At 72.1% G+C, this 56,772-nt stretch carries 50 protein-coding genes and 2 pseudogenes (1 of these 52 only partly in view); 23 read left to right on the top strand and 29 right to left on the bottom strand.

Annotation, left to right across the window (positions count from 1 at the left end):
* Positions 1-268: the start of a zinc metalloprotease HtpX gene (htpX, locus tag BKI49_RS09825; protein WP_095933840.1), read on the bottom strand. Its footprint begins 653 nt before the window's first position; only the first 268 of its 921 coding nucleotides appear in the window; it begins with the start codon at positions 266-268; the stop codon falls past the left edge of the window.
* A 184-nt stretch (positions 269-452) separates the two neighbouring features.
* Between htpX and BKI49_RS09820 the strand changes: the two genes are divergently transcribed.
* Positions 453-680 (top strand): hypothetical protein, encoded by a 228-nt coding sequence (locus BKI49_RS09820; protein WP_095933839.1) that lies wholly within the window; start codon positions 453-455, stop codon positions 678-680.
* Between the two features lie 136 nt (positions 681-816).
* Here the strand turns inward: BKI49_RS09820 and glnA are convergent, their stop codons facing one another.
* Positions 817-2,226, bottom strand: a complete 1,410-nt coding sequence (gene glnA, locus BKI49_RS09815; protein WP_095933838.1) for a type I glutamate--ammonia ligase — start codon at positions 2,224-2,226, stop codon at positions 817-819.
* A gap of 199 nt (positions 2,227-2,425) precedes the next feature.
* On the opposite strand from glnA, the gene BKI49_RS09810 reads away from it, so the two are divergent.
* The gene (locus BKI49_RS09810; RefSeq protein WP_095933837.1) at positions 2,426-2,893 is read left to right on the top strand and encodes an RDD family protein; all 468 of its coding nucleotides are present in this window, start codon (positions 2,426-2,428) and stop codon (positions 2,891-2,893) included.
* 280 nt (positions 2,894-3,173) lie between these two features.
* Here BKI49_RS09810 and BKI49_RS09805 read toward each other — a convergent pair whose 3' ends face one another.
* From BKI49_RS09805 to lipB, 4 genes are all read right to left on the bottom strand, one after another.
* The gene (locus tag BKI49_RS09805) at positions 3,174-3,875 is read right to left on the bottom strand and encodes a DUF4191 domain-containing protein (RefSeq protein ID WP_095933836.1); all 702 of its coding nucleotides are present in this window, start codon (positions 3,873-3,875) and stop codon (positions 3,174-3,176) included.
* Between the two features lie 82 nt (positions 3,876-3,957).
* Positions 3,958-4,155: an SCO2195 family GlnR-regulated protein gene (locus BKI49_RS09800; RefSeq protein ID WP_095933835.1), complete on the bottom strand. Its 198-nt coding sequence runs from the start codon at positions 4,153-4,155 to the stop codon at positions 3,958-3,960.
* Positions 4,156-4,448: 293 nt separating this feature from the next.
* Complete coding sequence (gene lipA / locus BKI49_RS09795) at positions 4,449-5,414, bottom strand: lipoyl synthase (RefSeq protein ID WP_095933834.1); 966 nt, start codon at positions 5,412-5,414, stop codon at positions 4,449-4,451.
* A 152-nt stretch (positions 5,415-5,566) separates the two neighbouring features.
* Positions 5,567-6,364: a lipoyl(octanoyl) transferase LipB gene (lipB, locus tag BKI49_RS09790; protein ID WP_095933833.1), complete on the bottom strand. Its 798-nt coding sequence runs from the start codon at positions 6,362-6,364 to the stop codon at positions 5,567-5,569.
* 284 nt (positions 6,365-6,648) lie between these two features.
* Between lipB and BKI49_RS09785 the strand changes: the two genes are divergently transcribed.
* Positions 6,649-8,088 (top strand): NsdA family TPR-like regulatory protein, encoded by a 1,440-nt coding sequence (locus BKI49_RS09785; RefSeq protein ID WP_095933832.1) that lies wholly within the window; start codon positions 6,649-6,651, stop codon positions 8,086-8,088.
* 13 nt (positions 8,089-8,101) lie between these two features.
* Here BKI49_RS09785 and BKI49_RS09780 read toward each other — a convergent pair whose 3' ends face one another.
* Both BKI49_RS09780 and BKI49_RS09775 read right to left on the bottom strand, forming a co-directional pair.
* Entirely contained in the window at positions 8,102-9,499 is a 1,398-nt protein-coding gene (locus BKI49_RS09780; protein WP_095934118.1) for an NAD(P)/FAD-dependent oxidoreductase, read from the bottom strand.
* Between the two features lie 232 nt (positions 9,500-9,731).
* A complete protein-coding gene (locus BKI49_RS09775; RefSeq protein ID WP_095933831.1) occupies positions 9,732-10,649 on the bottom strand; it encodes a TIGR01777 family oxidoreductase in 918 nt (305 codons plus the stop codon).
* A gap of 72 nt (positions 10,650-10,721) precedes the next feature.
* On the opposite strand from BKI49_RS09775, the gene BKI49_RS09770 reads away from it, so the two are divergent.
* Entirely contained in the window at positions 10,722-11,210 is a 489-nt protein-coding gene (locus BKI49_RS09770) for a GNAT family N-acetyltransferase (protein WP_179332382.1), read from the top strand.
* A gap of 193 nt (positions 11,211-11,403) precedes the next feature.
* On the opposite strand, the gene BKI49_RS09765 is transcribed toward BKI49_RS09770, so the two are convergent.
* The gene (locus tag BKI49_RS09765; RefSeq protein WP_095933829.1) at positions 11,404-12,588 is read right to left on the bottom strand and encodes a MarP family serine protease; all 1,185 of its coding nucleotides are present in this window, start codon (positions 12,586-12,588) and stop codon (positions 11,404-11,406) included.
* Between the two features lie 416 nt (positions 12,589-13,004).
* Here BKI49_RS09765 and BKI49_RS09760 point away from each other — a divergent pair, with 416 nt between their 5' ends.
* A complete protein-coding gene (locus tag BKI49_RS09760; RefSeq protein WP_257004684.1) occupies positions 13,005-13,739 on the top strand; it encodes a peptidoglycan recognition protein family protein in 735 nt (244 codons plus the stop codon).
* Between the two features lie 123 nt (positions 13,740-13,862).
* A complete protein-coding gene (locus BKI49_RS09755; RefSeq protein WP_095933827.1) occupies positions 13,863-14,093 on the top strand; it encodes a hypothetical protein in 231 nt (76 codons plus the stop codon).
* Positions 14,094-14,187: 94 nt separating this feature from the next.
* Here BKI49_RS09755 and BKI49_RS09750 read toward each other — a convergent pair whose 3' ends face one another.
* From BKI49_RS09750 to BKI49_RS09735, 4 genes are all read right to left on the bottom strand, one after another.
* A complete protein-coding gene (locus BKI49_RS09750) occupies positions 14,188-14,706 on the bottom strand; it encodes a DUF4240 domain-containing protein (RefSeq protein ID WP_095933826.1) in 519 nt (172 codons plus the stop codon).
* Between the two features lie 114 nt (positions 14,707-14,820).
* Entirely contained in the window at positions 14,821-15,834 is a 1,014-nt protein-coding gene (locus tag BKI49_RS09745) for a helix-turn-helix transcriptional regulator (protein WP_095933825.1), read from the bottom strand.
* Positions 15,835-15,971: 137 nt separating this feature from the next.
* Positions 15,972-18,674, bottom strand: a complete 2,703-nt coding sequence (gene aceE, locus BKI49_RS09740) for a pyruvate dehydrogenase (acetyl-transferring), homodimeric type (protein WP_095933824.1) — start codon at positions 18,672-18,674, stop codon at positions 15,972-15,974.
* A 272-nt stretch (positions 18,675-18,946) separates the two neighbouring features.
* On the bottom strand, positions 18,947-19,570 hold the full coding sequence (locus BKI49_RS09735; protein WP_095933823.1) for a GntR family transcriptional regulator: 624 nt from the start codon (positions 19,568-19,570) through the stop codon (positions 18,947-18,949).
* Between the two features lie 331 nt (positions 19,571-19,901).
* On the opposite strand from BKI49_RS09735, the gene BKI49_RS09730 reads away from it, so the two are divergent.
* Positions 19,902-20,582: a hypothetical protein gene (locus tag BKI49_RS09730; protein ID WP_257004683.1), complete on the top strand. Its 681-nt coding sequence runs from the start codon at positions 19,902-19,904 to the stop codon at positions 20,580-20,582.
* Between the two features lie 81 nt (positions 20,583-20,663).
* Here the strand turns inward: BKI49_RS09730 and sucB are convergent, their stop codons facing one another.
* The 3 genes from sucB to BKI49_RS09715 all read right to left on the bottom strand — a co-directional run bounded on the left by sucB (position 20,664) and on the right by BKI49_RS09715 (position 25,790).
* The gene (gene sucB, locus BKI49_RS09725; RefSeq protein ID WP_095933822.1) at positions 20,664-22,430 is read right to left on the bottom strand and encodes a 2-oxoglutarate dehydrogenase, E2 component, dihydrolipoamide succinyltransferase; all 1,767 of its coding nucleotides are present in this window, start codon (positions 22,428-22,430) and stop codon (positions 20,664-20,666) included.
* A gap of 127 nt (positions 22,431-22,557) precedes the next feature.
* On the bottom strand, positions 22,558-23,946 hold the full coding sequence (gene lpdA, locus BKI49_RS09720; RefSeq protein ID WP_095933821.1) for a dihydrolipoyl dehydrogenase: 1,389 nt from the start codon (positions 23,944-23,946) through the stop codon (positions 22,558-22,560).
* A 314-nt stretch (positions 23,947-24,260) separates the two neighbouring features.
* Positions 24,261-25,790 (bottom strand): leucyl aminopeptidase, encoded by a 1,530-nt coding sequence (locus tag BKI49_RS09715; protein ID WP_095933820.1) that lies wholly within the window; start codon positions 25,788-25,790, stop codon positions 24,261-24,263.
* Positions 25,791-26,144: 354 nt separating this feature from the next.
* Between BKI49_RS09715 and BKI49_RS09710 the strand changes: the two genes are divergently transcribed.
* The 4 genes from BKI49_RS09710 (at position 26,145) to BKI49_RS09695 (ending at position 31,995) form a co-directional block, all read left to right on the top strand.
* Positions 26,145-28,169, top strand: a complete 2,025-nt coding sequence (locus BKI49_RS09710; protein WP_095933819.1) for a hypothetical protein — start codon at positions 26,145-26,147, stop codon at positions 28,167-28,169.
* A 123-nt stretch (positions 28,170-28,292) separates the two neighbouring features.
* Complete coding sequence (gene pelF / locus BKI49_RS09705) at positions 28,293-29,816, top strand: GT4 family glycosyltransferase PelF (RefSeq protein WP_095933818.1); 1,524 nt, start codon at positions 28,293-28,295, stop codon at positions 29,814-29,816.
* A complete protein-coding gene (locus BKI49_RS09700; RefSeq protein WP_095933817.1) occupies positions 29,813-31,327 on the top strand; it encodes a hypothetical protein in 1,515 nt (504 codons plus the stop codon). Before pelF ends, BKI49_RS09700 begins: the two co-directional genes overlap by 4 nt.
* Entirely contained in the window at positions 31,324-31,995 is a 672-nt protein-coding gene (locus BKI49_RS09695) for a spherulation-specific family 4 protein (protein WP_095933816.1), read from the top strand. Before BKI49_RS09700 ends, BKI49_RS09695 begins: the two co-directional genes overlap by 4 nt.
* Positions 31,996-32,036: 41 nt before the next feature.
* Here BKI49_RS09695 and BKI49_RS09690 read toward each other — a convergent pair whose 3' ends face one another.
* Together BKI49_RS09690 and BKI49_RS09685 are read right to left on the bottom strand one after the other, a co-directional pair.
* Positions 32,037-32,633, bottom strand: a complete 597-nt coding sequence (locus BKI49_RS09690) for an RDD family protein (RefSeq protein WP_095933815.1) — start codon at positions 32,631-32,633, stop codon at positions 32,037-32,039.
* A 177-nt stretch (positions 32,634-32,810) separates the two neighbouring features.
* On the bottom strand, positions 32,811-33,605 hold the full coding sequence (locus BKI49_RS09685) for an adenosylcobinamide-GDP ribazoletransferase (protein ID WP_257004682.1): 795 nt from the start codon (positions 33,603-33,605) through the stop codon (positions 32,811-32,813).
* 154 nt (positions 33,606-33,759) lie between these two features.
* Here BKI49_RS09685 and BKI49_RS09680 point away from each other — a divergent pair, with 154 nt between their 5' ends.
* Complete coding sequence (locus tag BKI49_RS09680) at positions 33,760-34,527, top strand: hypothetical protein (RefSeq protein WP_095933813.1); 768 nt, start codon at positions 33,760-33,762, stop codon at positions 34,525-34,527.
* Here BKI49_RS09680 and BKI49_RS35220 read toward each other — a convergent pair.
* From BKI49_RS35220 to cobT, 3 genes are all read right to left on the bottom strand, one after another.
* Positions 34,464-35,165 (bottom strand): hypothetical protein, encoded by a 702-nt coding sequence (locus BKI49_RS35220; RefSeq protein WP_179332381.1) that lies wholly within the window; start codon positions 35,163-35,165, stop codon positions 34,464-34,466. The genes BKI49_RS09680 and BKI49_RS35220 overlap by 64 nt on opposite strands.
* Positions 35,166-35,187: 22 nt before the next feature.
* Positions 35,188-36,996, bottom strand: a complete 1,809-nt coding sequence (locus BKI49_RS09670; protein WP_095933812.1) for a phosphatidylglycerol lysyltransferase domain-containing protein — start codon at positions 36,994-36,996, stop codon at positions 35,188-35,190.
* A 408-nt stretch (positions 36,997-37,404) separates the two neighbouring features.
* Positions 37,405-38,523, bottom strand: coding sequence for a nicotinate-nucleotide--dimethylbenzimidazole phosphoribosyltransferase (gene cobT / locus BKI49_RS09665; protein WP_095933811.1), 1,119 nt, complete (start codon positions 38,521-38,523; stop codon positions 37,405-37,407).
* Positions 38,524-38,717: 194 nt separating this feature from the next.
* On the opposite strand from cobT, the gene BKI49_RS09660 reads away from it, so the two are divergent.
* On the top strand, positions 38,718-39,785 hold the full coding sequence (locus BKI49_RS09660; protein WP_095933810.1) for a class I SAM-dependent methyltransferase: 1,068 nt from the start codon (positions 38,718-38,720) through the stop codon (positions 39,783-39,785).
* Between the two features lie 14 nt (positions 39,786-39,799).
* On the opposite strand, the gene BKI49_RS09655 is transcribed toward BKI49_RS09660, so the two are convergent.
* A complete protein-coding gene (locus BKI49_RS09655; RefSeq protein WP_095933809.1) occupies positions 39,800-40,999 on the bottom strand; it encodes a bifunctional adenosylcobinamide kinase/adenosylcobinamide-phosphate guanylyltransferase in 1,200 nt (399 codons plus the stop codon).
* A 113-nt stretch (positions 41,000-41,112) separates the two neighbouring features.
* Between BKI49_RS09655 and BKI49_RS09650 the strand changes: the two genes are divergently transcribed.
* Entirely contained in the window at positions 41,113-41,325 is a 213-nt protein-coding gene (locus BKI49_RS09650) for a hypothetical protein (RefSeq protein ID WP_028805198.1), read from the top strand.
* Between the two features lie 188 nt (positions 41,326-41,513).
* Here BKI49_RS09650 and BKI49_RS09645 read toward each other — a convergent pair whose 3' ends face one another.
* The 3 genes from BKI49_RS09645 to BKI49_RS09635 all read right to left on the bottom strand — a co-directional run bounded on the left by BKI49_RS09645 (position 41,514) and on the right by BKI49_RS09635 (position 44,083).
* On the bottom strand, positions 41,514-42,611 hold the full coding sequence (locus tag BKI49_RS09645) for a S1C family serine protease (protein ID WP_095933808.1): 1,098 nt from the start codon (positions 42,609-42,611) through the stop codon (positions 41,514-41,516).
* A 60-nt stretch (positions 42,612-42,671) separates the two neighbouring features.
* Positions 42,672-43,373, bottom strand: a complete 702-nt coding sequence (locus tag BKI49_RS09640; RefSeq protein WP_095933807.1) for a class I SAM-dependent methyltransferase — start codon at positions 43,371-43,373, stop codon at positions 42,672-42,674.
* Positions 43,374-43,456: 83 nt separating this feature from the next.
* Positions 43,457-44,083, bottom strand: a complete 627-nt coding sequence (locus BKI49_RS09635) for a DUF3043 domain-containing protein (RefSeq protein ID WP_095933806.1) — start codon at positions 44,081-44,083, stop codon at positions 43,457-43,459.
* A gap of 246 nt (positions 44,084-44,329) precedes the next feature.
* On the opposite strand from BKI49_RS09635, the gene BKI49_RS09630 reads away from it, so the two are divergent.
* From BKI49_RS09630 to BKI49_RS09610, 5 genes and pseudogenes are all read left to right on the top strand, one after another.
* Positions 44,330-45,151: a PspA/IM30 family protein gene (locus BKI49_RS09630; RefSeq protein ID WP_095933805.1), complete on the top strand. Its 822-nt coding sequence runs from the start codon at positions 44,330-44,332 to the stop codon at positions 45,149-45,151.
* 21 nt (positions 45,152-45,172) lie between these two features.
* Positions 45,173-45,451 carry a PspA-associated protein PspAA gene (gene pspAA, locus BKI49_RS09625; RefSeq protein WP_095933804.1) on the top strand — a complete coding sequence of 93 codons (279 nt, stop codon included), beginning with the start codon at positions 45,173-45,175 and terminating at the stop codon, positions 45,449-45,451.
* Between the two features lie 565 nt (positions 45,452-46,016).
* Entirely contained in the window at positions 46,017-47,291 is a 1,275-nt protein-coding gene (locus tag BKI49_RS09620; RefSeq protein WP_095933803.1) for a sensor histidine kinase, read from the top strand.
* Positions 47,288-47,971, top strand: a complete 684-nt coding sequence (locus BKI49_RS09615; RefSeq protein WP_095933802.1) for a response regulator — start codon at positions 47,288-47,290, stop codon at positions 47,969-47,971. Before BKI49_RS09620 ends, BKI49_RS09615 begins: the two co-directional genes overlap by 4 nt.
* Before the next feature lie 194 nt (positions 47,972-48,165).
* Positions 48,166-48,441: pseudogene (locus BKI49_RS09610) on the top strand (efflux RND transporter permease subunit); the annotation flags it as partial.
* A 210-nt stretch (positions 48,442-48,651) separates the two neighbouring features.
* On the opposite strand, the gene nadA reads toward BKI49_RS09610, so the two are convergent.
* Positions 48,652-49,836 carry a quinolinate synthase NadA gene (gene nadA, locus BKI49_RS09605; protein ID WP_179332380.1) on the bottom strand — a complete coding sequence of 395 codons (1,185 nt, stop codon included), beginning with the start codon at positions 49,834-49,836 and terminating at the stop codon, positions 48,652-48,654.
* Between the two features lie 338 nt (positions 49,837-50,174).
* Between nadA and BKI49_RS09595 the strand changes: the two genes are divergently transcribed.
* Positions 50,175-50,531 (top strand): iron-sulfur cluster assembly accessory protein, encoded by a 357-nt coding sequence (locus BKI49_RS09595; protein WP_028805207.1) that lies wholly within the window; start codon positions 50,175-50,177, stop codon positions 50,529-50,531.
* A 196-nt stretch (positions 50,532-50,727) separates the two neighbouring features.
* Here the strand turns inward: BKI49_RS09595 and BKI49_RS09590 are convergent, their stop codons facing one another.
* Positions 50,728-52,332 (bottom strand): hypothetical protein, encoded by a 1,605-nt coding sequence (locus BKI49_RS09590; RefSeq protein ID WP_095933799.1) that lies wholly within the window; start codon positions 52,330-52,332, stop codon positions 50,728-50,730.
* A gap of 185 nt (positions 52,333-52,517) precedes the next feature.
* A complete protein-coding gene (locus BKI49_RS09585) occupies positions 52,518-52,739 on the bottom strand; it encodes a hypothetical protein (protein WP_095933798.1) in 222 nt (73 codons plus the stop codon).
* Positions 52,740-52,923: 184 nt separating this feature from the next.
* On the opposite strand from BKI49_RS09585, the gene BKI49_RS09580 reads away from it, so the two are divergent.
* Complete coding sequence (locus BKI49_RS09580) at positions 52,924-53,898, top strand: carbohydrate kinase family protein (protein WP_095933797.1); 975 nt, start codon at positions 52,924-52,926, stop codon at positions 53,896-53,898.
* On the opposite strand, the gene BKI49_RS09575 is transcribed toward BKI49_RS09580, so the two are convergent.
* Positions 53,899-55,275, bottom strand: coding sequence for a cysteine desulfurase/sulfurtransferase TusA family protein (locus BKI49_RS09575; protein ID WP_095933796.1), 1,377 nt, complete (start codon positions 55,273-55,275; stop codon positions 53,899-53,901).
* 325 nt (positions 55,276-55,600) lie between these two features.
* Here BKI49_RS09575 and ctaC point away from each other — a divergent pair, with 325 nt between their 5' ends.
* Positions 55,601-56,566 carry an aa3-type cytochrome oxidase subunit II gene (gene ctaC, locus BKI49_RS09570; RefSeq protein ID WP_095933795.1) on the top strand — a complete coding sequence of 322 codons (966 nt, stop codon included), beginning with the start codon at positions 55,601-55,603 and terminating at the stop codon, positions 56,564-56,566.
* A pseudogene (locus BKI49_RS09565) lies at positions 56,563-56,772 on the top strand (cytochrome ubiquinol oxidase subunit I); the annotation flags it as partial. The gene ctaC and the pseudogene BKI49_RS09565, both read left to right, overlap by 4 nt.

Genomic DNA, 56,772 nt, shown 5'->3' with positions numbered 1-56,772 from the left:
CCACCGCGCACAGCCGGTCGACGACGCCGTGCAGCTGGGGGTACTGCTCCCGCTCCACGATCCGCCCGTGCATCGCGTACAGCGCGATCCGGTCCGAGAACCAGTACTGGGCGCCCAGCAGCCCGGCCGCGAAGACGACGACCAGCACCCAGGACTTCAGCAACACGATCAGCGCGGCGACGAACGCCACGTACAGCAATCCGAGCAGGAACAACGTGACCGTCATCCGGACGGTCAGCCGCCGATCACTCCGGAACCGGCTCTGCATCGCGCATCACCCCGCAGTCAGGCACTCGTCCCGCTTTCCATTGTGCGCCCGCACCCACCCATGAACAGGGCCCGAACGACCCCATGGAATGCAAAGGAATCCGGGCCCCGGAGGGCGGTCGGGCGGACAACGGCGGAGCCCCGCCGCTGTCCGGAGGCAGGGGGCGGGGTTCCGTGTGCGGAAAGTGCCGACGAGCCAGTACTACTACACGCTCGCCGTTGTCCTCGACGACGCCGGCCCCTTCCGCCTCACCGGAGACGACCACCGAGGCGTCCTCCATCAGGCCAGAGCCGTGATGAACCCGGACCGCGCGGTCACCTTCGTGGAGTGGGGCTACTTCGGCCCGGAGATACCGCTGCACGCCAAGATCTGCAGCACCTCGAGCCACCACTGTCTTACCGACTTCGACTGACGGCCCGGCAGCCCGAGCCGGCCCCCGAGGACCGGGAGCCGAAAGGCCGAAGGCCGGCTCTCCCGTGCGGGGAGAGCCGGCCTTCGGCCCACAGACGGCCCAGGGGCGCGGTTACCCGCTCCGACCTGGGGCGATATCACACGTCGAAGTAGAGCTCGAACTCGTGCGGGTGCGGGCGCAGCTGCAGCGGGGCGATCTCGTTCGTGCGCTTGAAGTCGATCCACGTCTCGATCAGGTCGGACGTGAAGACGTCGCCCTGGAGGAGGAACTCGTGGTCGGCCTCGAGGGAGTCGAGGACGGCCGGGAGCGAGGTCGGGACCTGGGCGACGTTCGCGTGCTCCTCGGGAGCCAGCTCGTACAGGTCCTTGTCGATCGGCTCGGCCGGCTCGATCTTGTTCTTGATGCCGTCGAGGCCCGCGAGGAGAAGGGCCGAGAAGGCGAGGTACGGGTTGCCGGAGGAGTCGGGCGCGCGGAACTCGACGCGCTTGGCCTTCGGGTTGGAACCCGTGATCGGGATGCGCATGGCAGCCGAGCGGTTGCGCTGCGAGTACACCAGGTTGATCGGGGCCTCGAAGCCCGGCACCAGACGGTGGTACGAGTTCACCGTCGGGTTGGTGAAGGCGAGGAGGGAGGGGGCGTGCTTCAGGATGCCGCCGATGTAGAAGCGGGCGGTGTCCGAGAGGCCCGCGTAGCCCGCCTCGTCGTAGAACAGCGGGTCGCCGTTGCTCCACAGCGACTGGTGGACGTGCATGCCCGAGCCGTTGTCGCCGAAGATCGGCTTCGGCATGAAGGTCGCGGTCTTGCCGTTGCGCCAGGCGACGTTCTTCACGATGTACTTGAAGAGCATCAGGTCGTCGGCGGCGGCGAGCAGCGTGTTGAACTTGTAGTTGATCTCGGCCTGGCCGGCGGTGCCCACCTCGTGGTGCTGGCGCTCGACCTGGAGACCCTGCTTGTCCAGCTCCAGGGAGATCTCCGCACGCAGGTCGGCGAAGTGGTCGACCGGCGGGGTCGGGAAGTAGCCGCCCTTGTAGCGGACCTTGTAACCGCGGTTGTCCTCCAGCGCACCGGTGTTCCAGGCGCCGGCCTCGGAGTCGATGTGGTAGAAGGACTCGTTCGCGGAGGTCTGGAAACGCACGCTGTCGAAGACGTAGAACTCGGCCTCGGGACCGAAGTACGCGGTGTCGGCGATACCGGTCGACGCGAGGTAGGCCTCGGCCTTCTTCGCCACGTTGCGCGGGTCACGGGAGTACTGCTCGCCCGTGATCGGGTCGTGGATGAAGAAGTTGATGTTGACCGTCTTGTCGCGGCGGAAGGGGTCGACGCGCGCGGTGGACAGGTCGGCGCGGAGCGCCATGTCGGACTCGTGGATGGCCTGGAAGCCGCGGATCGAGGAGCCGTCGAACGCAAGCTCCTCGGCCGGGTCGAAGGCCTCCGCCGGCACCGTGAAGTGCTGCATCACACCCGGCAGGTCGCAGAAGCGGACGTCGATGAACTTGACGTCCTCGTCCGCGATGAACTTCTTGGCCTCGTCGGCGTTCTGGAACATCCAGCTCCTCCTACTCCCGCCCACTGTGGACCGGGGTGGTAGTTCGTTCGTGCGGCCAGTGCGGTGGCACACGCTGGAGCCGACCATAGGGACGGGGGATTTCTCCAGCGTGACCCATTTGTTTCGCCCAAGTTAACCGACGCGGGTCGGTCCGGCCCCTCCTGTCCGGATGTCAGAACGGGCGCAGTACCTTTGACGGGTGGACAACAGGCAAGCAATCGGATCGTGGCTCTCCGGCCCCCGCGCGGCCGCGGAGGAAGCCGGGGTCGACTTCGGATACCGGGGACAGCAGCTCGGTCTCCCGGAGCACGGGCCGGGCTCCATCGCCCGCCCGGGCCGCCGCCTCGGCGCCCTGGCAGTGGACTGGGGGCTCTGCCTCTTGATCGCATACGGATTGCTCACCGACGGCTATGACCAGGCTACCGGCAACTGGGCCCTGCTCGTCTTCTTCGCGCTCAGCGTGCTCACCGTCGGTACGGTCGGTTTCACCCCGGGCAAGCGCCTGTTCGGCCTGCGGGTCGTACCCGAGGGCGGCGGCCGGCTGAACCCGCTGCGCGCCCTGCTGCGCAGCGCGCTCGTCTGCGTGGCCGTTCCGGCCCTGATCTGGGACCGCGACGGCCGGGGTCTGCACGACCGCCTCGCGCGCACGATCGAGGTCCGCATCTGACGACGGCCGCTGTCGCCGCCCACCGCTCCGGCCGGCGGGCGACCCCGTACCCCGTGAGGCGAAGGGGCGGGGGCGGACCGTCGCCCACGACGAAAGGGCGAGAAGGGCCCGGCGCGCACGGCGAGGGGCGCGCGAGGACAACCGCCGCGCCCGGTGAGGGCCCGAGGACTTCCGCCACGTACGGCAGGCTCCGCTCACCGAAGGGCCCGGCACGAGTCACTGCATACAACGAAAGGGGCGCCCGGATCACTCCGGGCGCCCCTTTCTCGTAGGAGGGGTGTCAGCGGGCCTTCGGTCCGCCGCGCGGCATCCGCATGCCCTTGGGCATCGGCCCCTTGGGCAGTGGCATGTTGCTCATCAGGTCGCCCAGGGCGCGCAGCCGGTCGTTGGTCGCGGTGACCTGCGGGCCGGAGAGCACGCGCGGCAGCTTCAGCATCGTCGTGCGGAGCTTCTTGAGCTGCACCTGGCCCTCGCCGTCACCGACGAGGATGTCGTGCACCGGGACGTCCGCGACGATCCGCGCCATCTTCTTCTTCTCGGCGGCCAGCAGGCTCTTGACCCGGTTCGGGTTGCCCTCGGCGACCAGCACGATGCCGGCCTTGCCGACCGCGCGGTGCACCACGTCCTGGCTGCGGTTCATCGCCACCGCCGGAGTGGTGGTCCAGCCCCGGCCGATGTTGTCCAGCACGGCCGCCGCGGCTCCCGGCTGTCCCTCCATCTGCCCGAAGGCGGCCCGCTCGGCCCTGCGTCCGAAGACGATCGCCGTCGCGAGGAAGGCCAGCAGGAGGCCGAGAATGCCGAGATAGACCGGGTGGCCGATCAAGAAGCCGATCGCGAGGAAGACACCGAGGGTGACGATTCCGACAGCCGCGAGCACAAGACCGATCTTCTTGTCGGCCTTGCGGGTCATCTTGTAGGTCAGGGCGATCTGCTTGAGTCGCCCGGGGTTCGCAGCGTCCGCTGCAGGTTCCTTCCTCGCCATGCCACGAAGTCTACGTGGCCCGGCGAGCGCCGACGACGGCAGTACCGGGGCCGCGGTTCCGGGCCCCGGCGGCCGGCAGGGGCTAGCGGCGGGTGGCCACGGACTCCAGCACGCGCTGCGCCTCGACCCGGTCCTTGGCGCGGCGGCGGTCCTCCAGGACGGAGGTCCAGGCGTTGCGGCGGGCCGTGCGCTGGCCGCCGCTCATGAGGATCGACTCGACGGCACGGAGTGCATCTGTGAACGACGGAATGGCGGTGGCGCGTACCGGCGCGGCCTGCATGATGGGGGTCCCCCCTCGGGATCGGATGCTTTCGTGAAAAGCAAGTACGTGGCGTAAGACCAGGGTCACTGATTGGTGTTACCAGGGCGTGACCGACCGGTCAAACACCAATGAAGCCTTGATGTGAAGGGCGCGCATCCTGACGCGGCCCAAATGGTGGCCCCATCTGCGGGGACGGTCGGGACGGCTGTGAACGGTCCGCGGCGAGGGGGACGTTGCTTGTGCGCGGATTCACACGAAAGCGGTGGCACCCAGTGCCACCGCTCGTGTTTTCGATCATGCCGTCCGGCGTGTCAGACCGCCTGTGAGGCGACGTAGGCGCCGCGCTTCTCGACGGCCATCTGGTACAGCCGGCCGGCCCGGTAGGAGGAGCGGACCAGCGGGCCCGACATGACGCCGGAGAAGCCGATCTCCTCGGCCTCCTCCTTCAGCTCGACGAACTCCTGCGGCTTGACCCAGCGCTCCACGGGGTGATGGCGCACGGACGGGCGCAGGTACTGCGTGATCGTGATGAGCTCGCAACCTGCCTCGTGCAGCTGCTGGAGCGCCTCGCTGATCTCCTCGCGGGTCTCGCCCATGCCGAGGATCAGGTTCGACTTCGTGACCAGACCGTAGTCACGGGCCTCGGTGATGACCTTGAGCGAGCGCTCGTAGCGGAAGCCGGGGCGGATGCGCTTGAAGATCCGGGGGACCGTCTCGACGTTGTGCGCGAAGACCTCGGGGCGCGAGGAGAAGACCTCGGCGAGCTGCTCGGGCTCGGCGTTGAAGTCGGGGGCGAGCAGCTCGACCTTGGTGCGGCCGGCCTCGCGGTCCGCCGTCTGGGCGTGGATCTGCCGGACCGTCTCGGCGTACAGCCAGGCGCCGCCGTCCTCCAGGTCGTCGCGGGCGACGCCGGTGATGGTCGCGTAGTTCAGGTCCATCGTGACGACGGACTCGCCGACGCGGCGCGGTTCGTCACGGTCGAGCGCCTCGGGCTTGCCTGTGTCGATCTGGCAGAAGTCGCAGCGCCTGGTGCACTGGTCACCGCCGATGAGGAAGGTGGCCTCGCGGTCTTCCCAGCACTCGTAGATGTTGGGACAGCCCGCCTCCTGGCAGACCGTGTGCAGTCCCTCGCTCTTCACGAGGCTCTGCATCTTCGTGTACTCGGGGCCCATTTTCGCCCGGGTCTTGATCCACTCGGGCTTGCGCTCGATGGGGGTCTGGCTGTTGCGGACCTCCAGGCGCAGCATCTTGCGTCCGTCGGGTGCGACTGCGGACACATCGGCTCCCTGCTGATTGCTCTGAGTAGGCTTCGTACTCTGCGTGGTCTTCGAATCTTCGGCGTACACCAGCGTACGCCCGTGCGTGTTGCGGTCCTTCGTCTGGGCAACCTTCGGGACCGGGGGTGCATTCCCGTCCCCGTGGGACTGCCCTAGGCCGACGCGCGTTCCACCACCCGCGGCTTGAGGTCGGCGTTCTCCAGGATGTCCCTGAGGTGCTTCTCGGCCACCGGCAGGACGTCGGCGATCGTCACGTCGCGGCCCAGTTCGTTCGCGAGCGAGGTGACGCCGGCGTCCCGGATGCCGCAGGGGATGATGCGGTCGAACCAGACGTTGTCCGGGTTCACGTTGAGGGCGAAGCCGTGCATGGTGACGCCCTTGGCGACACGGATGCCGATCGCGGCGATCTTGCGGTCCTCGCGGCGCTGGCCGGCGTTGGACGGCGCGTACTCCGGGCCGTTCAGCCGGGGGTCGAACTCCTCGTCCTGGAGCCGGGGGTCGAAGTCGAGGGAGAGGCCGCCGAGCGAGGGGCGCTGTTCCACCGGGTCGCCGAGCACCCAGACGCCGCTGCGGCCCTCGACGCGGGTGGTCTCCAGACCGAACTCCGCACACGTACGGATAAGGGCCTCTTCCAGGCGGCGTACATGTGCTACGACGTCCACCGGGCGGGGCAGCTTCTGGATCGGGTAGCCGACCAGCTGGCCGGGACCGTGCCAGGTGATCTTGCCGCCGCGGTCCACGTCGATCACGGGCGTGCCGTCCAGGGGCCGCTCGTCGTCCGCCGTGCGCCGGCCCGCCGTGTAGACCGGCGGGTGCTCCAGGAGCAGGCAGGTGTCGGGGATCTCGTCCAGGAAACGGGCGGCGTGCACGCGGCGCTGCTCGTCCCACGCCTCCTGGTAGTCGACCGCCTCGGCACCGAATCCCATGCGGACGAACCGCAACTCACTCACGGCAAGCGCCTCCCTAGAAGCTTCGTCGGGCACACCGCGGTGCCCTTGTGCGGCACGCGGAAGAACCTTTCGTCAGGCCCGTGGCGCACCCACGCCACTGTACGTCCGGCCGTCGGCCGTCAGCCGAGTGGCCAATCCTCACACGATCGGATGAATGAACCTCGAAGTCTGCGATGAGGTGCTTACGCTCCGCTACATTCGCGCCGTTCACGAGGCCATAAGGGCTGCTCACAGGCAATCCGGGCAAGTCGCAGTGACCCGGAAGGCAGGAGACCGCACCGCAGATGACGGAACGACCCGCGCAGCGCACCCCCAACCGACAGCTCGCCGCGCTCATCGCAGAAGCGGGGTTCTCCAACGCAGGTCTCGCCCGTCGCGTGGACCAGCTCGGCCTCGAACACGGACTCGATCTCAGATACGACAAGACATCCGTCACCCGGTGGCTGCGCGGGCAGCAGCCCCGGGGCACCACGCCCGCGCTCATCGCCGAGGTGTTCACCCGCCGCCTCGGCCGCCGGCTCACCGCGCAGGACCTCGGGCTCGACGCCTGCGCCCCGGTCTACGCGGGGCTGGAGTTCGCCGCGACCCCCGAGGAGGCCGTGGACATCGTCAGCGGCCTGTGGCGCAAGGACTCCGGCAGCCATGCCGAGCTCCGCAAGATCGCCTTCACCCCCGCGGGACTCGTCGTCCCGAGCCGGGACTGGCTGATCGGGCGGGCCGACGACCGGGTCGGCCGCGGCGAGACCGGGCCCGGCCGTGTCCCCGGGCAGGGGCGACCGGCGGTCCCGCGGCAGCGCAGCCAGACCGAGCGCGGCCCGGGGCAGAAGGTCACCGGGGGCGACATCGCGGCGCTCCGCTCGGTCGGCGAACTCTTCCGCGCCCTCGACAACGCCTACGGCGGCGGCCACGCCCGCCAGGCACTGGTCCGCTATCTGGAGCACGAGGCCGAGCCGATGCTGCGCGGCACGTACGGCGAGCAGACCGGGCGGCGGCTGTTCGCCGCCGCCGCCGACCTCACCCGGCTCGCCGGCTGGACCTCGTACGACATCGCCGCGCACGGGCTCGCACAGCGGTACTTCGTCCAGGCGCTGCGCCTGTCGCAGGCCGCCGGGGACCGCGCCTACGGCTCCTACGTGCTGGTCACGATGAGCCGCCAGGCCGTCTACCTCGGCCACGGCCGGGAGGCCGTGCAACTGGCGCGGGTGGCCCAGCAGGGCGTCGGATCGGCGGCGCCGTCCGTCGTGCAGGCACTGCTGCACGCGGCCGAGGCGCGCGGACACGGCGTGCTGGGCGAGGTGCGCGCCTGCACCGCCGCCCTGGTGCGGGCCGAGCGCGCGCTGGAGGCGTCCCGGACGGGCGAGGAGGTCCCGCACTGGGCACGGTTCTTCGACGAGGCGCAGCTCGCCGACGAGTTCGGGCACTGCCACCGCGACCTCCAGCAGTACCGGGCCGCCGCGCAGCACGCCGAGCGCTCGCTGCAACTGCGGGCGCCCGGCTATGCGCGCAGCCGGCTGTTCTGCCGCGTGGTGCTCGCCTCCGCGCGGCTCGGCCTCGGAGAGCTCGACCAGGCCTGCCAGCTCGGCGCGGAGGCGGCCGGGCAGGCGGCCGAGATGCGGTCGGTGAGGGCCGTCGAGTACGTACGGGACTTCGAGCGGCGCCTGGAGCCCTACAAGGACGCGACGCCCGTACGCGGTTACCGGGACAGGGTGGCGGCGCTGGGCTGACGCCGGGGACGGCTCAGGCCGCGGTCTCCAGGGGTTCCGCCAGCGGGGCCGGCCGGGCGCCCAGGTCCGAGAGCAGGGCATGGGCGGCCCGGCGGGCCGAGTGCAGCGCACCCTGCACGGTGCTGGTGTCCCGGTGGTCGCCGCAGACGTACAGGCCGGCGAGGAGCCGCACCGGGCGGTGCGGGTCGTGCGGCGACGGCATCGCCGGGACCGCCTCGGGATCGTGATGGACCGCGAGGAGTTCCCAGCGGGTCGTCGACGTCCCGTAGAGACGGGCCAGTTGGGCGCGGACCGCCGCGTCCAGGTGCGCCGCGGCCGGTGGAGTGCCCAGCACCGTCGAGGAGATGAGGGCGCGGCCCTCGGGCGCGCGCGTCGGGTCGACCCGGCTGACGACCGCGGTGTGCGCCACGGGGCCGCTGCGGTCGGCGTCCAGCAGCAGGGCGTCCTCCGTGAGCGGGGGCTCGTCGGTGGTGTGGTGAAGGACCGTCACCGGGTGGAAGGCGGGCAGGCGCAGGCCGGGCAGCAGCTCGGCCGCGGCACGGGCGCCGGTCGCCAGCAGGATGGCACGGCAGCCGATCCGGCCGTGCTCCCTCGTCGTCACGCTGGTCGTGGAGACCGAGGTGACCTCCACGCCGGTGCGGACCGTGCCCGGCGGCAGCGCCGCGGCGAGCAGCTCCGGGAGCGCGTCCGCGCCGCCCTCGGGCAGACACAGCCGGCCCGTCGCGAAGGAGTGCAGGGCGAGGTCCGCGCAGCGGTTCGAGGTCTTCAGGTCCGGGTCGCACAGCAGCGTGGCGAGCAGGGGGCGCAGGAAGCCGTCGACCGTGCGGGCCGGCAGCCCGCAGGAGGCGAGCGCCCGGGCGGCCGGCACGTCCGGGCGGCCGAGCAGGCGCTCCGGCCGGGTGGCGGCGATCCGGGCCAGGGCGCCGGCCAGACGGGACTGGTCGAGCGGGCCGCCGAGGGGGCCGGGGCGCGTGGCGGCGCGTTGCGGGCGGGCCAGCGAGAGCCGGGGGGCGCTCGCGAGGGCGCGCGCGGTGGTGAGTGCGCCCCTTGCGCTTCGGGGCACGACGGGAGCCGACGGGGGGACGGCCGCACGGTGGTGGTGACCGTCGCTGTGCAGCAGGACGCCCGGGGAGAACGGGCGCAGGACGAGACCGTCCAGACCCGGGGTGCGGCGCAGTTCGGGGTACGAGGTGGACAGCAGCCGGCCCAGCCGGTCCAGCCGGAAGCCGTCGACCTTCTCCGTGGCCATGCGCCCGCCCACGTGCGGCGCGGCCTCCAGGACGGTGGCCGACAGCCCCGCCCTGGTCAGATGCAACGCGGCCGCCAGGCCGGCTGCCCCGGCTCCCACGACGACGACGTCGACGTCCTGTGCGCGTGGTGCGTCTTCTGCGTACGCAGCGTATTCCGCGATCTCCGCGATCTGCGCGGTGTGGCGTGCGGGCTCTAGCACGTGCCCCTCCCCGAGGTTGCGCGGCCGGTGGGGACGTCATGCCCCCAACAGGCTTCTGGAATACCCGAGTTCGGATCGAGGGTAGGTGCGCCCGCGGACGGCGGAAGACGCGCGGCGGCCGTGCACGGGCGCATGGGGGGTGCATGTGACTGCCCGGTACGGCCGCGCGGACGGTCCCGCCGCCGCGTACCGCTCAGTCGAGCGCCGCCCGCAGCGCCCCCTCGATCGACGGGAACGCGAACGAGAAGCCCGATTCCAGGAGGCGGCCGGGCAGGACGCGCTGGCTGCCGAGGATGTCGCCGGCCATGTCGCCGAGGGCGAGACGCAACAGCGGGGCCGGGGTGGTGAACACGGTGGGGCGGTGCAGGACACGGCCCATCGCCTCGGTGATCTCACGGTTGGTGAGCGGGTCCGGAGCCGTCAGGTTCACCGGGCCGGCGAGCCAGTCCGTGTCGATGAGGTGCCGGATCGCCGCCACCTCGTCGTGCAGGGAGATGAAGCTCCAGTACTGGCGGCCGTCGCCCATCCGGCCGCCGACCCCCGCCTTGAAGAGCGGGAACAGCTTCGCCCACGCGCCGCCCTTGCTGGAGACCACCAGGCCGGTGCGGGCGAAGACCGTACGGACACCGGCGTCCTGGGCGGGGCCGGCCGCCTCCTCCCAGTCCACGCACAGCGAGGACAGGAAACCGGTCCCGGGCGGCGCCGACTCGTCCACCGCCCGGCCGTCCGTGTCGCCGTAGTACCCGATCGCGCTGCCGTTCACGAACACCGCGGGCGGCTCGTCGAGGGAGGCCACCGCGTCGGCCAGCGTCGCCGTGCCGAGGACCCGGCTCTCCCGGATCTTGCGCCGGTACGCCTCCGTCCAGCGCTGCGCGGCGATGCCCGCCCCCGCCAGATTGACCACCGCGGCGCAGCCGGCGAGCCCCGCCGTGTCGATCCGCTCCCGTTCGGGGTCCCACTCGACCTCGTCCTCCGTACGCGGCGCCCGGCGCACCAGACGCACCACCACGTGTCCGTCCGCGGCCAGCGAGCGCGCCAGCGCCGAACCGATCAGGCCGGACGCACCGGCGACGGCAACACGCGAACCGGGGGGAAGAGTCGAGTCGCTCATACGTCCATCCTGCCCGCGAAGCCCCAGAAATTGCGGGACGAGGCCGGGTGGCGGAGCCGTACAGTGATCAGCATGCCAGCACCGCTCATACGCACCGCCACGCTCGACGACGAGGACGAGCTCGCGCGCCTCGACCGGGTCACCTGGTCCACGCTGCACGCCGTCGCACCGCGCCCGCAGCCCCCGTACGAGCCCTTCTACAGCGAGCGCTTCGGACCGCGTGACCATCTCGTCGCCGAGATCGGCGGCCGCGTGGTGGGCTACATCCGCCTGGGCTTCCCGACCCCGCTCGCCTGCAACGCGCATGTGCGGCAGATCCAGGGGCTCGTCGTCGCCGACGAGGCGCGCGGCACCGGTGTCGGGCGCGCCCTGCTGCGGGCCGTGCAGGACGAGGCCCGCCGGCTGGGCGCCCGGCGGATCACGCTGCGGGTCCTCGGGCACAACGCCCCGGCACGGGGGCTGTACGAGTCGGAGGGCTTCGTCGTGGAGGGCGTCCTGCCCGAGGAGTTCCTGCTGGACGGCACGTACGTGGACGACGTGTTCATGGGACGTTCGCTCTGACCCTCTGACCCTCTGACCCTCTGACCTCTGACCCTCTGACCTCTGACGCCGTGCCCGCTGAGGCGCGCGGGACGCCGGGTTCCAGGCCGTGACGGGGACGCCGGGGTCAGCGGTGCCACTGGGGTCGCCGGGTTCCCCGGCGTGACGACTCGCCGGGGCCGCCGGTGCCACGCCGTGACGAGGCCGCCCGGATCTACGACGTGACGAGGTCGCCCGTGTCCACCGGCCTCGTCGCGTCCGCCGCCCGCTGCGCGTCGCCCGCCACCTCGTCCGCCGTCAGCACGTAACCGGTCTCGCTGTCCGAGGTCGAGCGGGCGAAGACCACGCCATACACCCTGCCGTCGGTGGTCAGCAGCGGACCGCCGGAATTGCCCGGACGGACGGTGGAGCGGACCGAGTAGATCTCACGCGTGACGGTGTCCGAGCTGTAGATGTTCTGGCCCGTCGCGTCGATGCGGCCCGCGACCGTGGCCGCCTGGAGGTCGAGGCCGCCGTCCTGCGGATAGCCCGCCACGACCGCCGAGTCGCCGCGCGAAGCGGTGTCGTCGAAGCGGAGCGCGGGCGCGCGCAGCCCCGGGACGTAGAGGACGGCGACGTCCTTCTGCGGATCGAAGAGCACGACGGTGGCCTCGTACGCCTCGCCGACGCCGCCCACCCGCACGGTCGGCTGGTCGATGCCGGCCACGACATGGGCGTTCGTCATCACGTGCTCGGACGTGTACACGAAGCCGCTGCCCTCGCGTCCCTGGACGCCCGAGCTGCCCTCCACCTTGACCGTGCTGAGTTTCGCGGCGTTCGTCGCGGCCGTCGTGACGCTGTCCCCGGAGGGCCTGGCGACGCCCGTCGTCGGCTCGCTCTCGAACGGGTTGAAGACCTGGGGGAAGCCGGCCTCGGTGAGCGCGGAGGTCGCGCGCGAGAACCAGTCCGGTGTGGTGTCCGGCATCGTGTCCTGGACGGCGCCCAGCAGCGCCGAATTGCGGATCGACTGCGTCACCACCGTCGACGAGGACGCGCCCAGGACGCTCGCGGCCACCCAGGCCACCAGCAGCACCGCCACCGTGTTGGCCGCGGCCCCGCCGATGCCGTCCGCCACCCGCAGCGGTCCCCGGGAGAGCTCGCGGCGCAGCTTGAGCGCGAGCCTGCCCGCCATCTCGTGGCCCACCACCGCCGGGACCAGCACCGTCAGCACGGCCGTCACCGTCGCCGCCGGGGTCCCGGCCGTGACCAGGTCCATGATCCACGGAAGCACCCACACACCGATCACGGCACCGCCCACGAATCCCGCCAGGGACACACAGCCGGCGACCAGGCCGCGACGGTAGCCGGACGCCGCGTAGACCAGGATCACCAGCATCAGCAGGAGGTCGAGCACGTCCACGGAGCCGCCTTTCTCTCGGGCCCCTTAGTACGCGTGGGGCGGGCCCAGTGATCAGGCACGCGCGCGTGGCGCCGGGGAAAGGGTCACACACGCGTGGACCTGTAAAAACGACTCGGACCGGAACAATGGTTCCACCGGGTGGCACAGCACACATCGCGGACGGCGAAGATCGGGGCCAGGGTGTCTTCATGCGTGTCTTCCGGAAGACGCGGGGGGCACGGGCGCGAGGTGCGCGGCGCCCGCGGCCCGCGGTGCTCCGCCGGCTCCGGGCGGGCGGGCTCGGCGCGCTGTGGACGCGCCGGCCGCGCCGGTCCCGCGGCGGCCCGGGACGCCGATGGCGCGGGCGGTTCCTGCCGTGGGGTGCGCGGGCGCCACGCGCGCCCGGCCTCCCGGACCGGCTGCCGCGGACCGTGCGCGTGCTGCTCGGCTGTGTGCCCGGCCTCGCCGCCGGCCTCGCGCTGGTGATGTGCGCGGCCACGGTGGACCGCACGCGGACCGAGCCCGCCCCGCCGTCCGCCGCCCGGCCCGCGGCGGCCCACCCCGGCCCCCGGCCCCCGATCGTGCCGCGCTCGACGTGGCTGGACGCCGCGAGCACGCACGCTCAGCCGGCGCCACGCTACGACGACCGGGTCGTCGCGGTCTTCGTCCACCACACCGATTCGCCGAACGACTACGACTGCGCCGACGCGCCCCGCATCATCCGCGACCTCTACGCGGGCCAGACGGGCGCCAAGGACTGGGACGACATCGGCTACAACTTCCTCGTCGACCGCTGCGGCACCATCTACGAGGGCCGCGCGGGCGGCATCGACCGGCCCGTCACCGGGGCGCACACCCAGGGCTTCAACCACCGCACCGCCGGGGTCGCGGCCATCGGCACCTTCACGTCCGGGACGCCGGTGCCGCGGGCGATGACGGACTCCATCGCCCGCCTCGTCGCCTGGAAGCTCGGGATCTCCGACACCGACCCGCGCGCCACCGTGCGGCTGCGCTCCAGCAACAGTCTGAGCCGGTTCTCCGCGGGCACCTCCGCCGCACTGCCCACCGTCGCCGGGCACAACGCCGCGTTCATGACCACCTGCCCCGGGGCGGCGCTGACGGCCCGGCTCCCCGCGATCAGGGACGAGGCCGCCCGCCTCCAGGGGCGCTGAGGCCCACCGCGCACGCCACGCGGGCGGCGCCCGCACAGCCACAGCCGCACCGCAGGCGGCTCACAGGCTCCGCAGAGCCGGGCCTCCTACCGTCGTCGTAGGCACTGACCGGAGGTGGGGATCATGACGAACGGCGGGACGAGGACCACGCCCGGGGTGGCCGGCTGGGCCAGGACGGCGCGCAGTCCGTGGACGGTGGTCTGCGCGGTGGCGACGGTCGTCCTGGGGCCGGCGGCGGTCACGGCGTCCGCCCTGGACCAGGCGAACGCGGCACCGCTGCACCACGCCGTACGGGCCGAGCAGCCCCAGGCCCACCTCCCGCCGGAGACCGGTCGCCGACGCGCGGCGGCATGAGGGGAGGCGGACGCCCGGTGGCGGGCGGGCCGCCGGACGGCCGTGACGGGCGGGACGGTGGCACCGGGACGGCGGGCCGGCCGCTGAGTCCGCGTCAGTCCCTGAAGCGGTCCCACAGCTTGGGGTAGCGGTCCGCGATGACCGCCTCGTTCTCGAAGTCGAGCGGTGTGCCCTCCGGTTCCGCGGCGGCGGGCGGGATGCCGAGGTCGGGCGCGACGGCGCCGGTGAGCTGCTCGTAGGCCTCGTCGGCCGAGTAACCCAGCTCCTCGCCGTCGCCGTCGATCTCCTCGTCGAAGTCGTCCAGGAGGTCGGCGAGGGAGTCCGGGTCGTGCACCGCGCCCTCGAAGACCTCCCGGCCCTGGCCGATCAGCCAGCACCGGAAGAAGTCGAAGGCGTCGTCGCTGGCGCCGTCGAGCAGCACCCAGGCGGCACCCCACAGGTCCCAGCGGTACGCGCGGTTGTAGCGGGACTCGAAGTGCCGGGCGAAGTCCAGGACCAGATCGGGGTCCAACTGCACGAGCCGCTCGACGAGCAGGTCGGCCTGCTCCTCGGGATCGCCCTCGGCGGCCGCACGGGTGGTGTCCACCAGCTCCCAGAACTCCGTCTCGTCCATCACGGGTCCAGCATCGGGCCTGGACGGGAGGGACGCACGTGGAGTGGAGCAGATTGTTATGCGTGCACATGCCGAAGGTAAAACCGCCGGGTTCATACGCATTTCAAGCGCATTTCAGGAGTGCTCCGCGGCGGGGGAGGGCCCGTCGGGGTCAACTCGCCCGTACAGAGCCGCGAGCCGGGCCGCGTCCTTCGCGAAGCGGTCCCGCAGCGCCGCCGGGGAGAGCACCTCCACGTCCGGCCCGAGCCCCATGAGCTGCGTGCGGGCGACCTCCTCGGACTCGACGGGAAGCGTGACGGTCAGCCAGCCCCCGTCGTCGGGGGCGCCGCACTCCTCCAGGGCCTCCTTCGCCGAGGGGAGGCCGACGGCGTACGGCAGTCGTCGTACGCCGTCCGGGGACAGCCGCACGACGACCTCGGACCGCAGGATGGACCGGGCGAACTGCTCGGCCCGCTCGTCCCAGAACGCGCGCAGATCGAAGTCGTCCTCCCGCCGGAACCGCTCGTCGGCGGTGTCGACGCTGCTGAACCGGTCGATGCGGTACACCCGGAACGACCCCGCGTCGGGCACCCGCGCGCACACGTACCAGACGCCCGCCTTGAGGACGAGGCCGTACGGCTCCAGAGCGCGCCGCACCTCCTCCTCGCCGCGCCGGTACCGTGCCACGACGAGCCGGTCGTCCCAGACCGCCTCCGCCACCGCGGGCAGCAGCTCGGGTGTCTCGGGCTCGCTGAACCAGGCCGGCGCGTCCAGATGGAACCGCTGCGCCGCCGTGCGCGAGGCGTCGCGCAGGGACGGCAGCAGCGCCGCGGACACCTTCAGCCGGGCCGCCGACGCCGTGTCCTCCAGGCCCATCTCGCGCAGCGCCCCCGGCACCCCGCTCAGGAACAGTGCCTCCGCCTCGCTCCGCGCGAGTCCCGTCAGCCGCGTGCGGTAACCGCCGACCAGGCGGTAGCCCCCGGCGCGGCCGCGGTCCGCGTACACCGGGACGCCCGCCTCCGAGAGCGCCTGTGCGTCGCGCGTGACCGTCCGCTCGGACACCTCCAGCTCCCGCGCCAGCTCGGCGGCGGTCATCGACGCCCGCGACTGGAGCAGCAGCACCATCCTGATCAGCCGGGCAGCACGCATGGGTTCATGATGCCGGGCACCACTGACAACGGACCGACGGGACAGGGGCCGGAAAACGCGCGGGGGCACGGCGACCGCCGTGCTCCCGCACCGGATCGCCGTGCCCCGCACCGGGTGACCCCGGAACTCCTCGGGTACTACAGGCCGTAGCGCTCCCGGGCCTCCTTCACGGCCGACGCCTTCACCTCGCCGCGCCGCGCGAGCTGTGCCAGCGCCGCGACGACGATCGACTGGGCGTCCACCCCGAAGTGGCGGCGGGCCGCCTCACGGGTGTCGGACAGACCGAAGCCGTCGGCACCGAGCGAGGAGTAGTCCTGCTCGACCCACTGCGCGATCTGGTCCGGGACCTGGCGCATGTAGTCGGAGACCGCGAGGACCGGGCCCTCGGCACCCTGGAGCGCCTGGCGCACGAACGGCACCCGCTCCTCGCCGCGCAGCAGTGCCGCGTCGGCCTCCAGCGCGTCGCGCCGCAGCTCGGTCCAGGAGGTCGCGGACCACACGTCGGCGGCCACGCCCCACTCCTCGGCGAGCAGTTTCTGGGCGTCGAGCGCCCAGTGGATCGCCGTGCCGGAGCCCAGCAGCTGGATGCGCGGGGCGTTCGCGACGGGGGACAGGCCCGCCGACTCGGCCGTGTTGAAGCGGTACAGGCCCTTGACGATGCCTTCGTCGATGCCGAGGCCGGACGGCTTGGCCGGCTGCGGGATCGGCTCGTTGTAGACCGTCAGGTAGTAGAAGACGTTCGGGTCCTCGCCCGGGGCGGCCGCGCCGTACATCCGGCGCAGACCGTCCTTGACGATCGTCGCGACCTCGTAGGCGAACGCCGGGTCGTACGTCAGCGCGGCGGGGTTGGTGGCCGCGATGACGGGGGAGTGACCGTCGGCGTGCTGGAGGCCCTCGCCCGTCAGCGTCGTCCGGCCGGCCGTGGCGCCGACCAGGAAGCCGCGGCCGAGCTGGTCGCCGAGCTGCCACATCTGGTCGGCCGTGCGCTGCCAGCCGAACATCGAGTAGAAGATGTAGAAGGGGATCATCGCCTCGCCGTGCGTGGCGTACGCGGTGGACGCGGCGATGAAGTCCGCCATGGAGCCGGCCTCGGTGATCCCCTCGTTGAGGATCTGGCCGTCCTTGGCCTCCTTGTAGTACATCAGCTGGTCGCGGTCGACCGGCTCGTACGTCTGGCCCTTGGGCGAGTAGATGCCGAGGGACGGGAAGAGGCTCTCCATGCCGAAGGTGCGCGCCTCGTCCGGGACGATCGGCACCCAGCGCCTGCCGGTCTCCTTGTCGCGGACCAGGTCCTTGACCAGGCGGACGAACGCCATGGTGGTGGCGACGTTCTGCGAGCCGGAGCCCTTGTCGAAGGAGGCGAACGCCTTGTCGGCCGGGGCAGGGAGAGGGGCGAGTGCGTGCGTGCGGCGGGCCGGGGCCGGGCCGCCGAGGGCCGCGCGGCGCTCCTGGAGGTAGCGGACCTCGGGGGAGTCGGCGCCCGGGTGGCCGTAGGGCACCGTGCCGTCGGCGAACAGGCTGTCGGAGATGGGCAGTTCGAGCAGGTCACGCATCTGCTTGAACTGGTCCGTCGTCAGCTTCTTCATCTGGTGGTTGGCGTTCTTGGACGCGAAGCCCTCGCCGAGCGTGAAGCCCTTGACGGTCTGGGCGAGGATCACGGTCGGCGCGCCCTTGTGGGCCAGGGCCGCCTTGTACGCGGCGTAGACCTTGCGCGACTCGTGACCACCGCGGGAGAGGTGGAAGCACTCCAGGATCTTGTCGTCGCTGATCAGCTTCGCCATCTCGACGAGCGCCGGGTCGGCGCCGAAGAAGTCCTGGCGGATGTAGGCGGCGTCGCGGGTCTGGTACGTCTGCACCTGCGCGTCGGGTACCTCGCGCAGTCGGCGGACGAGCGCGCCGGTGGTGTCGAGCTGGAACAGCTCGTCCCAGGCCGTGCCCCACAACGACTTGACGACGTTCCAGCCGGCGCCGCGGAACTGGGCCTCCAGCTCCTGCACGATCTTGAAGTTGGCGCGGACCGGGCCGTCGAGGCGCTGGAGGTTGCAGTTGATGACGAAGGTGAGGTTGTCGAGGCCCTCACGCGAGGCCAGCGCGAGTGCCGCCGTCGACTCGGGCTCGTCCATCTCGCCGTCGCCGAGGAACGCCCACACGTGGGACTGGGAGACGTCCTTGATGCCGCGGCTGGTGAGATAGCGGTTGAAGCGCGCCTGGTAGATGGCCGACAGCGGGCCGAGGCCCATGGAGACCGTCGGGAACTCCCACAGCCAGGGCAGGCGGCGCGGGTGCGGGTACGACGGCAGACCGTTGCCCCCGGCCTCCTGGCGGAAGTTGTCGAGGTGCTGCTCGGTCAGCCGGCCGTCGAGGAAGGCGCGGGCGTAGATGCCGGGGGAGGCGTGGCCCTGGATGTAGAGCTGGTCGCCGGACCCGTCGGCCTCCTTGCCCTTGAAGAAGTGGTTGAAGCCCGTCTCGTAGAGCCAGGCGGCGGAGGCGAAGGTGGCGATGTGGCCGCCGACGCCGTGCTTGCTGCCGCGGCTCACCATCGCGGCCGCGTTCCAGCGGTTCCACGCGGTGATCCGGCGCTCCATCTCCTCGTCGCCGTCCACGACGGGCTCGGCGGCGGTGGGGATGGTGTTGACGTAGTCGGTCTCGAGCAGCTTGGGCAGCGCCAGACCGTTGCCCTCGGCACGCTCCAGAGTGCGGCGCATCAGGTACGCGGCACGGTGCGGCCCGGCTGCCTTGGCGACGGCGTCCAGGGAGGCCTGCCATTCGGCGGTCTCCTCCGGGTCGCGGTCGGGGAGCTGGTCGAGCTCGCTGGGCTGGATCGCGGTGGGGTCGGTCATTGCGCCGCCTTCCGGATGCGGAGGGGGGTTCCCTCGTCGGTAAGGGGTTTTCGGGGGTGCCCTTGGTCTTTGGCAGGACAGGGCGGCGGGCTCTTGTGGGAGCCCGACGTGACTGTAACTCCCTGATCGATGATCGATCAAAGGGTTGAAGGGGAAAACCTCTTCAGACCGAGAAAGTCGGCACGGGGTGCCTTCGTGCCAGGCACGCGGTGCCTTGAAATCGAAGGTTTTCGCAGGTGGAACGACGTCTGAGCATGCGGGCGCTCCGCTGTTCAGGGCCTCGGCGCGCAGCCCAGCACATGCGCCTTCACGAGGTCGGCGATCAGCGGGTCACGGCGCCGGAAGGCGTCCACGAGAGCCTCGTGCTCCTCCGCGTACGACTGCTGGACCGTCCCCAGCCAGCGGATGGACAGGGCCGTGAAGACCTCGATGCCCAGGCCCTCCCAGGTGTGCAGGAGGACGGAGTTGCCCGCGGCGCGCACCAGTTCGCGGTGGAAGGCCACCGTGTGACGGACCTGCCCGGTGCCGTCCGACAGCCGGTCGGCCTCGTACAGCGCCGTGACGTGCGGCTCCAGCGCCGAGCAGTCCTCGGCGAGCCGCTCGGCCGCCAGCTCCGCCGCGATGGCCTCCAGACCCGCCCGCACCGGGTAGCTCTCCTCCAGGTCGGCTGCGGTCAGGTTCCGCACCCGGACGCCCTTGTTCGGCGCCGACTCGATCAGCCGCAGCGACTCGAGCTCACGCAGAGCCTCCCGCACCGGCGTCTGGCTGACCTCCAGCTCCGTCGCGATCCGCCGCTCCACGATCCGCTCGCCCGGCTTCCAGCGCCCGCTCACGATCCCCTCCACGATGTGCTCGCGGATCTGTTCGCGCAGCGAGTGGACGACGGGCGCGGTCATGAGGGCTCCTTCGGAGGCTCTGAATCCAATATTGCGGCCCGAAGGGCCTCGTTGAGGGGCGGTAGCGGTGCGGCGGGCGGGCTCCGGTGCCGTTCGACGTTTAGACAATAAGGCCGCACCGCTGCCGGTGAGGGGCGCTCGGGGGCGCTTTCGTGCAGGTGAGACGAGACTTACACGCTGTCAGGGCGTCCACGCCTGTAAAGACCCGTACCGGGTGGTGCCCGGACCCGTCACGTCCGTGTCACCCCGAGAACCCACGGGGCCCCGTCCGCAGTGGCGAGGGGCAGAGGGGTCGCCGCCGTCGGCACCCCCGCCAGGTCAGGGGGATGTCATGAAGGGTCGGGTACGCGCACTTCGCTGGGCGGTCGTGGCGGTGGCGGCAGCGGCGCTCGTGGGCACGGCGACCGGCTGCCGGCCGATGGACACGGGCGCCGCCGCCCCGTCCGGCGGCACCCGCGCCCCGGGCTCCGCGCCCGCCGCGGGGGCCGCCGGTCAGCCCGCGGGACCCGGCGGCGCCTGCGTGTTCGTCAAGCCCGACGGCGCGCAGAAGTTCGGTCACACCGGCTGGGGCTTCCGCGTCACCGGGACCGACCGCTGGGAGTACGGCGCGGTCGAGAACCCGAGCAACGCCCTGTACACCCCGCCCGGCGGCGACATCGGGGCCTGGCACGCGCAGGGCTCCTACGCCCGGATGCTCAGCGACATGTCCCGCGACGCCCACTACCCCGGTACGTCCTCGCACCCCTACAGCCGGTACCGCTGCACCGGCTCGCCGGCCGGTGACGTCGCCGCGGCGCGCGCGATGATCCGCACGGTGGAGAGCCGCGGCTTCCTCGTCGGCGTCGACCCCGCCACGGGGGAGCTGGGCTCACGGGACTGCCTGGACGCCACGTACGACGTGCTGAAGGCCTACCGGGCGCGGCATCTGACGCCCGCCTACCGGACGGAGATCCCCAACGTGTGGGTGGAGACGCTGGTGCTGTGGACGGACGAGAAGCTGACACCACGCTAGGCCCTGTCCTGTCCGACCCCGCAAACACGCCGCCCCCGCCCGGAGTCCCGGACGGGGGCGGCGCGCTGGCGCGGGTGAGGACTACAGGCCGAGCTCGACCTCGAACTCGCCGGCCTCCAGGATCGCCTTGACGGCGGTCAGGTAACGGGCCGCGTCGGCGCCGTCCACCAGACGGTGGTCGTAGGACAGGGTCAGGTACGTCATGTCGCGGACGCCGATGACCGTGCCCTCCTCCGTCTCGATGACGGCCGGACGCTTGACCGTGGCACCGATGCCCAGGATCGCGACCTGGTTCGGCGGCACGATGATCGTGTCGAACAGCGCGCCGCGCGAGCCGGTGTTGGAGATGGTGAAGGTCGCGCCGGACAGCTCGTCCGGGGTGATCTTGTTGGCGCGGACCTTGCCCGCCAGGTCCGCCGTGGCCTTGGCGATGCCGGCGATGTTCAGGTCGCCCGCACCCTTGATGACCGGGGTCATCAGGCCCTTCTCGGAGTCCACCGCGATACCGATGTTCTCGGAGTCGAAGTAGCTGATCGTGCCCTCGGCCTCGTTGATCCGGGCGTTGATGACCGGGTGGGCCTTCAGCGCCTGGGCCGCCGCCTTCACGAAGAACGGCATCGGGGAGAGCTTGACGCCCTCGCGGGCCGCGAAGGAGTCCTTCGCCTGCGCGCGGAGCTTCATCAGGCGGGTGATGTCGACCTCGACGACCGAGGACAGCTGAGCCTGCTCGTGCAGGGCCTTCACCATGTTGTCGCCGATGACCTTGCGGATGCGAGGCATCTTGACGGTCTGGCCGCGCAGCGGCGAGACCTCCAGGGCCGGGGCCTTCTTGGCGGCCGGAGCCGCGGCGGCGGGAGCCGGAGCGGCAGCGGCGGCCTTCGCGGCCTCGGCGGCGGCGATGACGTCCTGCTTGCGGATACGACCGCCGACGCCGGTGCCCTTGACGGAGGCCAGGTCGACGCCGTTCTCGGCGGCGAGCTTGCGCACCAGCGGGGTCACGTACGCACCCTCGTCGGTGGCGGCGGCCGGAGCCGGGGCGACCGGGGCGGGGGCGACCGGCGCGGGAGCCGGAGCGGCGGGCGCGGCCGGAGCCGGGGCCGCGGGCTGGACCGGAGCCGGGGCGGCGGCGGCCGGGGCCGGAGCCGCGGGAGCCGGAGCCGGAGCAGCGGGAGCCGGAGCGGCGGGGGCGGGCGCCGGGGCGGCCGGAGCCGCGGGCGCGGCGGCGGCGGGAGCGGCACCGGGCGCACCGATGACGGCGAGCTTGGCGCCGACCTCGGCGGTCTCGTCCTCGCCGACCACGATCTCCAGCAGGACGCCGGCCACCGGCGCGGGGATCTCGGTGTCGACCTTGTCGGTGGAGACCTCGAGCAGCGGCTCGTCCTCCGCGACCTCCTCGCCGACCTGCTTCAGCCAGCGGGTGACGGTGCCCTCGGTGACCGACTCGCCCAGCGCGGGCAGCACGACGTCGGTGCCGGAGGCGCCGCCGGCCGGGGCGGCGGCAGGGGCGGGGGCGGCGGCGGGCGCCGGAGCCGCGGGGGCCTCGGCGACCGGAGCCGGGGCGGCGGGGGCCTCGGCGGCAGCCGGGGCGGGGGCGGCGGCGGGCGCGCCCGTGCCGTCGTCGATGACGGCCAGCTCGGCGCCGACCTCGACCGTCTCGTCCTCGGCGACCTTGATGGACGCCAGCACACCGGCGGCGGGGGAGGGGATCTCGGTGTCGACCTTGTCGGTCGACACCTCCAGCAGCGGCTCGTCGGCCTCGACGCGCTCGCCCTCGGCCTTCAGCCAGCGGGTGACAGTGCCCTCGGTGACGCTCTCACCGAGCGCCGGAAGGGTTACGGAAACCGCCATGGTTTCTGTTGCTCCTTACGATGGGATCTCCCCGGTCCGAGCGGTGTCGAGAGCCCGGGGAGGGTGCGGAAGTCTGTGGTCGTCGCGCCCAGGTGCGACGCGGTGACTGAGATCGGCGCGAGCCGGATCAGTCGTGCGAGTGCAGGGGCTTGCCCGCGAGGGCCAGGTGGGCCTCGCCCATTGCCTCGTTCTGCGTCGGGTGGGCGTGGATGAGCTGCGCCACCTCGGCGGGCAGCGCCTCCCAGTTGTAGATCAGCTGGGCTTCGCCGACCTGCTCGCCCATACGGTCGCCGACCATGTGGACGCCGACCACGGCACCGTCCTTCACCTGGACGAGCTTGATCTCGCCCGCGGTGTTCAGGATCTTGCTCTTGCCGTTGCCCGCGAGGTTGTACTTCAGGGCGACGACCTTGTCCGCACCGTAGATCTCCTTGGCCTTGGCCTCGGTGATACCCACGGAGGCGACCTCCGGGTGGCAGTACGTCACCCGCGGCACGCCGTCGTAGTCGATCGGAACGGTCTTCAGACCGGCCAGACGCTCCGCCACCAGGATGCCCTCGGCGAAGCCGACGTGCGCGAGCTGGAGCGTGGGGACCAGGTCACCGACGGCGGAGATCGTCGGGACGTTCGTCCGCATGTACTCGTCGACCAGGACGTAGCCGCGGTCCACCGCGACGCCCTGCTCCTCGTAGCCGAGACCGGCCGAGACCGGGCCGCGGCCGACGGCGACGAGCAGGACCTCGGCCTCGAACTCCTTGCCGTCGGCGAGGGTGACCTTGACACCGTTCTGGGTGTACTCGGCCTTCGAGAAGAAGGTGCCCAGGTTGAACTTGATGCCGCGCTTGCGGAACGCGCGCTCAAGAAGCTTGGAGGAGTTCTCGTCCTCGACCGGGACGAGGTGCTTGAGGCCCTCGATGACCGTCACGTCGGTGCCGAAGGACTTCCACGCCGAGGCGAACTCGACGCCGATGACGCCGCCGCCGAGCACGATCGCGGACTGCGGGACGCGGTCCAGGACCAGCGCGTGGTCGGAGGAGATGATGCGGTTGCCGTCGATCTCCAGGCCGGGCAGCGACTTCGGCACGGAGCCGGTCGCCAGCAGCACGTGGCGGCCCTGGATGCGCTGGCCGTTCACGTCGACCGACGTCGGGGAGGACAGCCGGCCCTCACCCTCGATGTAGGTGACCTTGCGGGAGGCGATCAGCCCCTGAAGGCCCTTGTACAGGCCGGAGATCACGCCGTCCTTGTACTTGTGGACGGCCGCCACGTCGATGCCCTCGAAGGTGGCCTTGACACCGAACTGCTCGCTCTCGCGGGCCTGGTCGGCGACCTCGCCGGCGTGCAGCAGGGCCTTGGTGGGGATGCACCCACGGTGCAGGCAGGTACCGCCGACCTTGTCCTTCTCGATCAGGGCGACGTCCAGGCCCAGCTGCGCTCCGCGCAGCGCCGCGGCGTAACCGCCGCTACCGCCGCCGAGGATCACTAGGTCGAAAACGGTGCTGGCGTCGTTCGCCACGTCACGTCCTCCATGCATGTGCGCCGTACGCCGGGCACCTTTGTCCCTTGCGGGTGGTTGACCGGTCGGTCGGCTGGTGTCCGGCCGCTCTTTCTTCGGCCCTGTGGTGGGGGCCCTGTCCTGCCGAGAACCCATCTTTGCACTTGTCGAGGGCGAGCGAGACGCCGGGCCGGTCTCTCGGACGTCTGATCCATCACGTCGACGGGGTACGGGTGCACCAGAACCTGCGGATTTCGTCGAGGGCGAAACCCTCGTGCGGCCGAACGGACGGCCCCGGGGCGGCGACGCCCCGGGGCCGTGCACGGGCAGGGGCCTCAGCCCAGGTCGCCCGCCGCCGTCAGCTCGGCGAGCCGGACCAGGGTGCGGACCGCGGAACCGGTGCCGCCCTTGGGGGTGTAGCCGAAGGGACCCGCCTCGTTGAACGCCGGGCCGGCGATGTCGAGGTGCGCCCAGGTGATGCCCTCGCCGATGAACTCGCGCAGGAACAGGCCGGCGACCAGGCCACCGCCCATGCGCTCGCCCATGTTGGCGATGTCGGCGGTCGGGGAGTCCATGCCCTTGCGCAGGTGCTCGGGCAGCGGCATCGGCCAGGACTCCTCGCCGACCTCCTCGGCGGCCTCGACGATCGAGCCGCGGAACGCGTCGTCGTTGGCCATCACGCCGAAGGTGCGGCTGCCCAGGGCGAGCACCATCGCGCCGGTCAGCGTCGCCACGTCGACGATCGCGTCCGGCTTGTCCTCCGACGCCTTCCACAGCGCGTCGGCGAGGACCAGCCGGCCCTCGGCGTCCGTGTTGAGGACCTCGACGGTCTTGCCGCTGTACATGCGCAGCACGTCACCGGGACGGGTGGCGGAACCGGAGGGCATGTTCTCGGCCAGCGCGAGCCAGCCCGTGACGTTGACCTCCAGGCCCAGACGCGCGGCGGCGACCACGGCGGCGAAGACCGCCGCGGCACCGCTCATGTCGCACTTCATCGTCTCGTTGTGGCCGGCCGGCTTGAGGGAGATGCCGCCCGAGTCGTAGGTGATGCCCTTGCCGACGAAGGCCAGGGACTTCTTCGCCTTGGGGGAGGTGTACGACAGCTTCACCAGGCGGGGAGCGGCGGCCGAGCCCGCGCCGACGCCGAGGATGCCGCCGTAGCCGCCCTTCGCCAGCGCCTTCTCGTCGAGCACCTGCACCTTGATGCCGTGCTCCTTGCCGGCCGCGGTGGCGACCGCGGCGAAGGCCTCCGGAGTGAGGTCGTTCGGCGGGGTGTTGATGAGGTCGCGGGCGCGGTTGAGCTCCTCGGTGACGGCGGTGGCGCGCGCGACGGCCGCCTTGTACGCCGCGTCGCGGGGCTTGCCGCCGAGCAGGGTGACCTCGGCCAGCGGAGCCTTGCCGTTCTTGGCGGCGCTGCCGCCCCGGCCCGTCTCCTTGTACGCGTCGAAGGCGTAGGCGCCGAGGCGGGCACCCTCGGCGACGGCACCGGCGTCGGCGGCGTCCGTGACCGGCAGGGCGAACGCGGCCTTCTTGGCCCCGGCGAGGGCGCGGGCGGCGACACCGGCGGCGCGGCGCAGCGCCTCGGCGGAGAACGACTCGTCCTTCTCCGGGACCGCTCCCAGGCCGACGGCCACTACGACGGGGGCCTTGAAACCGGAGGGCGCGGGCAGCTTGGTCACCTCGCCCTCGGCACCGGTGGCGCCGAGGGTCTCCAGGATCGCGGCGAGCCCGCCGTCGTACGCCTTGTCCACGGCCTCGGCGCCCGGTGCGACGACCGGGCCCTTGGGGCCCTTCGCGACACCGACGACGATCGCGTCGGCCCGCAGACCGGACGCTGCGGCGGTGCTGAGAGTGAGAGCAGTCACGGTGGTGAAATCTCGCTTCCGTTGAAGTTGCTGTGGCCGAGTGGGGTTGGGTCGACCGGGCCCGACGGCTGACCTTAGAACCGGCCTGAGGGACGGTCCTTGCCGGGGCCCTCGAAGGGACGGGCAAGTTCCCGGGACGAGCCTACGCTCGGGGCCGGGTTTCGCTCATTCCTGCGGACGTTCACCGTCTGGTGGCGCAGCGGCCGGTTCTCGTCCCTCACTCCCGGTGTCCTGAGCCACACTCATCGTGTTCTCGTGAGCGCAACGCTCACGTCTTCGCATCATTTCCACGGATTCTCCTCGGTCTCGGACCAAACGGCCGGAAGAGGATCTTTCGAGGGGGAGGGACAACACATGGCGCAGAGTGCGCACCGAAGGAGAAACGCGGCCGCCGTCGTGGCGGCCACCGGACTGCTCGCGCTGGGACTGGGGGCTCCCGGCGCCGCGGCGGCCACCACACCGCGCATCGACCTCAAGGTCCTGGTCGTCGACAACGGCGGCGGCCAGGTCGGAGCCATCGCCGCCGAGCTGAAGAACACCGGCATCCCGTACACCACGGTCGACCTGGCCGACTCGGGCCGCCCGACCATCGACGCGGCCTTCCTGAGCGACACCGTGAACGGCACGCCGCGGGCCAAGTACCAGGCCGTCGTCCTGCCGAACGAGGCGCCGTTCGGCCCGGGCTCCGCCGAGCAGACGGCCCTGGAGGCCTACGAGAAGACGTACGGGATCCCGCAGGTCGACGCCTACACCTGGGCGCACCCGGAGGTCGGCCTCGACTACACCGACCAGAACGGCGGCTGGTCCGGCGTGCTGGACGGCGTGCGGACCCAGGTCACCACCGCCGGCCGGTCGGGCCCCTTCGGCTACCTCGACGGACCGCTGACCTTCGAGGACAACGACCCGGCGGTGCAGGAGAGTTACGGCTACGCCGCCCATCCGCGGGAGGGCTTCACCAGCTATCTGGACGCGCCCAGCGGCGGCAGCATGCTCGGCGAGTACGCGCACGACGGGCGCCGCGAGCTCGTGGTGACCTTCGCGTACAACCAGTACCAGCAGCAGTTCAAGGTCCTCGCCCGCGGCATCGTCGAATGGCTCACCCAGGGCGTGCACCTCGGACAGAGCCGCAACTACTTCTCCGTCCACGTCGACGACGTCTTCGCGCCCGACGCCCGCTGGGACACCGAGCGGAACTGCACCCCGGGCGACATCGACTGCGTGGGCGGCGGCGAGGAGACCGCGCCGATCCGGATGACCGCGGACGACGCCGCCTACGCCGCCCAGTGGCAGCAGAGCAGCGGCTTCACGCTCGACATGGTGTTCAACGCGGGCTCCGGCGAGGAGTGGAAGACCGAGAACGGCGGGACCGACCCGCTCGCGGCGAAACTGCTCGCCGACAAGGCCAAGTACCGCTGGGTGAACCACACCTACACCCACAAGTTCCTCGGCTGCGTCCAGGACACCACGACCGTGCCGTGGACCTGCGCCAAGAACGCGAACGGCTCGATCCAGTACATGAGCCGCTCCGACATCTCGGCGGAGATCCGCAACAACTACAACTGGGCCGTCGGCAAGGGGCTCCCCGTCGACCGCACCGAACTGGTCACCGGTGAGCACTCGGGCCTGAAGACACTGCCCCAGCAGCCGGCCGACAACCCGAACCTCGCCGGCGCCCTCGCCGACAACGGCATCAAGTGGACCGGGTCCGACAACTCCCGCGAGCCCGCGCAGCGCGCGGTCGGCAACGCGCTGACCGTGCCCCGCTACCCGATGAACGTGTACTACAACGTCGGCACGGCGGCCGAGATGGCCGACGAGTACAACTGGATCTACACGTCCAAGGCCGACGGCGGCAGCGGCATCTGCGAGAACAACGCCACGTCCACCTGCCTGCCGGTACCGCTCGACACCGCCACCGGCTACGCCTCGTACATCGTCCCGCAGGAGGCCCGCATCGCGCTCGGGCACGCCATCGGCAACGACCCGCGCCCGCACTACGTCCACCAGTCCAACCTGGCCGAGGGCCGGATCCTGTACCCGGTCCTGGACAAGGTCCTCGACGGCTACAAGGCGATCTACGCCGACAACTCCCCGCTGGAGAACCCCCGTCAGAGCGCCGTCGGCACCGAGCTCCAGCGCCGGGCGGCCTGGCAGACCGCGGTCGCGAACGGCCGCGTCACCGCCTACCGGATCGGCACCACCGTCACCGTCACCGCCCCGTCCGGGACCCAGATCCCGGTGACGGCGCCCGAGGGGACCAAGAAGCAACTCCTCATCGGCACCACCGCGTTCGGGACACCGTACGGGGGCGAGCGCTCGGCCTGGACCACGCCGGAACTGCTGCAGACCGCTCTCAAGCTCACCCTGCCCTCCGCCTAGGACGGCAGCTCACCCGCACGACGCGCACCCCGGCCCGCAACGGCCGGGGTGCGCTCCGAGCCGTGATCAGGGGGTCTGGGGGCGACGGTTCCCCCAGAACGAACAGGCACAGGGGGAACACGCATGATGCGCAACGGCCGTCATGTCACCATGCTCACCGAAGGCACCTATCCACATGTCCACGGCGGCGTCAGCACCTGGTGCGACCAACTCGTCAGGGGCATGCCCGAGGTCGACTTCCACATCGTCTCGCTCACCGGCAGCGGCCGCGAACCCGTCACGTGGGAGATGCCGCCCAACATCTACCGGCACACATCCGTGCCGACCTGGGGCCCGCGGCCGGGGCGGGCACGGGCGCCACGCGGCCGGTCCCGGCGCCGTTTCACCGAGGCCTACGAGCGTCTCCTGCTCGCCTTCCTCGACCCGGACACGTCCGAGGACTTCGGCGCGGCCCTGTACGAACTGGCCGAACTCGCCCGCGCGGGAAGCCTGTCGGCGGCCCTGCGCACCGAGGACGCGCTGCGCTCGCTCATGTGGATCTGGACACTGCCGCACCTGCCGACGGCCGAGGCCCGGCCCACCGTCCACGACGCGCTGACCGCCACGGACCTGCTGGAACACGCGCTGCGCCCGCTCGGCGTCCGCATCCCCGAGGGCTGTGTGGCGCACGCCGTCAGCAGCGGTCTCGCCACCCTGCCCGCGCTGGCCGCGCATCACCTCGACGGCGTCCCGTTCCTGCTCACCGAGCACGGCATCTATCTGCGCGAGCGCTACCTCGGCTACCGCGGTGACGAACAGCGCTGGCCCGTCAAGGCGTTCATGCTCGCCTTCTACCGCGAGCTGAACTCGCTGGGCTACCGGGCCGCCGACCTGATCACCCCGTGCAACCAGTACAACCGCCGCTGGGAGGAGCGCGGCGGCGCCGATTCCGACCGGATCCGCACGGTCTACAACGGCGTCGACCCGCACGCCTTCCCGCACGCCGGCCCCGAACCCGACGTCCCCACCCTCACCTGGTGCGGGCGCGTCGACCCCATCAAGGACCTGGAGACCCTGCTGCGGGCGTACGCCATGGTGCGCGCCGAGCTCCCCGAGACCCGGCTCAGGCTGTTCGGCCCGGTCCCGCCCGGCGGGGAGGCCTATTGCACCCGTCTGGAGAAGCTCGCCGCCGAGCTGGGCGTGACGGACGGGCTGACCTTCGAGGGCCGCATCAGCGAGGTGTGGCGCGCGTACGCGGCGGGTCACGTCGTGATGCTCTCCTCCATCTCCGAGGGCTTCCCCTTCTCGATCATCGAGGCGATGTCCTGCGGCCGTACGACGGTGTCGACGGACGTCGGCGGAGTGCGCGAGGCGGTCGGCGACACCGGTCTCGTGGTCCCGCCGCGCGAACCCGAGAAGATGGCCGCGGCGGCCCTCACCCTGTTGCGCGACGACGAACGGCGCCGGGAGCTCGGCGAGTTGTCCCGCAGCCGGGTGATCGACCGGTTCACGCTGCGCCGCTCCGTGGACGCCTTCCGGACGATCTACCAGGAGCTCGCCGGGCAGCCCGAGGTGTACGAGCCCGCCGTCGAGACCGTCGCCGACTGGACCGCCGAACTGCGCGACCCCTGGTACCAGTCCGTCGCCACGGACGGGACCGGCTGGTGAGCGAACCGCTGCGGGTGTCGCCCGGCACCCACGAGGAGACCCTGTCCCAGGTGCCCCGGCAGCGTCGCTCGCCGAGCTGGGCGGGGCCCGACCCGGTCGAGGAACTCGCCGAACGGCTGGAGGAGTTCATCGCGTCCGCCGTGCACCCGGACGAGGTGGCCGCCCTGCTCGAGTCCGACGGCATGTCGGACGGCCGGATCCGTGAGCACTACGGCGTGGAGAACTCCTTCGCCCTCGCCGAGCAGTTGTACGCCCGGGTCGATCGCCACTACCCGGAGCCGGCCGCTCCCGTCCGCGACCCGTGGGCTGTCGGCCTGCTGGGCTGTCTGCTGCGGGGCGTCGTGTTCGCCCTCCCGGCACTCGCCTATGTCCTCGGGGCGCCTCTCCTGGCCGGCCCGAAGGACACGTTCGGGCTCCCCGCCGGGACCGTCCCGCTGCTCGCCGGCGCACTGTGCGGCTGGACCTGGAACCAGGGACTGGCCCACCGGGCGTACTCCTGGCTGGGTCTCGGCGACCGGTCCGCCGCCCGCCGCAGTCTCCTCCTCGGCGCACCGGCGGGTGCGCTGCTCGGCGCCCTGGTCGCCGTGGCGGTGGCGGGCACCGCCCATCCGGCCGCGGCGGTCTTCGCCACCGGGCAGTCCTGCTATCTGGGCGCGGCCACCGTCCTGCTGGTGACGGGCCGCGAACGCGCCCTGCTGATCGCCCTGCTGCCGATGACGGCGGGCGCGCTCCTGGACCTGGCGCACCCGGTGCCCGGACCCGTCGGAACCCTTCTGCTGCTGGGCTCCCTGGCCGCCGTGGTGGCCCTCGCTCTGCGTGAAGTCGCCCCCGCCGTCAAGAAGTCGGGCGGCGCATGGACGGCGGGCCTCGTCGCGCTGCTGCCCTTCGGGGCGTTCGGCGCGGCGCCCCGCCGAACGCGCACCGCGGCACCCGGGCTCGCCGGCTCCGTGCCGTACGCCCTGTTCGGCCTGGGCAGCGGGGTCCTCGTGGTGTACGCGGCGCTCGCGGACGTCCTGGCGGGCGGGCGCAGCGCGGTGGCGGCACCCGCCGCCGTGGCGCTCACCCTCAGCATGGGGCCCGCCGAATGGCTGCTGCACCGCTTCCGTAGCGGCAGCCTCGCCGGACTGCGCTCCAGCAGCACGCCGAGGGCGTTCCGGCGCAGCACGGCACGCACGGTGGCCGTGTGCCTGGCGGGCTACCTGGCCGTGCTGCTCGGCCTCGCCCTCGCCATCTCCGCCGTGTGGCCGCACGGGCCGGGCCTCGGCGGGGTACGCCTGGCCGCACTGCTCCTGCTGGGGGTGGTCCTCTGGACGGGGCTGCTGCTCCAGTCGTTCGGCGGCGTCGTCGGCGCGGCGTCGGTCTGCTGCGTGGCGGCGCTCGCCCAGACGGCCGGGCTCGTCACGCACCCGGGCGGCCCGCACTGGGTGGCGGCGGCCGTGTACGGCGCGGCGGCCGCGGCACAGGCCGGGCTCGTCTGCAGTCTGCTGGGAAGGGCGACCGCGCACCGATGAACACCCAGGGCACCCTGCTGGTGCCGTACTACGAGCACCCTCGCGTCCGCCCCGCCGCATGGGAGGCGCTCCTCGCCGCCGCGCCCCGCCTGCACGGCGTCGTGCTGAACCCGGCCAGCGGCCCCGGCGAGCACCCCGACGGGGCCTTCGCCGAGATCGCCGGGCGGCTGCGCGCGGCCGGCGTCCGGGTGCTCGGGTACGTCGACACGGGCTACGGCCGCAGACCGCGCGCCGCGGTCGTGCACGAGCTGTCCCGGCACCGCGCCTGGTACCGGGCCGACGGTGCGTTCCTCGACCAGGCCGCCGCGTCCGACGCCGAGTTCGACCACTACCGGCGGCTCGCCACGGACGCCCGGGAGCTGGGCTGCGGCACCCTCGTCCTCAACCCCGGCACGGCGCCGCACCCCGCGTACGGCGGCATCGCCGACGTGCTCGTCACCTTCGAGGGCGGGTGGGACACCTATCGAGGTGGCCCGCTGCCGCCGTGGACGGGGACCGGCGCACGGGTGTGCCACCTCGTCCACGGTGTGCCCGCGGGCACCGACGTGGCGGCGCGCGCCCGGGACCGGGGCGCCGCACTGCACTGCGCGGTCCCCGGGACCGGGGCCCACCCGTGGGGCACCCTGCCGTACGGCCTGGAGCCCGCCCCGCCGTCCGCCGACGGATGACCGGGGCCCCTTCCGGTCCGGCCGCTCGGCAACAGGGCCGCTCAGTAATAGGTGGGGGCGGGCGGCGGTGCGGGGACGGCGGCGGTCGTGCCGAGCCCCAGACCCGTGACCGCCGTCCCCGCCACGCGGTCGGCCAGGGACCGGCCGGCCGGCGCCAGCACGGGCAGCGCGTTGAAGAGGAAGAGGACGACGGCGACGGCCCACACCAGCACCGAGAGCATGAACTCGCCCTCGACCAGCAGGACACAGGCCAGCGCGTACACGGCGACGTCGGCGGTCGTCGTGACGGCGGCCCGCAGCGCCGCCCGGCGCGGCCGGCTCGGCGCCACCTTGAGCCCGAGCAGCGCCTTGCCGAGCGTCCGTCCGGTCAGGGCGAGCGCCGCCCACTGGTAGAGGAAGGTGGCGATCACCAGCAGTCCGAAGGCCTGCTCCACGTCCCGGACCACCTTGCGCCACAGGGACAGCCCGAAGCCCTCGGAGGCGTCGAGGACGTCGCCGCGCGAGGTGAGGATGTCCCAGCCGCCCCGCGTCGCCAGGTCCGGCACGTCCGTCACGAGTGCCGAGATCCGGTGGAAGGTGAGCACGGCCAGCGCGGACGCCGCCGCGAGCACCAGTGCGAAGTCGATGAACCAGGCCATGAAACGCCGAGTCTTCGGCACAGACGTCCCCCGATCACGATCCGTGTCTGTTCGGCGGCTCAGACTAGTGGGGGCGACGGGGCGCAAGAGCCGTTCTCCGGGGTTCGTTCCACCGTGGTGACAGTGGTGACGGAACGGCGATCCGAGCAGTGGGGGAGGGGCGGCCGTGGCGTGGTGTCAGCCCAGCGACACGACGACGAGCGCGGTCGTCGCCGCCGTCTCGGCGAGGCCGCCGAACACGTCACCGGTGATGCCGCCGAAGCGGCGCGTGCAGTGCCGCAGCAGCAGTTCGGCCGTCGCGCAGGCGGCGGCCACCGCCACCGCGGCGCGCACCGGGTCGTACGTCCCCAGCAGCGTGCCCGCGCCCGTCGCCGCGGCGACGACCGCCGCCGTCACGAGCAGGGCGCCGCGCACCGGCACGGTGCCCGCGACCGCCGCGCCCAGTCCCTCGGGACGGGCCGGCGGCACGCCCGTGCGGGCGGCCAGCGTGAGCGCGAGCCGGGCCGAAACCGCGGAGACGACCGCCGCGAGGACGCCCCGGGCCCACGAGTGGTCGTAGGCCTGGAAGAGCGCGGCCACCTGGGCGAGGAGCACGAACAGCAGGGTGATCACGCCGAAGGGGCCGATGTCCGACTGCTTCATGATCCGCAGCGCGTCCTCGGCGGGCTTGCCGCTGCCGAGCCCGTCCGCGGTGTCGGCGAGGCCGTCGAGGTGCAGGCCGCGGGTCAGCGCGGCCGGTACGGCGGCACTCGCCACGGCGGCGAGCAGCGGCCCCGCGCCCATGGCCAGCAGGGTCACGCCGAGCAGAGCGGCGCCCGCCCCGACCACCAGACCGGCCAGGGGCGCGCACAGCATTCCGCCCCGGGCGGCGGCACGGTCCCAGCGGGTCACCTTCACGGGGAGCACGGTGAGCGTGCCGAAGGCGAAGCGGAGGCCGTCGGAGAGGGAGGACTTGGGCGCGGTCGTGGACACCGGCGCAGAGTACCCGGGCGCTCCGGCAGCGGAGGAGGCGGCCGGAGACCTCGCGCGCGGCCCTCGGGGCAGGCCCGGGATCTCGGCCGGAAAAACACGTCGGCCGAGGCGGCCCTCGCGAACAAGTGCCGCCATACACCAGTAAAGTGCGCATATGGGTCACTGGTTGTACCGGAACTTCGTCGAGCCGGGGAAGCTGCCCCTGCTGCTGGCACTGGCCTCGTTCGTCCTGACCTTCGTGATCACCCGCGTCGTCGTCCGGCTCATTCGCGCCGGCAAGGGCCCCTTCCGCAACGTCAAGGCCGGGAACCTGCACATCCACCACGTGGTGCCGGGCGTCGTGCTGACGGTGATCGGCGGCTTCGGCGCGGTGGCCAGCGGCCGGTACGGGTTCGGCGCCTGCGCCTGCGCCGTGGTGTTCGGGATCGGCGCCGGCCTGGTGCTCGACGAGTTCGCGCTGATCCTGCACCTCCACGACGTCTACTGGACCGAGGAGGGCCGTAAGAGCGTCGAGGTCGTGGTGGTCACGGCCGCCCTCGTCGGCCTCGTGCTCAGCGGGTTCGCGCCGTTCGGCGTCAACGACCTCACCGAACAGGAACTCCAGGACCGCGGCAGCGTCATCGCCACCGTCGCCGTGAACTTCCTCTTCGCCCTGCTCGCCCTCAGCAAGGGCAAGGCCCGCACCGCGATCTTCGGCGTGATCGTCCCGTTCGTCGCCCTGGTCGGGGCGATCCGGCTGGCCCGCCCCGGCTCACCGTGGGCCAAGCGCTTCTACCGCAGACGGCCGCACGCCCGCGCCAGATCGAGCCTGCGCGCCTACCACCACGACCGCCGCTGGCTCGGTCCCAGCCGCAGGCTTCAGGACTGGATCGGCGGCAAACCCGATCCCGAACCCGCCCGTTCGCTGCCCGGCCGCCACTGACGTACCTCGGAGACGCAGCACACGACCAGCACCGCGACGATGGCCGCGAGGTGTTCCCTGCCGGCCAGGTTCTCCTTGAGCAGTACCTCGACCACCATCGCCCCGGTCACCACCGTCGCCGTCGCGTACGCCCGGTAGCGCCAGCCGAGGAACACGGCCAGGCCCACCACCGCCGCCGACGGCCCGGCGTCGACGACCCGGGCGTCCGCACCGGGCAGCCCCAGCGCACTCTGCGGGCCCAGCGCGATGCCCATGCGCGCGTAGAGCGTCCCGGCCAGTGTGGCGAGGTACGCGACGGCCGGCGTGTGCCACCGGCCCAGACAGATCTCGGCGATCCCGAACACCAGCAGGATCTGCACGAGCGCACCCCACACCGGCAGGTCCAGCGCCGGGACGAAGAGGGACAGCGGGGTGCGCAGCAGGGCGAGCCACAGCGGGTCCTCGGCCCGCACGGCACCGACGTTCTGCACGAACCGGTAGCCCCAGGACCGGTTCTGGGCGTACTGGAAGGCCGCCGTCAGGCAGACCGCCGCCATCGTCATGGGGGCCGCCCGCCACTGCCTCGCCGCGAGGGCCCGGCGCACGGTGTCGTACAGCGCCCCCCATTCCGCACGGGCCCAGCGGGCGGGCCGGCTCATCCGGCAGCCCCCGCGGCATCGCTCACATCGTCCCCCGCCGGTGCGACTCCAGGTGCTGGCGGTGGAGCCACTTCGGCAGCCCCGGCGCCTCCAGGAACCCCTCGGCACGCGCGGACGCGACGCCGATGCGCAGCAGGTCCGCGCTCTTCTCGAACAGCAGGAACCTCGGCTCCCAGATGGGCCGGTACTTCGCGTTGGCGCGATACAGCGACTCGATCTGCCACCAGCGGGAGAAGAAGCTGAGCAGAGAGCGCCACAGCCGCAGCACCGGTCCCGCGCCCAGCCGTGCGCCGCGCTCGAAGACGGACCGGAACATGGCGAAGTTGAGCGAGACCTGGGTGATCCCGATCTCCCGGGCGCGTCGCAGGAGTTCGATCACCATGAACTCCATCAGCCCGTTCTCCGACCCGCGGTCGCGTCGCATCAGATCGAGGGAGAGTCCGTGCGGGCCCCACGGAACGAAGGACAGCACCGCCCGCAACTCGCCCTCGGCATCCGTGCATTCGAGCATCACGCACCGTCCGTCGTCCGGGTCGCCGAGCCGGCCGAGCGCCATGCTGAAACCGCGCTCGGTCGCCCCGTCCCGCCAGTCGTCGGCGCGCCGCAGGAGGTGGGCCATCTCGTCGGCGGGAATGTCCTCGTGGCGCCGGATGCGGACCTGGTAGCCGGCCCGCTTCACCCGGTTGTAGGCCTGCCGCACGGTCCGCATGGCGCGGCCTTCCAGGGTGAACTCGGCGGTCTCCACGATGGCTTCGTCGCCGAGCTCCAGCGCGTCGAGGCCGTGCCGCGAGTAGATCGTGCCCGCCTCCTCGCTCGCCCCCATCACCGCCGGGATCCAGCCGTGCGCGCGGGCCTCGGCGAGCCAGGGCTCGATGGCACCGGGCCACGCCTCGGGATCCCCGAGCGGATCACCCGAGGCCAGTGAGACGCCGCCCACCACGCGGTACGCCACCGCCGCCTTGCCGGTCGGCGACCACACCACGCTCTTCTCCCGGCGCAGCGCGAAGTAGCCCAGGGAGTCCCGGTCGCCGTTCCGGTCGAGCAGCGCGCGCAGCCGCTTCTCGTCGTCCTCGGTGATCGGGTCGACCGCACGCCGCGAGCGGAAGGCCGCGTAGAGGACGGCGAGGAGCAGCAGCGTGCTGAGCACGTTGATGGTGACGTTGACCCAGTTGGGGATCGCGATGCCGGGGTAGTGGGAGTCGTCGGCGGCGACCGAGACCAGGCGCAGCGTGCCGTAGCGCCAGCGGTCCAGGAACGTCGAACGGTACGCGTCGTGCGCCTGGTTGGTGACCGTGACCAGCAGCGTGGCGAGCAGTGACGCCGCCAGCAGCCCGCCCACCGCGACGGCCGCGGCCAGTTTGGGGTTCGACCGGTCGCCCTTGGCGTAGAACTCCCGGCGGCCGACGACGAGCGAGCCCACGAAGGCCGCGGTCAGGGTGAGCGAGACCCAGTTCTGCGCGTACCGGCGGATCTCCGGGAACGCCATCGCGACGGCGAACAGCAGCAGGAACAGGCCGCCGAGCACGAGGTTGAGGATCCACGCGGCCCGCTTGCGCCGGCGCATCGTGATGGCCAGGAACATCGTGAACACACCGGACGCGAAACCCGCCGTCAGCAGGTACGGCGTGAAGAAGTTCTCGGTGTTGTGGCGCCGTACGTCCTGTCCGAGCGACACCCACGCGGCGCTCAGGAAGTTGATGAACGTGACGGCTCGCAGATACCAGACGGCGAAGGCGGCGGCCCGCCGCGAGGCGGGCGCGGACCGCCGGTCCCCGTCGGCCTGGCGGGCCGGCGCCCGCTCCTGCACGGCGGCAATTCGGGCATCTCCCATGAAGGGTGATGATATGGGCTGAGGTCGTGCGTGCGAGGGAGTGGGGTGTCGGGTGGTTCCCCCCACCCCCAGTGGGACTGAATCCCACAACTTTTCCCGCCCCCGCAGCCCCTGCCCCGGGGGCTGCCGCCCCCGGACCCCCGCATCGGCCTGGACGGCCTCGCCCTCAATCGCCGGACGGGCTGAAGTCAGCCCGTCCGGCGATTGAGGAGCGGGTTCCGGGGCGGAGGGGCAAAGAATCAGCCCCTCCGGCGATTGAGGAGCGGGGTCCGGGGCGGAGCCCCGGGTACGGGACGGGCAGGGGCGGCGGGGGCGAAGAAAGCCCTGACCTGCAACGGCGCGAGGCCCGCCCCGAAGGGCCCCGACCCGACGGACCCGGCCCCGAGGTGACCCGCCCCGACGAACCCTCTACTCGGGAAGCTCCGCCTCCGGCTCGGCGTCCGGCGCCTCCGAGGCCGCCACGTCCGGCTCCGGCTCCGGCTCCGGAGCCTCCGGCAGCTCCGCCGACAACGCGGCCGCAGCCTGCACCAGCGGAAGAGCGAGCAGCGCACCCGCACCCTCACCCACGATCACCCCGTGGTCGAGGAGCGGTTCGAGGGCCATCCGGTCCAGCGCCTTCGCCTGGGCCGGCTCCCCGCTGTTCTGCCCGGCCAGCCACCAGTCCGGCGCCCGGAAGGCGACCCGCTGCGCGACGAGGGCGCACGCGGCCGACACGACCCCGTCGAGGATCACGGGCAGCTTGCGCACCGCGCTCTGCAGCAGGAACCCGGTCATCGCCGCGAGATCGGCGCCCCCGACCGTCGCGAGCAGCTGCAACTGGTCCCCGAGCACGGGCCGGGCCCGCCGCAGGGAGTCCCGCACGGCAGCGCACTTGCGCATCCACGCGAGGTCGTCGATGGCCTGACCGCCCCGCCCGGTGACGACGGACGCGTCGGTCCCGCACAGCGCGGCGACGAGCACGGCCGCGGCCGTGGTCCCGCCGACGCTGATGTCGCCGAGGACCACCAGGTCCGTACCGGAGTCCGCCTCCTCGTCGGCGACGGCGACGCCCGCGCGGAACGCTGTCTCCGCCTCCTCCAGGGTGATCGCGTCCTCGACGTCGATCCGCCCGGAGCCCCGCCGCACCCGGTGCCGCACGACCTCGTCGGGCAGTCCGTCCGGGTCGCAGTCCAGCGACATGTCGACGACGCGCAGCGGCACGCCGAGCCGCCGGGCCAGCACGGCCGCCGGGCTGGCGCCCTCCAGGACGGCCCGCACCAGCCGGTCGGCGGTGCCCGCGGGCCGCGCCGACACGTGCAGTGCGGCGATTCCGTGGTCGCCCGCGAACAGCACCACGCGCGGCTGCTCGATCGGCCGCACCGGTACCGCGGACTGTGCCGCCGCCAGCCACTCACCCAGGTCGTCGAGGCGGCCCAGTGCTCCGGGCGGCACGATCTGGCGTTCCCGGCGCGCCTCGGCGTCACGCCGCACACCGCCGTCGGGGCGCTCGATCAGATCGGTGAAGTCGTCGAGATTAAGCGAGCTCATTCGCCGAACAGTACCGGCACCGGTCGAACACGGCTGCGCCACGTCGTTGCGCCACGGAGTGCCAGGGGCTACGTACCTTTTGTATCGGATTGTCGTACACCTCGGATGCCCGGTCCGCCCCGGTGCGCCGCCCCCTCCCGCCCCCTCGCCCCGCTGTCCCGCCGCCCCGTCGTCCCGCCGCCCCAGGAGCGCCCATGCCCCGTACGCCGCAGTCGATCGCCGAGCGCCGCGCCGTCTACGCGGCCGAACTCGCCCGGGGCACCGACCGCTTCCACGAACCACGCCGCCAGGACTGCCCGTGGTGCGGTTCCCGGCGGCTGCGCACCCGGCTGCGGACGCCGGACCTCGTGCAGCGCAAGCCCGGCACGTTCGTCGTCGAGGAGTGCGGGGACTGCGCCCACGCCTTCCAGAACCCCCGGCTCACGGCGGAGGGACTGGCCTTCTACCAGCGGGACTTCGAGGACGACGCCCAGGAGCGTCACCTGCTGCGGCAGCTCGCCGTACGGGGCCGCCGGGGCCGCCACCGGCTCGCCGCCCGCGCACTGCTGCCGCACGCCGAACCGGAGAGCTGGCTCGACGTCGGCACCGGGCACGGGCACTTCCCGGCCGCGGCCAAGGAGATCCACCCGTACACGGCCTTCGACGGGCTCGACCCCTCACGGCGTGTGGAGAAGGCGCGGGCGGCCGGCCGGGTGGAGGAGGCGCACCGCGGCCGGCTCACCGACCGCCGGATCGCCGAGCGGCTGCACGCCCGCTACGACGTCGTGAGCATGTTCCACCACCTGGAGCACACCGCCGACCCGCGCGCGGAACTGCGGGCCGCCATGACGGTCCTGCGGCCCGGCGGCCACCTGCTCGTCGAAGTGCCGGACCCCGAGAGCGCGTTCGGCACGCTGCTCGGCAAGTGGTGGGTGGCGCACGGCCAGCCGCGCCACCTCCACCTGATGCCCCTGCCCAACCTGATCGACGAACTGGAGACGCTGGACTGCGAGATCGTCGCCACGGACTCCCGTGAACCCCACGCCCCCCACGACCTCTCCGGCGCCCTCGCGCTGGCCCTCGGCCACGCCCTGCCCGACCCGGACGCCCTCTGGCGTCCCTCTCCACCGAGCCCGCTCCGGCACCGGCTGCACCGGGTGCTGACCAGGACGGCGGCCCCGGTGCTCGCCGTGTCGTCCGCCGTGGACCACGCCCTGGCCCCCGTCCTGAGCCGCACCCGCTTCTCCAACGCCTACCGCGTCATCGCCCGCAGACCGGCCTGAGCCGCGGTCCGCGGTCAGCCGCGCAGCGTCAGGGACTGTCCCGCCACGACGAGCAGCACGTGCTCGCACTCACCGGCGAACGCCGCGTTCAGACGCCCGAGTTCGTCGCGGTAGCGGCGGCCGGACGCGGTGGCCGGGACGATGCCGGAGCCGACCTCGTTGGAGACCGCGACCACCGTGCGGCGGGTACGGCGGACCGCGTCGACGAGTTCCTCGACGCGGGCACGCAGCTCACGTTCGCCGTCGTCGGCCCAGTCCGCGTCGTCCCAGGCGTTCACGGAGTCCATCGCGTCCGTCAGCCACAGCGACAGACAGTCGACGAGCAGCGGCGGGCCGTCCTCGGCGAGCAGGGGGACGAGGTCGCAGGTCTCGGTGGTGCGCCAGGACGCGGGGCGCCGGTCGCGGTGGACGCTGACCCGGGACGCCCACTCGGCGTCCCCGTCGCGGGTGCCGCCCGTCGCGACGTACAGGACGTCGGGGAAGGACTCCAGGCGCCGCTCGGCCTCGACGGACTTGCCGGAACGCGCGCCGCCGAGGACCAGGGTGCGGCGCGGCACGTCCGGTACGTCCTCGTAGACGCCCACGTCGAGGGTGGTGCCGTCCGGTACCGCCCGGGCGCCGGCCGCCGCGAGCCGGCGCCGCAGCTCGGGCCCCGGCGGCACCTCGTGGTCGAGATGCACGGCGATCACGTCCGTCGTCGGGCCGACCGCACCGGCCGCGCGCAGCTTCGCCAGGGCGTCGGGGCGTCCCACGACGTCGGCGAGCACCATGTCGTACGCGTCGGTCCGTGCGTCGAGCCCGGCGGGCGCCGCGCCCGGCGGCAGGTACAGCAGCCGCTGTCCGTCCGGCCCGGTCACCGCGTACCCCGTGCCGGGCGCGTCCATCGCCACCGCCCGCACCCGGTGCCCGGTCAGCAGCGCCAACTCCCGCCCGTCGGGCACCCGGCCGGGCTGCGGCAGTCCGGCCGGCACCTCGACGGGGGGTCCGTCGTGCGGGTGCGAGAGCAGCACCTGCCGTACGCCGCCCAGTGAGTGCCCGGCGCGGGCGGCCGCGAACGCGGCGCCGGGTGTGAGGTCGAGAAGGAGGGTGCCGTCCACGAGCAGCGCGGTCGCCGCCCGCGCGTTCTCGCCGAGCGCGGTCGCGCAGGACGCGCAGGGACAGTCGGGGCGGGGCAGTCCCTCGGGGGCGCCGGTGCCGAGCAGAGTCAGTTCCACGACATTGATTTTTCCGTGTCCCCGCAGGTCCTGCGCGTCCGGCTAGGCTTCGGGCTGGAGCCGGATCTTGTCCGGCTTCCGCTGTGCAGTGTGCTCACATCTTGGAGGCGTACATGGCGGCATGGACGTGGCGGTTCGAGAAGTCCGACGGGACAGAGGTCCAACCCGCGGTGCAGCCCGAGGAGTTCACCACGCAGGGGGACGCCGAGTCCTGGATCGGTGAGGTGTGGAAGGACCTCGTGGAGGGTGGCGCCGACCAGGTGTTCCTCTTCGAGGACAGCACGCAGATCTACGGACCGATGAGTCTGCACGCCGATCCGGAGTAGGCCGGTCGGGGTTGCCGGGGCAGCACCCCGGCAACCCTCCCGGTCGGCGCGGCAGTCCCGTCCGCCCCAAGGCTCCCGCCCCCGCGCTCAGGGCGCTCGAATGCTCTCGCCCCCCGTACCAAGGGCGCTCGAAGGCTCTCGGCCCTGCGCTGAGTGCCCGCCCGACCTCACGCGTCCGAGGCCCGGGCCTACTGCTCGCCCAGCGTCACCTCGACCGTCTCCTCGTGGTTGTTCCGCACGAAGGTCACCTTCGTGCGGTCGCCCGGCCTCAGGCCGGCGAGCGCCTCGGCGAGCGAGGTGATCGTGCTGATCTCCTCGTCGCCGATCCCGGTGATGACGTCACCGGCCCGGATGCCCGCCCTGTCGGCCGCGCCCCCGCTCGTCACGCCGGCCACGGCGACGCCCACGGGCTGGTAGTTGTCGTTGACGACCGTGCGGCCCGTGACGCCGAGCGCGGCCCGGCCCGAGTCGGTGACCCTGCCGGACCTGACGATCTGGTCCGCGATCGTCTTCACCGTGGAGGCGGGGATCGCGAAGCCGATGCCGGGCGCCGCCCCGCCGAGGTCCTGGGAGACGGCCGCGAGCGTGGGGATGCCGATGACCTGGCCGTCCAGGTTCACCAGCGCCCCGCCGCTGTTGCCGGGGTTGATCGCCGCCGACGTCTGCACCATGTTCGCGATCGTCGCCCCCGTACCGCCGTCGCCGCCGCCCTCGCTGACGGTGCGTCCGATCGCGGACACGATTCCCTGGGTCACGCTGGACGACAGGCCGAGCGGAGACCCCATCGCCAGCACGATCTGGCCGACCTCGACCTTCGTCGAGTCCCCGAACACGGCGGGCTTCAGCCCGGCGGGCACCTTGTCCAGCTCGACGACCGCCAGGTCCTGTTCCGGGTAGGTGTAGACGAGCCTCGCCGTCAGCTCGTCCTTGTCGCTGGCGATGGTGACCTTGAACGTCTTCTCGTTCCCGATCACATGCGCGTTGGTGACGATGTGCCCCTTGTCGTCGTACACGACGCCCGACCCGAGATCCTTGGACGCCTGGATCTGCACCACCGACGGGAGGACGTTCCTGATCACCTTCAGGTAGTCGTCCTGGAGGTCGTTGCTCACGCGCGGCGTCTGGGCCTGCGCCTGCGTGGTGATGCCGTCCTTCGTGGCGGAGGCGGAGTCGCCGGTGCAGCCGGAGAGCAGCACGGCCGGCAGGACGAGAGCGGTCAGGGGCGCGACGATGCGGGGAGTACGGGCACGGGTGGGTGTGCGGGCGGCGCCACGGGAATCGGCCATGCCTGAAGTGTCCCTTTTGGGCTTGCGGGCCGACCCGTGATGCGCACCCGAACGGGTCGGTCAGCCACGCACTCCGCACAGGTGCAGCAGTGCCGCCACCCGACGGTAGGGATCGGTCCGCCCGGCCCGCTCCTCGCAATTCAGCAGCGTCTCCACGTCCGGTGGAACGGCCGCCCCGTCCGCCGCCGTGTCCGTGAAGACCCGCACCCCGTACCAGGCGTGCAGCGGCGCCCCGATCCCGGCGAGCGTCGCCGTCAGCGTGGCGAGCCGGTCGGCACGGACGTCGAGCCCGAGCCGGTTGGTGTAGGCGGTGGTGTCGAACGCGGTCAGCGTCGTCCCCCAGTCCCCGGACAGACCGGGGCGCATCGCCAGCGCGTCGGCGTTGCGGACGAGCAGCGAGAGCAGCCCGCCGGGCGCCAGCATCCGGGCCAGACCCGCCAGCAGCGCGTCCGGCTCCTCGACGTACATCAGGACGCCGTGGCACAGCACCACGTCGAAGCTGCCCGGCAGGAAGTGGACACCCGTCTCCCGGCCGTCGCCCTCGATGAGGCGGACCCGGCCGCGGATGCCCTCGGGCTCGGCGGCCAGCGCCTCACGGGCCACGGCCAGCATCGTCGCGTCCTGTTCGAGCCCGGTCACCTGATGACCGGCACGGGCCAGCCGCAGCGCCTGCGTGCCCTGGCCCATCCCGACGTCGAGGACCCGCAGCCGCTGCCCCACCGGGAAGCGTCCGGCTATCTGCTCGTCGAGCTGCCGGGCCACCAGCTCCTGTCGTACGACATCACGCAGGGCACCCAGCTTGTTCAGCCAGGCGTCCGCCGCGCCCCCGGAGAAAGACGTCGTGCTCAGGGCCGCTCTCCGCGCTTGACCTGCGGCTTCGGCAGCCGGAGTCGACGCATCTGGAGGGTGCGCATCAGCGCGTAGGGGACCGCGCCCTTCTTGGGCTGGTCCGGGAAGCGGGTGTTGAGCTGCTTCTTCAGACGGAACGCGATGCCGATCGAGTCGAGCACGATCAGCACGATCACGACCAGCCAGAGCAGCAGCGCGATGTTCTGGAGCGAGCCGACCCGCACCATGCTGAGGACGAGGATGACCACCGCCAGCGGCAGGAAGAACTCGGCGATGCAGAACCGCGAGTCCACGAAATCGCGCGCGAAGCGGCGCACCGGCCCCTTGTCGCGGGCGGGCAGGTAACGCTCGTCGCCGCTGGCCAGCGCCTGGCGCTGCCGCTCCATCGCGGCGCGGCGGTCGTCGCGCTGCCGCTTGGCCGCCTCCTTGCGCGTCGTCGGCGTATTGGCGACGCTGCGGCGCTGGGTCTGGGCCTCACTGCGCTTGGGCGTGGGGCGACCCTTGGGGGCCTGCGGGTCACGGGGCTGCTTGGAGTCGGTCACCGGCGCCTTGTCGGCGGGGGCCTTCTCTTCCTTGGCACGGCTACGGAACACAAAACCCAAGGGTACGGGGTTCGCGGGCATGGACGTCGTGCGAGTGGGGAACGATCCGGCAACACCGTACGTCTGTAGTGGGACAGAGGGGACGTTGTGCCCGGGCCGACCCCGAGTGCCACCTACTCCCTACGCCGGAGCGGTGCCGTACGCAGTCGTCCTTGGGGATGAGCGCATCCGTCCCCGAACAGTGCGGTAATGGATGCAGGGCCCGTACTGTGGGTTCTGTTGCAGTACCTGGAGCTGGAGTCCGTCAGAAGGGGGCGCGCGAAGCCCATGAGCGGTGTCATGAAGCGTATGGGGATGATCTTCCGCGCGAAGGCGAACAAGGCCCTTGACCGGGCCGAGGACCCGCGCGAGACCCTCGATTACTCGTACCAGAAGCAGCTGGAGCTGCTGCAGAAGGTGCGCCGTGGCGTCGCCGACGTGGCGACCTCCCGCAAGCGCCTGGAGCTGCAGCTCAACCAGCTCCAGAACCAGTCCTCCAAGCTGGAGGACCAGGGCCGCAAGGCGCTCGCCCTCGGCCGTGAGGACCTGGCCCGCGAGGCCCTGTCCCGCCGGGCCGCCCTCCAGCAGCAGGTGACCGACCTGGAGACGCAGCACCAGACCCTCCAGGGCGAGGAGGAGAAGCTCACCCTCGCGGCCCAGCGGCTCCAGGCCAAGGTCGACGCCTTCCGTACGAAGAAGGAGACGATCAAGGCGACGTACACGGCGGCCCAGGCGCAGACCCGGATCGGGGAGGCCTTCTCCGGCATCTCCGAGGAGATGGGCGACGTGGGCCTCGCCATCCAGCGCGCCGAGGACAAGACCGCGCAGCTCCAGGCGCGCGCCGGCGCCATCGACGAGCTCCTCGCCTCCGGTGCCCTCGACGACCAGTCCGGCATGGCCAAGGACGACATCCAGGCCGAGCTGGACCGGCTCTCCGGTGGTACGGATGTAGAGCTGGAACTGCAGCGCATGAAGGCGGAGCTGGCTGGGGGCACCTCCCAGGCTATTGGCACTGGGGGAGGGTCCTCTCCGCAGCAGGCGATCGAGGGCGGCACCGGACAGTCCTCCCAGTCGCAGCAGCAGGACACACCCCGCTTCGACAAGCAGTGACCCACGCCTGAGGAGGGCGACATGATCGTACGGATCATGGGGGAGGGGCAGGTGAGGCTGGACGACGGCCACCTCACCGAACTGAACAAGCTGGACGACGAGCTGCTCACCGAACTGGAGGGCGGCGACGAGTCCGGCTTCCGCCGCACCCTGGTCGCCCTCCTGGAGGCGGTGCACCGCCTCGGCACTCCGCTTCCCGACGACGCGCTGGAGCCGTCGGACCTGATCCTCCCCTCGCCCGACGCGACCCTCGAAGAGGTCCGCGAGATGCTCAGCGACGACGGCCTGATTCCGGGCTGACCGGGACGGACCGCCACGGGCGGGCTCCGGCCGTCCGCCCGACGTCCGAGACCGCCGGGCCGCCCGCAGGACGGCGGCCGGGCGGCGGCTCCGGGGCCCGACGGCATTCTGGCCGGGGCCCGGCACTCGCTCCGGCAGCACGTCGCGCGGGCACGCGGCGCGCACTCCGCCTGCATCCGGCGGGCGTCCGCGTCCACTCCGGCAGGCGTGCGGCATTCACCGCGGCGGTACGTCGGCGGGGTCCGCGCCCCCCTCCGCCTGCAGGAGCCGGCGCCTGCTCCGACGCGCCCCCGGCCACCGCGCCGGTACATAGGCGGGTCCGGCGGGCCCCGCCGCTCCTCCCGCGGCGCGCTTCCTCCGGCGGTCCCGCGTGCATTCCGCCGGTACTCCGGCAGGCAGGCGTACCGCAGGCCTTCGGCGTCCCCTCCCGCGGTGCGTCGGCGGGTGCCCCACGCCTGCTCCGGCGGCATGACGGGTGGCGTCCGGCGCTCCGTCCGGCGGGGTCCCGGAGCCCGCGGCGGCAGCACCCGTTCCAAGCCCGCCGGGGCCCCCGTACCGTAAAGCCGTGAGCACCATCGAGCGCACGAGGGACTGGCTCCGCGCGCACCCCCTCGCCCTGGACGCCGCCCTCGCCGCGGGTGTCCTCGTCAGCATGGTCGCGGGCTCGTTCGTCGACCCGCACGGCGAGAACGGCGCGAGCTGGGGCGCCCGCACCCCGGGCGCGCTCGGACTCACCCTGATGGTGCTCGGCGCCGCGGCCCTGGTCTTCCGCCGCCGCGCCCCGATGACCGTGCTCGCCGCCACCGTGGCCCTCTCCCTCGTCGAGCTGGTGACCGGCGATCCCCGCGCCCCCGTGGCGATGTCCGCCGTCGTCGCCCTCTACACGGTGGCCTCGACCACCGACCGCCCCACGACCTGGCGCGTCGGGCTGGTCACCATGACCGTCCTGACCGCGGTCGCGATGCTCGCCGGCCCGATGCCCTGGTACGCGCAGGAGAACCTCGGCATCTTCGCCTGGACCGGCATGGCCGCCGCCGCGGGGGACGCCGTGCGCAGCCGGCGTGCCTTCGTGCACGCGATCCGGGAGCGCGCCGAGCGTGCCGAGCGCACTCGTGAGGAGGAGGCGCGTCGCCGCGTCGCCGAGGAGCGGCTGCGGATCGCCCGCGACCTGCACGACGTCGTCGCCCACCACATCGCCCTCGTCAACGTGCAGGCCGGAGTCGCCGCGCACGTCATGGACAAGCGGCCCGACCAGGCCAAGGAGGCCCTGGCCCATGTGCGGGAGGCCAGCCGGTCCGCGCTCAACGAACTCCGCGCCACCGTGGGGCTGCTCAGGCAGTCCGGGGACCCCGAGGCGCCCACCGAGCCCGCTCCCGGCCTCGCCCGGCTCGACGAGCTCGCCGACACCTTCCGCAACGCGGGCATGCCCGTCGAGGTGGCCCGCAGCGACCAGGGCCTGAGCCTGCCCGCGGCCGTCGACCTCGCCGCCTACCGCGTCATCCAGGAAGCCCTGACGAATGTGCGCAAGCACGCCGGACCGGACGCGAAGGCCGAGGTGAGCGTCGTACGGGTGGGACCGAACGTGGAGGTCACGGTCCTCGACGGCGGGCCCGGAGGCGGCGGCGAAGCCGGCAGGGACGGCGGCCCCGCCGCGGAGGAAGGACCCGGCCCGCACGACGGGACCGCGGAGGGCGGCGGCCACGGGCTGCTCGGCATGCGTGAGCGGGTCACCGCGCTCGGCGGCAGCTGCACGGCCGGTCCCCGCTACGGAGGCGGCTTCCGGGTCCATGCGATCCTTCCGGTCAAGAACCGCACGCCTGCCCTGGGGGACTCCGTATGACCATCCGCGTCGTGCTCGCCGACGACCAGGCACTGCTGCGCAGCGCCTTCCGTGTGCTCGTCGACTCCGAGCCCGACATGGAGGTCGTGGGGGAGGCGTCCGACGGCGCGGAGGCGGTGCGGCTCACCCGCGACGAGCGCGCGGACGTGGTGCTGATGGACATCCGGATGCCGGGCACGGACGGTCTCGCCGCCACCCGGCTGATCACCGCCGACCCGGGGCTCGCGCACGTACGGGTGGTCATGCTGACCACCTTCGAGGTCGACGAGTACGTGGTGCAGTCGCTGCGGGCCGGCGCGTCCGGTTTCCTCGGCAAGGGGGCCGAGCCCGAGGAGCTCCTGAACGCCGTCCGGATCGCGGCCGGCGGCGAGGCGCTGCTGTCCCCGGCGGCCACCAAGGGACTGATCGCGAAGTTCCTCGCCCAGGGCGACGGCGCGGACGACGAGCGGGACCCCGCCCGCGGCGAACGGCTCGCCGCGCTGACCGGGCGCGAGCGCGAGGTGCTGGTCCAGGTGGCGGGCGGTCACTCCAACGACGAGATCGCCGAGCGCCTCGAAGTCAGCCCGCTGACGGTGAAGACGCACGTCAACCGGGCCATGGCCAAGCTCGGCGCGCGCGACCGGGCGCAGCTGGTCGTCATCGCGTACGAGTCCGGGCTGGTCCGTCCACGGGTGGACTGAGCTCCACCCCTGCGTACTGCGCCTGGAGCAGGGACTGCATAAGGAAATGGGTCCACAGGCGGGCGGATAGGGACTGCATAAGGAAATGGGTCCACAGGTGGGCGGATGGGCCTTCGCCCATGGCTCAGGGTGTGAGGTGGGGCGCTCACACGCGCCCCGCCTCCGCTCACGGCACGGAAGAGAGTCCAGCACCCATGTGCTGGCTGTCCAGATTCAGCCTCGCGCAAAGGGCCCTGATAGGGCTGATGTCGATCATCGCGCTCGCCTTCGGGGCGATCTCGATCCCCCAGCTCAAGCAGCAGCTGCTGCCCACCATCGAACTGCCCATGGTGTCCGTGCTGGCGCCGTACCAGGGTGCGTCTCCCGACGTGGTCGAGAAGCAGGTCGTCGAGCCCATCGAGGACACGCTCGAAGCCGTCGACGGCATCACCGGAGTCACCTCCACCGCGAGCGAGGGCAACGCCGTCATCACCCTGCTGCTCGTCCCGACGCTCTACGCGATGATCGAGATCCGCAAGGAGCGCCGCGCCGAGAAGAAGGCGGCGAAGCGGGCGAAGAAGGCCGGGGTGCCGCCCCGGCAGGCCTCCGAGGAGCCGGAGCCGGCCCAGGTCTGACCCGTACGACGCCGAAGGGGCGCTCCTCCACCGGAGGGGCGCCCCTTTCGCGTGCACACGCAGGACCTACGGGAGGGCCAGCATCCGCTCCAGCGCGAGCTTGGCGAACTGCTCCGTCTCGCGGTCCACCTCGATGCGGTTGACCAGGTTGCCCTCGGCGAGCGACTCCAGCGTCCAGACCAGGTGCGGCAGGTCGATGCGGTTCATCGTCGAGCAGAAGCAGACGGTCTTGTCGAGGAACACGATCTCCTTGTCCTCGGACGCGAAGCGGTTCGCCAGTCGCCGTACGAGGTTGAGCTCCGTGCCGATCGCCCACTTCGAGCCGGCCGGGGCCGCCTCCAGGGCCTTGATGATGTACTCCGTGGAGCCCACGTAGTCGGCCGCGGCGACCACTTCGTGCTTGCACTCGGGGTGGACGAGGACGTTCACGCCCGGGATGCGCTCGCGCACGTCGTTCACCGAGTCCAGTGAGAAGCGGCCGTGCACCGAGCAGTGGCCCCGCCACAGGATCATCTTCGCGCCGCGCAGCTGCTCGGCCGTGAGCCCGCCGTTCGGCTTGTGCGGGTTGTAGACGACGCAGTCGTCGAGGGACATGCCCATGTCGCGGACGGCGGTGTTGCGTCCCAGGTGCTGGTCGGGCAGGAAGAGCACCTTCGACCCCTGCTCGAAGGCCCAGTCCAGCGCGCGTCGGGCGTTCGACGACGTGCAGATGGTGCCGCCGTGCTTGCCGGTGAACGCCTTGATGTCCGCGGAGGAGTTCATGTAGGAGACGGGCACCACCTGCTCGGCGATGCCGGCCTCGGTGAGCACGTCCCAGCACTCGGCGACCTGTTCGGCGGTGGCCATGTCGGCCATCGAGCAGCCGGCCGCGAGGTCGGGCAGGACGACCTTCTGGTCGTCGCCGGTGAGGATGTCGGCGGACTCGGCCATGAAGTGCACACCGCAGAAGACGATGTACTCCGCCTGCGGGCGGGCGGCCGCGTCCCGGGCCAGCTTGAAGGAGTCGCCCGTGACGTCCGCGAACTGGATGACCTCGTCGCGCTGGTAGTGGTGGCCGAGCACGAAGACCTTGTCGCCGAGCTTCTCCTTGGCCGCGCGGGCGCGCTCGACCAGGTCGGGGTCGGACGGCGAGGGCAGGTCGCCGGGACACTCGACACCCCGCTCGCTCTTCGGGTCGGCCTCACGGCCGAGCAGCAGCAGGGCGAGGGGCGTCGGCTGTACGTCGAGCTCCTGGGTCTGGGCGGTGGTCACGACACGCACCCTTTCTGTTCTGCGGCTCGCCGGGCCCGTAGGTGCGGGTCCGGCGGAACAATGCCTTTTCGTCGAATTGACGCTATCTATCATAACCGCTTCACGTCACGTTGACGATGTCCATAGCGTCGATGTGACGTGAATCCCGGTCGCCTCGACGGCAGGTGACACGGAGGTGTCCGTGGGGTTGTCCACAGGGCGCTGTCCGCGCGCAGGGGCATGTGCGAGCATGAATACGGAAAGGCAGAAAAGACACGCGCACGGCCCGGAATGAATCCGCGGCCCCGCCGGTTGCAACCGTCGGCAAGCAGTCTCCGTACAACCCGGGAGAGAAGCAGATGTCCGTATCGGACGAGACCACCACCGTGAGCGACGGCATCATCCTGTCCGACGCCGCAGCGGCCAAGGTCAAGGCCCTGCTCGACCAGGAAGGCCGCGACGATCTGGCGCTGCGCGTCGCCGTTCAGCCCGGTGGCTGCTCCGGCCTGCGCTACCAGCTCTTCTTCGACGAGCGCTCCCTCGACGGCGACGTCGTGAAGGACTTCGGCGGCGTCAAGGTCGTCACCGACCGCATGAGCGCTCCGTACCTGGGCGGCGCGTCCATCGACTTCGTGGACACCATCGAGAAGCAGGGCTTCACGATCGACAACCCGAACGCGACTGGCTCCTGCGCCTGCGGCGACTCCTTCAGCTGAGCCTCTTGGGGCGGCGGCGCGAGCCCGCCGTCCTCGGCCGGGACCACCGGGCGCGCGGCGAAGGCCGCGGCGGGCGGGACGGGACACGCGGTGGCGTGCGCGGCCCGCACCGGCCCCGGTCGTCCGGACACGTACGAAGGCGGCGTCCCCCTCCGACAGGGACGCCGCCTTCGTGTGTCCGGAGCCGTCGTGACCGCTACCGCGGCCCCGCGGACCCGGCCCCGGAAACCTCCGGCACGGTGACCTTCCCCTCCGGGACGCGCTTGCCGTCCGTCCCCACGACCTCGCGATCGCCGAGCGGCGCGTCCAGGCGCACCGTCTTCTGGTAGATCTTGGCGATGAGGATGCAGACCTTGCCCTTCCAGGGTGTCTCGGTGACCTTCACGGTCACCTTGCTGGAGCTCTCGCTCGCCGACACCGCGTAGTCGGCGCACACCCCGCCCGTGAAGCTGACCGTCAGGTCCTTGCCGTCGACGGTGTAGCCCTCCACCTTGACGTCACGGGCGGCCGGCGCCGAGGTCGGTCCGTCGCCCCGCGGCGTCGGCGCGGGACTCGGCTGCCCGGTCGGCCCGCCGGACGGCGCGGGCGAGGTCAGGTACCGCGGCTCGACCGCCGGATGCGTCACCGTGAATGCGTCTTCCGCCCCCTGCGTCCGTACCTCGAACAGCCAGGACGGCACCAGCGCCTGCCGTCCGTCCGCGACGCGCGCCGCCAGCCCGAAGACGGCCTTCTCGACGGTCGTCGTCTGCGTCGCCGGCAGCGTCGTCGCGTGCTCGCACGGCTTCTCGTCGCGGTCCTTGAGCGGTACGGGGCTGGCGCAGCCGCCGATGCCCTTGCGCCCTCCGCCCGGTGCCGCCGCCGAACCGCCGTTCATCAGGTCGAGGGTCTTCTGCGCCCCGAGGACCGGGTAGGTGTCGCCCTTCACCGGCGCCTTCAGCTGTCCGCTGCCGCTGACGACCGTGCCCTCGGAACCGATCTGGAGCCCGGTGGCCCAGCCGTACGTGGGGAGCCCGCCGACCTTCGGGTCCGCGTTCACGACGCGCACCTGGTCGTCGTTCATGAGCTGGGTCGCGTCCAGCTTCGCGTCGTCCTGCCCGACGGCCTTCAGCACCAAAGCGGCCGCCTTCTTGGCCTCCTCCTCGCTCACCGCGCCCGGACGCATCCCGGCCAGACCGGCGGAGCCGACCGGTACGCAACGCCTGCCCTTGGGGCAGTTGTCGGTCCCGGGGACGAACGAGCTGTAGGTCCAGGTCCCGGGCGCCGCCCGGTTCACCTGGAGGTGGGGCTCGCCGGCGTCCTTGGTGACGCCGACCTTCCAGACGTCCCCGGCGAGCCTCGGCGTGCCCTTCAGACCGAGGGCCTTCGCGAGCCGGGCCACCTCGGCACCGGTCACCTCGCCCTTCGCCCAGTACACGGGCGACGAGTCCGGCCCGTCGGGCAGCTCGCCGTCCGCGCGGTAGGTCACGCCGTACGGGTTCGGTTCACCGGGCGCGATGCCGTTCGTGCCGCCGTCGGACCCCGAGCCGCTCGTGGCTCCCTCCGAGTAGCCGTCCAGGGTGAGCGGCGGGGGAGTGCCGTCACCCCCGGGGGCCCCGGACCCCTGACCGCTCCCGCCGCCGGACGCGGTCGCCGCGAAGTACGCGCCGCCGCCCCCGACGAGCAGCACCGCGGCCGCGACCGAGGCGATGACCACGGGGGATCGCCGGGCGCGCGGGCCACCCGGCTCCGTGTCCTCGGCGGGACCCTCGGCAGGACCCTCGACGGGAGGGGTCGCGTCGTTGTCGGGTCGCTCGGTGCTCACCGCATCGCTCCTTCGGCTCTGCTGCTGTCCCATGACCCGGCCCTGTCAAAAACGGGCTCTGGTGGGTCGTATACCGCATCCCCTTTACGGGGGACAGCGATGGGACGCGCCGGGGGAGCGTGCGGTTCCCTGCGGGCGCCCTCCGAAATTCACCTGTTCGGCGGCGCCCGGTCGCGTGGAAGGGATCAGTCGCCGTAGTCGGACATCGCGTCCAGCAGCCGCGCGGAGGCGGGCGGCACCGTGACCCCGTGGATACGCGCGGGGGAGACGGGACGGGCGGCCGCGGGGGCGGGGGCGGACCAGTGCCGGGCCATCCGGGCGCAGTCGCCGCGCAGCGTCGCCAGATCGCCTTCGAGTTCACTCACCGGACCGAGCGGGGCGGGGCCGTGGACCTTGAGGTTCGTCATACCGGAACCGTATGCGCCCATGTCGTCACGAAGAAAGATCTACTATCGGGTAGTTTTGCCCGCTTCAGCGGGCGCGCCCCGACCGGGTAGCGTGAACTGTCAACGCAGTCGTGTTCCACGACCCTCTTCCGAAGAGCGCTTCGCGCGCCCTCCTTCCATTCCCTCGCAGGAGCGTGTCCCAGCCGTGCGTATCGCAGTCACCGGCTCCATCGCCACCGACCACCTCATGACCTTCCCCGGCAGGTTCGCCGACCAGCTCGTCGCCGACCAGCTGCACACGGTCTCCCTCTCCTTCCTCGTCGACAACCTCGACGTGCGCCGGGGCGGGGTCGGCGCGAACATCGCCTTCGGCATGGGCCAGCTCGGCACCCGGCCGATCCTGGTCGGGGCCGCGGGCTCCGACTTCGACGAGTACCGCGCCTGGCTGGACCGGCACGGCGTCGACACCGGCTCGGTCCGCATCTCCGAGGTCCTGCACACCGCGCGCTTCGTGTGCACCACCGACGCCGACCACAACCAGATCGGCTCCTTCTACACCGGCGCGATGAGCGAGGCCCGGCTCATCGAGCTCAAGGCCGTGGCGGACCGGGTCGGCGGCCTCGACCTCGTCCTCATCGGCGCGGACGACCCCGAGGGGATGCTCCGTCACACGGAGGAGTGCCGCTCGCGCGGGATCGCCTTCGCCGCCGACTTCTCCCAGCAGATCGCCCGCATGGACGGCGACGAGATCCGGATACTGCTGGACGGGGCCACCTACCTCTTCTCCAACGAGTACGAGAAGGGGCTCATCGAGTCCAAGACGGGCTGGACCGACGAGGAGATCCTCGGCAAGGTCGGCCACCGGGTGACGACCCTCGGCGCGCAGGGCGTGCGCATCGAGCGGGCCGGCGAGGCGACGATCGAGGTCGGCTGCCCCGAGGAGGAGCGCAAGGCCGACCCGACGGGCGTCGGCGACGCCTTCCGGGCCGGCTTCCTCTCCGGTCTCGCCTGGGGCGTCTCGCTGGAGCGCGCCGCCCAGATCGGCTGCATGCTGGCCACGCTGGTCATCGAGACCGTCGGCACGCAGGAGTACCAGCTGCGCCGCGTCCACTTCATGGACCGCTTCACCAAGGCCTACGGCCACGAGGCCGCCGCCGAGGTCCAGGCGCACCTCTCCTAGTCAGGACAGCCGGCGGACCACATAGGCCGAGCCCCGGTCCGCCGGCTCCTCCCCGACGTACTCCTGTTCCCGCATCTCGCACCACGCCGGGATGTCCAGCCGGGCCGCCTCGTCGTCCGAGAGCACCCGCACCGTGCCGCCCACCGGCACGTCCCCGATGACCTTCGCCAGCTCGATGACGGGGATCGGGCAGCGCTTGCCGAGTGCGTCCACGACCAGTTCCTCGGCCCGCACCACCGTCGTCGGAGCGGGCGCCCCCAGCTCCTCCCGCACCCCGGCCACCGCCCGCGGCAGCACCGACAGGAAGCGCTCGACGTCCTCCTCGGCCGCCCCCGTGGGCAGCGACACCCGCACGTTCCCCTCGGTCAGTACGCCCATCGCCCGCAGCACATGGCTCGGCGTCAGCGTGCTGCTCGTGCAGGACGATCCGGACGAGACGGAGAAACCCTCCCGGTCCAGGGCGTGCAGCAGCGCCTCCCCGTCGACATAGAGACAGGAGAAGGTGACGATCCCGGGCAGCCGCCGGTCCGGGTCGCCGACCACCTCCACGTCCGGCACCAGCTGCGGAACCCGCGCCCGGATCCGTTCCGTCAGCTCCCGCAGCCGTTCCGCCTCCTGGGCCGCCTCGGCCCGCACCGCCCGCAGGGAGGCCGCCGCGGCGACGATCGCCGGGAGGTTCTCGAAACCGGCGGCCCGCCCCGACTCCCGTTCGTCCAGGGGGCCTTGGGTCGCGAACCGCACTCCCTTGCGCACGACGAGCACGCCGACGCCGGACGGCCCGCCCCACTTGTGGGCGCTCCCGGTCAGCACCGACCAGTCGCCCTCGACGGGCCCCCACCCCAGCGACTGGGCCGCGTCCACGAGCAGCGGTACCCCCGCCGCCCGGCACGCCTCCGCCACCGCCGCCACCGGCTGCTCGGTCCCCACCTCGTGGTTGGCGGACTGGAGACACGCCAGCGCGGTGTCCGGCCGCAGCGCCTGCTCGTACGCCTCGACGGTCACCGCGCCCGTCCGCAGCACCGGCACCTGGGTGACCGATCCGCCGCCCGCTTCGAACGTGTCTGCCGAATGGAGCACCGAGGAATGTTCGACGGATGACACGATCAGGTGGTTTCCGATCCGCCGTCGACCGGCCAGCGCGCCCGCGACGCCCGTGTGCACGGCCCGTGTCCCGGACGGCGTGAACACCAGCTCGTCGGGCCTGCACCCCACGGCCTCCGCGGTCGCCTCGCGCGCGGCGTCCAGCAGCATCCGGGCCCTGCGCCCCTCCCGGTACAGCCGGGACGGATCGGCCCAGCCCTCGTCGAGGGAGGCCAACAGCGCCTGATGGGCAACGGGATGGAGGGGAGCGGCGGACGCGGCATCGAAGTAGGACACACGGCAACGTTAGAACTTCCCCGCCGGCGGCACGGGTGCGGGGACGAGCGCGAGCGCCGCCCGCCGGCCCGCGGCCGGGACCCGGCGGACGAACCGGACCGCCCGGACGGCCCGATCTCCCGTCAGAAACCAGACCCCATGGGTCATCCCACCCCCTTCGGGGTGACCCCCGGCGCGTTAGGGACCCTCCCCGCGCGACCCCAAATAGCGTCCAGTAGGGTTTGGTCCGCATAAACATCCAAACCCCTGCCCGACGCAGGGCGGCGACCGACCAGCGAGAAGGCCGCAGCCAGTAGCGCGGGCGAGACTCTCGGGAAGGCGCTACGTGAGTCCCAACGGCTCCGACCGCTCGCCGCGGCGCCCGATGCGGCGGAAGCTGCTGCAGGCAATGACTGCGGGCCTGGTCCTGGCGACAGCCACCGGTTGCTCGTACAACTGGGAAGACTTCCCCCGCCTTGGTATGCCCACCCCGACCACGGAGGAGGCTCCCCGGATCCTCTCCCTGTGGCAGGGTTCCTGGGCGGCGGCGCTCGCCGTGGGCGTGCTGGTGTGGGGCCTGATCCTGTGGAGTGCTTTCTTCCACCGGCGCAGCCGCACCAAGGTCGAAGTTCCTCCCCAGACCCGGTACAACATGCCCATCGAGGCGCTGTACACCGTGGTCCCGCTCATCATCGTCTCGGTGTTGTTCTACTTCACCGCCCGCGACGAGACGAAGCTCCTCAGCCTCAAGCCGAAGCCCGACATCACGGTCAACGTGGTCGGCTTCCAGTGGAGCTGGGGCTTCAACTACATCGCGGACGTCCCCGGCTCGACCGGTGACGCGAAGACCGACGCGAACCTGAACGCGATTCCGGACCGGTTCAAGAAGGACTTCCCGGCGAACGCGGGCGGTGTCTACGACGTCGGCACGCCCGGCACGCGGAACCCCCAGACGAACAACCCCGGCCCGACCCTCTGGCTCCCCAAGGGCAAGACGGTCCGCTTCGTCCTCACCTCGCGTGACGTCATCCACTCCTTCTGGGTGGTGCCGTTCCTGATGAAGCAGGACGTCATTCCGGGCCACACCAATGCCTTCCAGGTGACCCCCAACAAGGAGGGCACCTTCCTGGGCAAGTGCGCCGAACTCTGCGGCGTCGACCACTCCCGGATGCTCTTCAACGTGAAGGTCGTCTCCCCCGAGCGCTACGAGGCCCACCTCAAGGAGCTCGCGGCGAAGGGTCAGACCGGTTACGTCCCGGCCGGCATTGAGCAGACGGGCCACGAGAAGAACCGGGAGACGAACAACCTGTGAGCATCCTCAACGAACCTCAGGGTGCCGCCGAGACCGAGGACTCGTACGAGAACGAGGTACCGGTCCGGCGCAAGCAGCCCGGCAACGTCGTGGTCAAGTGGCTCACCACCACCGACCACAAGACGATCGGCACGCTGTATCTGGTGACGTCGTTCGCGTTCTTCTGCATCGGTGGCGTCATGGCGCTGCTGATGCGCGCCGAGCTC

The sequence above is a fragment of the Streptomyces sp. Tue6028 genome, from assembly GCF_002300165.1.
Classification (GTDB): domain Bacteria; phylum Actinomycetota; class Actinomycetes; order Streptomycetales; family Streptomycetaceae; genus Streptomyces; species Streptomyces siamensis.
The sequence above is the reverse complement of the archived record's forward strand: the minus strand, read 5'-3'. Positions and strand labels throughout refer to the sequence as shown.

Bases quoted from the DNA above. Each gene is read 5' to 3' on its own strand.
- BKI49_RS09800 (WP_095933835.1), bottom strand. From the start codon at position 4,155: ATGCAGGCCGCGCCGGTACGCGCCACCGCCATTCCGTCGTTCACAGAT.
- glnA (WP_095933838.1), bottom strand. From the start codon at position 2,226: ATGTTCCAGAACGCCGACGAGGCCAAGAAGTTCATCGCGGACGAGGAC.
- BKI49_RS09595 (WP_028805207.1), top strand. From the start codon at position 50,175: ATGTCCGTATCGGACGAGACCACCACCGTGAGCGACGGCATCATCCTG.
- BKI49_RS09635 (WP_095933806.1), bottom strand. From the start codon at position 44,083: ATGCCCGCGAACCCCGTACCCTTGGGTTTTGTGTTCCGTAGCCGTGCC.
- BKI49_RS09680 (WP_095933813.1), top strand. From the start codon at position 33,760: ATGGGTCACTGGTTGTACCGGAACTTCGTCGAGCCGGGGAAGCTGCCC.
- pspAA (WP_095933804.1), top strand. From the start codon at position 45,173: ATGATCGTACGGATCATGGGGGAGGGGCAGGTGAGGCTGGACGACGGC.
- sucB (WP_095933822.1), bottom strand. From the start codon at position 22,430: ATGGCGGTTTCCGTAACCCTTCCGGCGCTCGGTGAGAGCGTCACCGAG.
- BKI49_RS09645 (WP_095933808.1), bottom strand. From the start codon at position 42,611: ATGGCCGATTCCCGTGGCGCCGCCCGCACACCCACCCGTGCCCGTACT.
- BKI49_RS09690 (WP_095933815.1), bottom strand. From the start codon at position 32,633: ATGGCCTGGTTCATCGACTTCGCACTGGTGCTCGCGGCGGCGTCCGCG.
- BKI49_RS09730 (WP_257004683.1), top strand. From the start codon at position 19,902: ATGAAGGGTCGGGTACGCGCACTTCGCTGGGCGGTCGTGGCGGTGGCG.
- BKI49_RS09775 (WP_095933831.1), bottom strand. From the start codon at position 10,649: ATGAGCGACTCGACTCTTCCCCCCGGTTCGCGTGTTGCCGTCGCCGGT.
- BKI49_RS09770 (WP_179332382.1), top strand. From the start codon at position 10,722: ATGCCAGCACCGCTCATACGCACCGCCACGCTCGACGACGAGGACGAG.
- BKI49_RS09615 (WP_095933802.1), top strand. From the start codon at position 47,288: ATGACCATCCGCGTCGTGCTCGCCGACGACCAGGCACTGCTGCGCAGC.
- BKI49_RS09630 (WP_095933805.1), top strand. From the start codon at position 44,330: ATGAGCGGTGTCATGAAGCGTATGGGGATGATCTTCCGCGCGAAGGCG.
- BKI49_RS09670 (WP_095933812.1), bottom strand. From the start codon at position 36,996: ATGGGAGATGCCCGAATTGCCGCCGTGCAGGAGCGGGCGCCGGCCCGC.
- BKI49_RS09750 (WP_095933826.1), bottom strand. From the start codon at position 14,706: ATGGACGAGACGGAGTTCTGGGAGCTGGTGGACACCACCCGTGCGGCC.
- cobT (WP_095933811.1), bottom strand. From the start codon at position 38,523: ATGAGCTCGCTTAATCTCGACGACTTCACCGATCTGATCGAGCGCCCC.
- aceE (WP_095933824.1), bottom strand. From the start codon at position 18,674: ATGACCGACCCCACCGCGATCCAGCCCAGCGAGCTCGACCAGCTCCCC.
- BKI49_RS09710 (WP_095933819.1), top strand. From the start codon at position 26,145: ATGGCGCAGAGTGCGCACCGAAGGAGAAACGCGGCCGCCGTCGTGGCG.
- BKI49_RS09755 (WP_095933827.1), top strand. From the start codon at position 13,863: ATGACGAACGGCGGGACGAGGACCACGCCCGGGGTGGCCGGCTGGGCC.
- BKI49_RS09745 (WP_095933825.1), bottom strand. From the start codon at position 15,834: ATGCGTGCTGCCCGGCTGATCAGGATGGTGCTGCTGCTCCAGTCGCGG.
- BKI49_RS09585 (WP_095933798.1), bottom strand. From the start codon at position 52,739: ATGACGAACCTCAAGGTCCACGGCCCCGCCCCGCTCGGTCCGGTGAGT.
- BKI49_RS35220 (WP_179332381.1), bottom strand. From the start codon at position 35,165: ATGAGCCGGCCCGCCCGCTGGGCCCGTGCGGAATGGGGGGCGCTGTAC.
- BKI49_RS09650 (WP_028805198.1), top strand. From the start codon at position 41,113: ATGGCGGCATGGACGTGGCGGTTCGAGAAGTCCGACGGGACAGAGGTC.
- BKI49_RS09695 (WP_095933816.1), top strand. From the start codon at position 31,324: ATGAACACCCAGGGCACCCTGCTGGTGCCGTACTACGAGCACCCTCGC.
- BKI49_RS09735 (WP_095933823.1), bottom strand. From the start codon at position 19,570: ATGACCGCGCCCGTCGTCCACTCGCTGCGCGAACAGATCCGCGAGCAC.
- pelF (WP_095933818.1), top strand. From the start codon at position 28,293: ATGATGCGCAACGGCCGTCATGTCACCATGCTCACCGAAGGCACCTAT.
- BKI49_RS09805 (WP_095933836.1), bottom strand. From the start codon at position 3,875: ATGGCGAGGAAGGAACCTGCAGCGGACGCTGCGAACCCCGGGCGACTC.
- BKI49_RS09660 (WP_095933810.1), top strand. From the start codon at position 38,718: ATGCCCCGTACGCCGCAGTCGATCGCCGAGCGCCGCGCCGTCTACGCG.
- BKI49_RS09785 (WP_095933832.1), top strand. From the start codon at position 6,649: ATGACGGAACGACCCGCGCAGCGCACCCCCAACCGACAGCTCGCCGCG.